This window comes from Streptomyces sp. NPDC059582 (assembly GCF_042735715.1).
Classification (GTDB): Bacteria; Actinomycetota; Actinomycetes; order Streptomycetales; family Streptomycetaceae; genus Streptomyces.
The window spans coordinates 57,672-98,938 of the sequence record NZ_JBHWCC010000036.1; the positions used below are offsets into that span (position 1 = coordinate 57,672).

General features: G+C 71.1%; 36 protein-coding genes and 1 riboswitch (1 of these 37 only partly in view). Of the genes, 22 read left to right on the top strand and 14 right to left on the bottom strand.

Features of this window, described 5'->3' with window-relative positions:
• The 3 genes from ACFV0T_RS27430 to ACFV0T_RS27440 all read right to left on the bottom strand — a co-directional run.
• Positions 1-959, bottom strand: partial view of an ATP-binding protein gene (locus ACFV0T_RS27430; RefSeq protein ID WP_385784425.1) — the 5' portion only. 736 nt of this gene lie to the left of the window's left edge; the window shows 959 of its 1,695 coding nt (coding positions 1-959); its start codon is at positions 957-959; its stop codon lies beyond the left edge, outside the window.
• A 272-nt stretch (positions 960-1,231) separates the two neighbouring features.
• Positions 1,232-2,173, bottom strand: a complete 942-nt coding sequence (locus ACFV0T_RS27435) for a sucrase ferredoxin (RefSeq protein ID WP_385784428.1) — start codon at positions 2,171-2,173, stop codon at positions 1,232-1,234.
• A gap of 77 nt (positions 2,174-2,250) precedes the next feature.
• Positions 2,251-3,507 (bottom strand): citrate synthase family protein, encoded by a 1,257-nt coding sequence (locus tag ACFV0T_RS27440; RefSeq protein ID WP_385784431.1) that lies wholly within the window; start codon positions 3,505-3,507, stop codon positions 2,251-2,253.
• A 98-nt stretch (positions 3,508-3,605) separates the two neighbouring features.
• Between ACFV0T_RS27440 and ACFV0T_RS27445 the strand changes: the two genes are divergently transcribed.
• The gene (locus ACFV0T_RS27445; protein WP_385784434.1) at positions 3,606-4,772 is read left to right on the top strand and encodes a citrate synthase/methylcitrate synthase; all 1,167 of its coding nucleotides are present in this window, start codon (positions 3,606-3,608) and stop codon (positions 4,770-4,772) included.
• 183 nt (positions 4,773-4,955) lie between these two features.
• Here the strand turns inward: ACFV0T_RS27445 and ACFV0T_RS27450 are convergent, their stop codons facing one another.
• Both ACFV0T_RS27450 and ACFV0T_RS27455 read right to left on the bottom strand, forming a co-directional pair.
• Positions 4,956-5,192 carry a hypothetical protein gene (locus tag ACFV0T_RS27450; RefSeq protein WP_189147568.1) on the bottom strand — a complete coding sequence of 79 codons (237 nt, stop codon included), beginning with the start codon at positions 5,190-5,192 and terminating at the stop codon, positions 4,956-4,958.
• Positions 5,193-5,407: 215 nt separating this feature from the next.
• Complete coding sequence (locus ACFV0T_RS27455) at positions 5,408-5,974, bottom strand: DUF6082 family protein (protein WP_385784437.1); 567 nt, start codon at positions 5,972-5,974, stop codon at positions 5,408-5,410.
• 322 nt (positions 5,975-6,296) lie between these two features.
• Between ACFV0T_RS27455 and ACFV0T_RS27460 the strand changes: the two genes are divergently transcribed.
• Positions 6,297-7,532: a CobW family GTP-binding protein gene (locus ACFV0T_RS27460; RefSeq protein ID WP_385784440.1), complete on the top strand. Its 1,236-nt coding sequence runs from the start codon at positions 6,297-6,299 to the stop codon at positions 7,530-7,532.
• A 94-nt stretch (positions 7,533-7,626) separates the two neighbouring features.
• Here the strand turns inward: ACFV0T_RS27460 and ACFV0T_RS27465 are convergent, their stop codons facing one another.
• Entirely contained in the window at positions 7,627-10,083 is a 2,457-nt protein-coding gene (locus ACFV0T_RS27465; RefSeq protein ID WP_385784442.1) for a DNA topoisomerase (ATP-hydrolyzing) subunit A, read from the bottom strand.
• Between the two features lie 268 nt (positions 10,084-10,351).
• On the opposite strand from ACFV0T_RS27465, the gene ACFV0T_RS27470 reads away from it, so the two are divergent.
• The 4 genes from ACFV0T_RS27470 to ACFV0T_RS27485 all read left to right on the top strand — a co-directional run bounded on the left by ACFV0T_RS27470 (position 10,352) and on the right by ACFV0T_RS27485 (position 15,177).
• On the top strand, positions 10,352-11,755 hold the full coding sequence (locus tag ACFV0T_RS27470; RefSeq protein ID WP_385784445.1) for a M16 family metallopeptidase: 1,404 nt from the start codon (positions 10,352-10,354) through the stop codon (positions 11,753-11,755).
• Positions 11,752-13,155 (top strand): M16 family metallopeptidase, encoded by a 1,404-nt coding sequence (locus ACFV0T_RS27475; RefSeq protein WP_385784448.1) that lies wholly within the window; start codon positions 11,752-11,754, stop codon positions 13,153-13,155. Before ACFV0T_RS27470 ends, ACFV0T_RS27475 begins: the two co-directional genes overlap by 4 nt.
• A gap of 210 nt (positions 13,156-13,365) precedes the next feature.
• Positions 13,366-13,529, top strand: a riboswitch (cyclic di-AMP (ydaO/yuaA leader).
• Between the two features lie 12 nt (positions 13,530-13,541).
• The gene (locus ACFV0T_RS27480; RefSeq protein WP_385784451.1) at positions 13,542-14,294 is read left to right on the top strand and encodes a M23 family metallopeptidase; all 753 of its coding nucleotides are present in this window, start codon (positions 13,542-13,544) and stop codon (positions 14,292-14,294) included.
• Between the two features lie 187 nt (positions 14,295-14,481).
• Positions 14,482-15,177, top strand: coding sequence for a GntR family transcriptional regulator (locus tag ACFV0T_RS27485; protein ID WP_385784454.1), 696 nt, complete (start codon positions 14,482-14,484; stop codon positions 15,175-15,177).
• A gap of 264 nt (positions 15,178-15,441) precedes the next feature.
• On the opposite strand, the gene ACFV0T_RS27490 is transcribed toward ACFV0T_RS27485, so the two are convergent.
• The gene (locus tag ACFV0T_RS27490) at positions 15,442-15,723 is read right to left on the bottom strand and encodes an HPr family phosphocarrier protein (RefSeq protein WP_062671404.1); all 282 of its coding nucleotides are present in this window, start codon (positions 15,721-15,723) and stop codon (positions 15,442-15,444) included.
• Between the two features lie 178 nt (positions 15,724-15,901).
• Between ACFV0T_RS27490 and ACFV0T_RS27495 the strand changes: the two genes are divergently transcribed.
• The 4 genes from ACFV0T_RS27495 (at position 15,902) to ACFV0T_RS27510 (ending at position 21,424) form a co-directional block, all read left to right on the top strand.
• Positions 15,902-18,793 (top strand): GNAT family N-acetyltransferase, encoded by a 2,892-nt coding sequence (locus ACFV0T_RS27495; RefSeq protein ID WP_385784457.1) that lies wholly within the window; start codon positions 15,902-15,904, stop codon positions 18,791-18,793.
• A gap of 108 nt (positions 18,794-18,901) precedes the next feature.
• Positions 18,902-19,498: a DUF5998 family protein gene (locus ACFV0T_RS27500; RefSeq protein WP_385784523.1), complete on the top strand. Its 597-nt coding sequence runs from the start codon at positions 18,902-18,904 to the stop codon at positions 19,496-19,498.
• A complete protein-coding gene (locus ACFV0T_RS27505; RefSeq protein ID WP_385784460.1) occupies positions 19,498-20,703 on the top strand; it encodes an alkaline phosphatase family protein in 1,206 nt (401 codons plus the stop codon). Before ACFV0T_RS27500 ends, ACFV0T_RS27505 begins: the two co-directional genes overlap by 1 nt.
• 70 nt (positions 20,704-20,773) lie before the next feature.
• Positions 20,774-21,424 (top strand): thymidine kinase, encoded by a 651-nt coding sequence (locus ACFV0T_RS27510; protein ID WP_385784462.1) that lies wholly within the window; start codon positions 20,774-20,776, stop codon positions 21,422-21,424.
• Between the two features lie 68 nt (positions 21,425-21,492).
• On the opposite strand, the gene ACFV0T_RS27515 is transcribed toward ACFV0T_RS27510, so the two are convergent.
• Positions 21,493-22,323, bottom strand: a complete 831-nt coding sequence (locus tag ACFV0T_RS27515) for a VOC family protein (RefSeq protein WP_385784469.1) — start codon at positions 22,321-22,323, stop codon at positions 21,493-21,495.
• Positions 22,324-22,618: 295 nt separating this feature from the next.
• On the opposite strand from ACFV0T_RS27515, the gene ACFV0T_RS27520 reads away from it, so the two are divergent.
• Entirely contained in the window at positions 22,619-23,470 is an 852-nt protein-coding gene (locus tag ACFV0T_RS27520; protein WP_385784472.1) for a sulfurtransferase, read from the top strand.
• 500 nt (positions 23,471-23,970) lie between these two features.
• Here ACFV0T_RS27520 and sepH read toward each other — a convergent pair whose 3' ends face one another.
• The 4 genes from sepH to ACFV0T_RS27540 all read right to left on the bottom strand — a co-directional run bounded on the left by sepH (position 23,971) and on the right by ACFV0T_RS27540 (position 28,840).
• Positions 23,971-25,005, bottom strand: a complete 1,035-nt coding sequence (gene sepH / locus ACFV0T_RS27525) for a septation protein SepH (RefSeq protein WP_385784475.1) — start codon at positions 25,003-25,005, stop codon at positions 23,971-23,973.
• Between the two features lie 664 nt (positions 25,006-25,669).
• The gene (locus ACFV0T_RS27530) at positions 25,670-26,188 is read right to left on the bottom strand and encodes a hypothetical protein (RefSeq protein WP_385784477.1); all 519 of its coding nucleotides are present in this window, start codon (positions 26,186-26,188) and stop codon (positions 25,670-25,672) included.
• A gap of 134 nt (positions 26,189-26,322) precedes the next feature.
• Positions 26,323-27,639, bottom strand: a complete 1,317-nt coding sequence (locus tag ACFV0T_RS27535) for a D-arabinono-1,4-lactone oxidase (protein WP_385784480.1) — start codon at positions 27,637-27,639, stop codon at positions 26,323-26,325.
• Positions 27,599-28,840 (bottom strand): MFS transporter, encoded by a 1,242-nt coding sequence (locus ACFV0T_RS27540; protein ID WP_385784483.1) that lies wholly within the window; start codon positions 28,838-28,840, stop codon positions 27,599-27,601. The genes ACFV0T_RS27535 and ACFV0T_RS27540 overlap by 41 nt, the downstream gene beginning before the upstream one ends.
• 126 nt (positions 28,841-28,966) lie before the next feature.
• Here ACFV0T_RS27540 and ACFV0T_RS27545 point away from each other — a divergent pair, with 126 nt between their 5' ends.
• Together ACFV0T_RS27545 and ACFV0T_RS27550 are read left to right on the top strand one after the other, a co-directional pair.
• Positions 28,967-30,094 carry a ferrochelatase gene (locus ACFV0T_RS27545; protein WP_385784485.1) on the top strand — a complete coding sequence of 376 codons (1,128 nt, stop codon included), beginning with the start codon at positions 28,967-28,969 and terminating at the stop codon, positions 30,092-30,094.
• Between the two features lie 7 nt (positions 30,095-30,101).
• Entirely contained in the window at positions 30,102-30,917 is an 816-nt protein-coding gene (locus tag ACFV0T_RS27550; RefSeq protein ID WP_385784488.1) for an inositol monophosphatase family protein, read from the top strand.
• Between the two features lie 98 nt (positions 30,918-31,015).
• Here the strand turns inward: ACFV0T_RS27550 and ACFV0T_RS27555 are convergent, their stop codons facing one another.
• Positions 31,016-31,189: a hypothetical protein gene (locus tag ACFV0T_RS27555; protein WP_385784491.1), complete on the bottom strand. Its 174-nt coding sequence runs from the start codon at positions 31,187-31,189 to the stop codon at positions 31,016-31,018.
• 414 nt (positions 31,190-31,603) lie between these two features.
• On the opposite strand from ACFV0T_RS27555, the gene ACFV0T_RS27560 reads away from it, so the two are divergent.
• The 4 genes from ACFV0T_RS27560 (at position 31,604) to ACFV0T_RS27575 (ending at position 35,140) form a co-directional block, all read left to right on the top strand.
• A complete protein-coding gene (locus ACFV0T_RS27560; protein WP_009340866.1) occupies positions 31,604-32,257 on the top strand; it encodes a response regulator transcription factor in 654 nt (217 codons plus the stop codon).
• A 6-nt stretch (positions 32,258-32,263) separates the two neighbouring features.
• Complete coding sequence (locus ACFV0T_RS27565; protein ID WP_385784495.1) at positions 32,264-33,496, top strand: sensor histidine kinase; 1,233 nt, start codon at positions 32,264-32,266, stop codon at positions 33,494-33,496.
• Between the two features lie 395 nt (positions 33,497-33,891).
• Positions 33,892-34,188, top strand: a complete 297-nt coding sequence (locus tag ACFV0T_RS27570; protein WP_003993510.1) for a DUF4193 domain-containing protein — start codon at positions 33,892-33,894, stop codon at positions 34,186-34,188.
• 13 nt (positions 34,189-34,201) lie between these two features.
• Entirely contained in the window at positions 34,202-35,140 is a 939-nt protein-coding gene (locus ACFV0T_RS27575) for a hypothetical protein (protein WP_385784498.1), read from the top strand.
• Between the two features lie 105 nt (positions 35,141-35,245).
• Here ACFV0T_RS27575 and ACFV0T_RS27580 read toward each other — a convergent pair whose 3' ends face one another.
• Entirely contained in the window at positions 35,246-35,710 is a 465-nt protein-coding gene (locus tag ACFV0T_RS27580) for a DUF3093 domain-containing protein (protein WP_385784501.1), read from the bottom strand.
• A 58-nt stretch (positions 35,711-35,768) separates the two neighbouring features.
• Here ACFV0T_RS27580 and ACFV0T_RS27585 point away from each other — a divergent pair, with 58 nt between their 5' ends.
• The 5 genes from ACFV0T_RS27585 to ACFV0T_RS27605 all read left to right on the top strand — a co-directional run.
• The gene (locus ACFV0T_RS27585; RefSeq protein WP_385784504.1) at positions 35,769-36,353 is read left to right on the top strand and encodes a PaaI family thioesterase; all 585 of its coding nucleotides are present in this window, start codon (positions 35,769-35,771) and stop codon (positions 36,351-36,353) included.
• The gene (gene dut, locus ACFV0T_RS27590; protein WP_385784507.1) at positions 36,350-36,910 is read left to right on the top strand and encodes a dUTP diphosphatase; all 561 of its coding nucleotides are present in this window, start codon (positions 36,350-36,352) and stop codon (positions 36,908-36,910) included. Before ACFV0T_RS27585 ends, dut begins: the two co-directional genes overlap by 4 nt.
• A 1-nt stretch (position 36,911) precedes the next feature.
• On the top strand, positions 36,912-37,673 hold the full coding sequence (locus ACFV0T_RS27595) for a DUF3710 domain-containing protein (RefSeq protein ID WP_385784510.1): 762 nt from the start codon (positions 36,912-36,914) through the stop codon (positions 37,671-37,673).
• A 289-nt stretch (positions 37,674-37,962) separates the two neighbouring features.
• Positions 37,963-39,141 carry an alginate lyase family protein gene (locus tag ACFV0T_RS27600; RefSeq protein WP_385784513.1) on the top strand — a complete coding sequence of 393 codons (1,179 nt, stop codon included), beginning with the start codon at positions 37,963-37,965 and terminating at the stop codon, positions 39,139-39,141.
• 234 nt (positions 39,142-39,375) lie between these two features.
• On the top strand, positions 39,376-41,267 hold a 1,892-nt coding region (locus ACFV0T_RS27605), incomplete at its 3' end, for a DUF4118 domain-containing protein (RefSeq protein ID WP_385784516.1).

The following is a 41,267-nucleotide window of genomic DNA, read 5'->3' on the forward strand; positions in this document are numbered from 1 at the left end:
TCGGTGCGGTCGCGCAGGGTGGCCACGGCACCGTCGTCGTCGGTGGGCATCCGGTTGGCGACCAGGACACGCTGACCGCGAACGGTGAGCAGATCGGTGCCGGTCACCCGGCCGGCCAGGACGTCCGCCGTACGTCCCGCGCCGAACGCCTCGTCGGGAGACCGGCCGACGATCTCCTCGCCGATGTCCAGCAGGCGTTGGGCCTCGTCGTTCAGAAGGCGTATGCGGCCGGTGCGGTCCAGGGCGACGACGCCCTCCCGTATGCCGTGCAGCATCGCCTCGCGTTCCGCGAGCAGTGCGGAGATGTCGGAGAAGGCGAGGTCGCGGGTCTGGCGCTGGACCCGGCGGGAGATCAGCCAGGCGGCCAGCGCGCCGACGGAGAGGGCGCCGCCGGCGTAAGCGAACAGCCCCGGGATGGTGTGGACGAGCCGGGCTCGCACGCTGTCGTACTCGATGCCGACCGACACCGCCCCGATGATCCTGCCGTCGGCATCGCGCAGAGGCACCTTGCCACGTGCCGAGCGCCCCAGGGTGCCGCTGTCGATCTCCATGACGTCCTTGCCCGCCAGGGCCTGGCTGGGGTCGGTCGAGACGACACGGCCGACCTGCGCGGGATCCCGGTGCGACCAGCGCACGTGCTGCGTGTTCATGACCACGACGTACTCGGCCTCACTGGCCTTCCGGATCCGCTCCGCCGCCCGCTGGACCGGCCCGTCGACCGACGGAGGCGTGTTCTGGAGATCCGTCGCGATCTGCGGCTGGGCGGCGGTGGTCTGCGCGATCGCGAGCGCGCGGCGCATCGCCTGGTCGTCGAGCTGGTGACTGAGCGGTGCGAGGAACAGCCCGGTCGCGAGCACCACGACTCCCGCGGCGATCGCCACCTGCATGAGCAGGACCTGCGAGAACATGCGCCTGGGCATGCCCAGGCGCAGGCGACGTGCGGGGGGAGTGGGGCTCATGCCCACGACGGTACGTGGGCACGCGGTGCTTGCGGCAGGGGGAGTGGCGTGGATCTCTTGACCAACCCTTGGGGCGCGGGGAGGGCGTGGCGGGCGCCACGAGGTGACGGACCCGCGAAAAGCCACCACTTCCTGTAGAGACTCCCGTACGGGCTCCCATACGAGCCTCGCGCGCGAGGGTAGGGGCTTTTGGACCGCCGCCCTTCGTCCCGCACGGCCACGGGGCTCGGCTCGCCGGTGCCGCCGCCTTCCTCCCGTAAGGCCGAGGGATCTCAGCTCGCCAGGGCCGCCGCCGTCAGTTCGCGCACCGCCACCACGTCCATGCGGGCCGGCGCGCCCAGGACCGACGTGCCGCAGCTCTCCGGGCGGGGCGGCAGAGAGGCGCCCTGGGCCACGATGACCCGCCAGTGGCGGCCGTCGACGTGCGCGACGGTCACTTCCCAGCGCGGCGCGGCGCCGTCCGTCCGAACGACGCTCAGCACGTCCGCCGCGGTCTCGTGCACCGCTGTGCGCACGGCCAGCTCGGCCGCCTGGCCGGGCCGTTCCCAGGCAGAGCTTCCGCGGCACCCCTCCACGACGATCCGTCCCTCCTGGACCCCGTGGAGGACCTCCTTGACGGTGTGGGCCTCGGCCCGCCCGTACGCGTATCCGTACGGCAGGACGAGCACCGTCGGGGAGAAGCGATGACCACCCAGATGGGTGACCTCCCAGACGCCCTCCACGCCCGAGGCGGCGAGTTCCGCGGCGAGGGGGCGGCCGAGCAGGGCGCAGCAGCGGTCCCGCTTGCCGTTGGTGCACACGAGCGCGAGCGGGTCACCGGTGTGCGGCCGGCCTTGCAGCGCGGTGCCGAAGGTCTGGTGGTCGCCTCTGCCCAGTGCGGCGAAGTCCAGGTCGAGCAGGCGCTCGGGGGCGGCCGTCATGGCGCTGTGGAGCCACACGTTTCCGGGGGTGGTGTGGGCCGCGTACACCCGCCGTAGGGGAGGCGTGCCGAAGTCGGCGTGACGCCCGGGACGGCGGATGAGCGCGATGCGTACGCCCGTGCCGTTCGCCGCCGCCTCCAGGGCGCGGCCGAGTGCGGGATCCAGGTGGCTCGAAGTGAGCGCCTGGGCACCCCATGGACCAGGCTGTTCCAGCAGGAGCCAGGTCCTCGCAGTGGCCGCGGTACCGGAAATGGGCTCGTCGAGGGTCCGCGAGACGGTCGTGCACGTACTCACAGAGGTGAGCCTAACCTGACTTGCGCCCGGTGACTTCCGGTCGCGTCCAAGTCGCGCTCAGGCCGCGGTCGTATGCCCTATTCCGGGAGGGGCTGGGGCGGCTTCGGCCCCACGTAGTGCCCGCTGGGGCGCATGCGCAGCGGGCGTTCGCCGTACTCCTCCAGGGCGTGGGCGATCCAGCCCGCCGTACGGGCGACGGCGAAGATCGTCTCGCCCGCGGTGGCGGGCATGCCGCAGGACGTGGTGAGCACGGCGAGGGCGAGGTCCACGTTGGCCTGCAGCGGAGTGTGGCGGGCGGTGGTCGTCACGATGTCGCGGGCCGCGGCGAGGCCGGGTGCGGCCCGTGGCATCTCCTCCAGAAGGGTGAACAGGGCACGCGCGCGTGGGTCTTCGCCGGGGTAGAGCCGGTGGCCGAGGCCGGGAATGCGGCGGCCGGCCCGCAGTTCCTCCGCGATCACGGGGGCCGCGTCGCCCTGGTCGAGCACTTCCAGCAGCAGGCGGTGGGCGAGCCCGCTGGCGGCGCCGTGCAGGGGGCCCTCGATCACGCCGAGACCGGCGGAGACGGCCGCGTAGGGGTGTGCGCGGGCCGACGCCGCGACGCGCACCGCGAGCGTGGAGGCGGCCAGGTCGTGGTCGACGAGCAGCCCGAGTGCCGTGTCCAGGACCTGTAGTGACGTCTCGTCGGCGTCCCAGCCGGTCAGGCGCGTCCAGAGTCGATGGGCCAGTGGGCCCGTGTCGCGGTGACCGCGCCGTACCGGCGGCAGTGCCGCCACGAGTGTGGGGATGAGGGTGCGCGCGGTGCCGAGCACGGCGTTCTCGGACAGGTCGAAACGCAGTGGGTCGGCCGCCGCCGCGGCGATCGCGGCCACCCGCAACCGGTCGACAGGGCCGGTGTGTTCGGGCAGGGCGCCGACCGCGCGACGGGCGACGGCGACAGTGGCCTCGGGGGCGGTGAACGCGATGCCCGGGCGTAGTCGTCCGGTCCACAGCCACTCGGCGATCTCTTCGTAGGAGTGGCGCGCGGCCAGTTCGGTGGCGTCGACACCCCGGAAGTAGTACCGGTCCTGGTCGATCAGCGTGATGCGGGTGCGTACCGACAGCTCCGAGATCGCGCCCGAACTCAGACCGTTCTCCCGTCTGTTGCGCCGGGCGAGCACTTCGACCTCCTGGGCGTCGAAGGTGCTGCCCCGGCCGCCGGGCACGCGTTGGCTGCTGAGCTGACCGCGGCTCACGTACGCGTACACGGTCTCGGGCTTCACACCGAGCAGCTCGGCGGCCTCCTTGGTGCTCAGCCGCCGTCCCGGGTGAGAAGGGTCGGGTTCTTGATCGCGCATGGGGGTCACCGTAGCCGCACTTAGGTGCATTGATTCAATCAATATTGACAGTCATATAGTCAACCATGGACAGTCGAATCAATTCCAGGGAGGGAAACATGTCCGTCAACAGGTCCGCTGCCACTCTTGTCGACGTACCGCGCGGTCTCGCGGGCGTCGTCGTCACCGACACCCGGATCGGTGACGTCCGTGGGCTCGAGGGCTTCTACCACTACCGCCAGTACTCGGCCGTCGACCTCGCGCGAACCCGCGGTTTCGAGGACGTCTGGCACCTGTTGGTCCACGGCGAACTGCCGGACGCCGCACAGAGCGCCGCCTTCGCCGCCCGGACCGCGACGCTGCGCCGGCTGCCCGACGACGTGCGCGCGGCACTGCCGGCCATCGCGGCGGCCGGCGGACACTCCGGCCCACTCGCCGGCCTGCGCACGGCGCTGTCCCTGCTCGGTGCGGCCAAGGGCTTCCGCCCGGTGTACGACATCGACGCCGCCCGGCGCCGCGAGGACACCGTCGTCGCCGCCGCGGCCGTACCGACGCTGCTCACCGCTCTGCATCGGCTGCGACGGGGGCTCGACCCGGTGGAGCCTCGTGAGGACCTGTCGTACGCGGCGAACTACCTGTACATGTTGACCGGGGTCGAGCCGGACCCGCGGCACGCCCGTGCCGTCGAGCAATACTTGATCTCAACCATTGATCACGGCTTCAATGCGTCAACCTTCACCGCACGCGTCATCGCGTCGACCGGGGCGGACGTGGCGGCGTGTCTCGTCGGCGCGGTGGGCGCGCTGTCGGGGCCGCTGCACGGCGGTGCGCCCAGCCGGGCGCTGGACACCCTGGACGCGATCGGCACGCCCGACCGGATCGAGCCTTGGATTAGGGCCCGGGTGCTCGCCGGCGAGCGCATCATGGGCTTCGGCCACGCCATCTACCGCACCGAGGACCCGCGCTCCCGGATGCTCCGCGAGACCGCCCAGAGCTTCGGCGGCCCTCGTGTCGAGTTCGCCGTGGAAGTCGAACGTCATGTCGAGGCGATCCTCGCCGAGCTCAAACCGGGCCGCGAACTCCACACGAACGTCGAGTTCTACGCGGGCGTGGTCATGGAACTCTGCGGTCTGCCGCGCGAGATGTTCACGCCCACCTTCGCGGCGGCACGCGCGGTGGGCTGGAGCGCCAACATCCTGGAGCAGGCGGAGGACTCCAAGATCATCCGTCCGGTGGCGCGGTATGTGGGGCCGGGGGCGCCGGTGGCGGTGCCTTCGATGGGCTGACGGTGACCCGGAAACACGTGCGGCCTGGTGCCGTTCTGACTCCAGGCCTCAGCGATGAGAGATCGAGCAGTGACGGGTGTGCCGGGCCGCTCGCTGTGTGGTGCCGGACTCGCTCAACGGTTGCGTGCGGCCGGGGGGTGGGGCGGGACGGGTCTGGGGTGGACGCGTACTCGTGTGGTGACGTCAGGCGTCGGGGATGTCCGCCTTGGCGCGGATGAGAGTTTCCCTGCTCACAATGACGATGCGTTCGTAGTCGGCTCTCGCGGCGTCTGCGGGCAGTTCGCCGTCCAGCGCCTCGGTGGCTTCGGTGCCGATGACGGCGAAGTTGCCGTCACTCAGTTCGAACACATCCGGGCAGGTGGCTCCTGAGTTGCTGCCACGGGCACTCGGAGGCACACCGATGCGGCGCACGATCTTCAAGGGGTACCGGTCCTTACAAAAGGTGTGAGCACATCTGTGGGCAGAAAGGTACGGGTTTCGAGAGGTGTTCGTGGCCAACATAGAGAAAAGTCACGGGGCGTGTCCCTGGTGCAGAAGAGGCGACAAGCTGCAGCGAACCCAGGGTGAGACGTGGCAACTCGGAGTGAGAGGCAGCGATCCCCGGCGAAAGGCCGTAAACCTTGGGTGACCGGTTTTCAGTCGGACGGGGGGTTGCCCATCACCCACCACTCGTCCGTTTCCGCTTCGTCGAGATCGACGAGGAGTCCGTCCACCATGCGTCCGATCCCGGCTTCTTCGGACGACTCGTTCAGGGATGCCCGCTGAGCCTTCGACGCCGCCCAGTACTCGCGGAAGAGGGGGCTCTGGAAGAACTCGCGCAGATGCCGGTACAACTCCTCCCTGTCCAGGATGCCCGCCCGGTACAGGTGGAAGAGGTGGACATACCATGCGTTGGCGTAGAAGAACTGACGCCGTTTCTCTGCGGGGATGCTCTTGTCGTAGGTGTCGATCACCGCGGCGAGGGAGGGATCGTCGATCGCCCGGGCCAGCAGTTCCCACTGCATGCGCTGCTGGTGCGCCAGGGCCTTGCGTCGAATCGCCAGCTCTTCGAGTTCCAGGCGCCGCTCCTCCAAGCGCCGCTCTGCCCGGCGTGCCGTTTCCAGGCGGCGCTGACGTGCTGCCAGCGTCATGGTGCCGGTTACGAGCAGCAGGCTGAGCGCGGCGGAGCCGACCCTCCCCGCTGCGTTCTTCCGTGTGGCCATGTCAACCCCCGATTCAGGCGACCGTCCGCCGGCCGTCGGAGTGCGGGTCGACTGGTGGGGGCCGGCGAGCGATGGGCGGCGCGTGCCGCCTCCAGGGTGCCGAGCGGCTCTGATCGGCGGGGGAGGCGGAGAGGAGGCGCACGGAAGGAAGCGAGGGTCGCACACTTCGGCGCCATGCCCAACGTCTGCCCCGTCGGCGCTGCTAACAATCGTTCACTCAGCCGTGATTTGTTCCTGGCTCGTATTCTGGGGCGGCATTCATTCTTCGTACGTGCGCCGGTTCGCGAGCCGGCGCACGCGTCGGCGCGAAAGAGGTCGCACGTTGAGTCAGCCGAGCCCGGGTCCGCAGCAGACCCCGCAGATCCCGGTGATCGTCCTCGCCGGATTCCTCGGCTCCGGCAAGACCACGCTGCTCAACCACCTCCTCCATCACAGCGGAGGCAGCCGGATCGGCGCCGTCGTCAACGACTTCGGTGCCATCGAGATCGACGCGATGGCCGTGGCGGGCGCGCTCGGCGACTCCACCGTCTCCCTCGGCAACGGGTGCCTGTGCTGCGCCGTCGACGCCAGTGAGCTCGACGTCTACCTCGAACGGCTCGCGAACCCGGCCGTCGGTATCGACGTCATCGTCATCGAGGCCAGTGGGCTCGCCGAGCCCCAGGAGCTCGTGCGCATGGTGCTCGCCTCGGAGAATCCGCGGGTCGTCTATGGCGGTCTCGTCGAGGTCGTCGACGCCGCCGAGTTCGACGACACCCGCGCGCGGCACCCCGAGATCGACCGGCACCTCGGTCTCGCCGACCTCGTCGTGGTCAACAAGCTCGACCGGGCGACGGACGGTGAGCGGGTCCTCGGCCTGGTCCGGACCCTCGCCGACCGTGCCGCGGTCGTCCCCGTCACCTACGCCCGCATCGACCCCGAGTTCCTCTTCGACTGCCGGCCGAGCGAGGAGCGCATCGGGCAGCTGTCCTTCGACGACCTGCACGATGGCTTGCGCGGGGACCCGCACGAGGGCCTGCACGGGGACCCGCAAGACGGCTTGCCCGGCGACCCGCACGACGGCCTGCGAGACGAGCTCCACGAAGGCTCCGCCGACGACCCGCACGAAAGCCCGCATGACGACCCGCGCGATCACGACGGCGGGGGCGATCACCGCGGTCATCTGCACGCGGCGTACGACAGTCTGTCCTTCGTCTCCGAGGTCCCCTTGGAACCGCGCCGGTTGATGACCTTCCTCGACAGCAGGCCCGAGGGGCTCTACCGGATCAAGGGGTACGTCGACTTCGGTGCCCACGACGTCCAAAACCGGTACGCCGTCCACACCGTCGGGCGGTTCCTCCGCTTCCGCCCCGAGCGCCGGCCGAGCGGTGAGCCGCGCCTCACCCAGCTCGTGCTCATCGGCTCGGGCATCGCCGGGCCAGGCCTCCGCAGGGAACTGGAGGCCTGCGAGGACGACGCCCCGCACACCGCCGACGAGCGCGGCATGTGGGGCGTCCTCCGCTACGTACGCGACCCCGACGGACCGCCGGACCCGCCGGACGCGACGGACTCGCCGGACTAAAACGCGCCAGGTGGACCAGGTGGACCAGGTGGACCCGCAGACCCCGCGAACCCGGGGAAACAGGCACCCCTGTCGCCCCGAGTAAGGCGCCGTCCTACACCGGCCCCGCCACCACTGCCACCGTCTTAGCCAGCGACACGCCCGAGCCGTCGCGGCGCGGGTCGATCTCCGGGAGCTCGGCCGGGGTGCCGTTCTTCTGCGCGGCCCGGGCCGGGACGGGGCCCGCCCAGCCCAGGGACAGGCAGTCCTCGCCCTTCAGGAACCGCTGGCAGCGCACGCCGCCGGTGGCGCGGCCCTTGCGCGGATACTGGTCGAACGGGGTGATCTTGGCCGTCGTCTGCACGGAGTCGTCCAGCGTGCCGCGCGAACCCGCGACGGTGAAGACGACCGCGTCCACCGCCGGGTCGACCGCTGTGAAGGAGATCACCTTCGCGCCCTCGGTGAGCTTGATGCCCGCCATACCGCCCGCGGCACGGCCCTGGGGACGGACCTGGGAGGCCTGGTAGCGCAGCAGTTGCGCGTCGTCCGTGATGAAGACCAGGTCCTCCTCGCCGGTGCGCAGCTCGATCGCGCCGACGATCCGGTCGCCGTCCTTGAGGGTGATGACTTCCAACTCGTCCTTGTTGGTCGGGTAGTCCGGGACCACGCGCTTGACCACGCCCTGCTCGGTGCCGACGGCCAGGCCGGGGGACGACTCGTCCAGCGTGGTCAGGCAGACCAGTGTCTCGTCGCCGTCGAGTGAGACGAACTCCGCCAGCGGGGCACCGCCCGACAGGTTCGGCGCGGACACGGTGTCCGGCAGCTGCGGCAGGTCGACGACGTTGATCCGCAGCAGGCGGCCCGCCGAGGTGACCGCGCCGATCTCGCCGCGCGCCGTGGCCGGCACCGCAGAGATGATCACGTCGTGCTTGGTGCGCCTGGTGTCGGGGTCTTCCGGGAACGGCTCGCCGTTCGCCGTGCGGGCCAGCAGGCCGGTCGAGGACAGCAGCACCCGGCACGGGTCGTCCGCGACCTGGAGCGGTACGGCGGCGGTCGGGGCACCCGCCGACTCCAGCAGCACCGTACGGCGCTCGGTGCCGAACTTCTTGGCCACCGAGGCCAGTTCGGCGGAGACCAGCTTGCGCAGCTCCGCGTCCGACTCCAGGATGCGGGTCAGCTCCGCGATCTCCGTGTTGAGCCGGTCCTTCTCGGACTCCAGCTCGATCCGGTCGAACCTGGTCAGTCGGCGCAGCGGGGTGTCCAGGATGTACTGCGTCTGGATCTCCGACAGCGAGAAGCGCTCCATCAGGCGCTGCTTCGCCTGCGCGGAGTTGTCGCTGGAGCGGATCAGCCGGATGACCTCGTCGATGTCGACGAGCGCCGTGAGCAGGCCCTCCACCAGGTGCAGACGGTCCCGCCGCTTGGTGCGCCGGAACTCCGAGCGGCGTCGGACGACCTCGAAGCGGTGGTCGAGGTAGACCTCGAGGAGCTCCTTGAGACCCAGGGTGAGCGGCTGGCCGTCCACCAGGGCGACGTTGTTGATGCCGAAGGACTCCTCCATCGGCGTCAGCTTGTAGAGCTGCTCCAGGACCGCCTCCGGCACGAAGCCGTTCTTGATCTCGATGACGAGGCGCAGGCCGTGCTCGCGGTCGGTGAGGTCCTTGACGTCGGCGATGCCCTGGATCTTCTTCGAGCCGACCAGGTCCTTGATCTTGGCGATCACCTTCTCCGGGCCGACCGTGAAGGGCAGCTCGGTGACGACCAGACCCTTGCGGCGGGCCGTGACGGTCTCCACCGAGACCGTGGCACGGATCTTGAAGGTGCCGCGGCCCGACTCGTAGGCGTCCCGGATGCCGGAGAGGCCGACGATCCGGCCGCCGGTGGGCAGGTCGGGGCCCGGGACGAACCTCATCAGGGCGTCCAGGTCCGCGTTCGGGTGGCGGATCAGGTGGCGGGCGGCCGCGATGACCTCGCCGAGGTTGTGCGGCGGCATGTTCGTGGCCATGCCGACCGCGATGCCCGACGAGCCGTTGACCAGGAGGTTCGGGAAGGCCGCCGGCAGGGTCACCGGCTCCTGCTCCTGGCCGTCGTAGTTGGGGGCGAAGTCGACGGTGTCCTCGTCGATGGACTCCGTCATCAGGCCGGCAGGTTCGGCCGCCTTGCACTCGGTGTACCGCATGGCGGCCGGCGGGTCGTCGTTGCCCAGCGAACCGAAGTTGCCGTGGCCGTCGACGAGCGGCACGCGCATGGAGAACGGCTGGGCCATGCGCACCAGGGCGTCGTAGATCGAGGCGTCGCCGTGCGGGTGGAGCTTGCCCATCACCTCGCCGACGACACGGGCGCACTTTACGTAACCGCGCTCGGGGCGCAGGCCCATCTCGTTCATCTGGTAGACGATGCGGCGATGCACCGGCTTGAGGCCGTCGCGGGCGTCCGGCAGAGCGCGGGAGTAGATGACCGAGTACGCGTACTCGAGGAAGGAGCCCTGCATCTCGTCGACGACGTCGATGTCGAGGATCCGCTCCTCGTACGAGTCGTCGGGCGGCGGGGTCTTCGTGCTGCGGCGGGCCATCGCTGCCGGCTCCTTGCTGAAGCGTGAACGGGTTCTGACGCGGACCATTGTGGACCGCGCTACTGACAGTGCGGGCGAGGACCCGGCGTCGGCCGCCCGGCCCGGTGTGGAAGGCGCCTCATTCCACGACTGCCCGCAGGCTACGCGATCTCGCTCTCGGCGTACGTCCCGCGGGAACTTCGCCCATGGTCGGTCCGCTTGCATACAGTGGCAGGACAGGCACGAAACGCGCGGTCCGACGACCGCGTCCGCGATCGAAGGGACGTACATGCCCATGGGTCACACGGCCACAGCCGAGGCAGGCTCCGGGGGCCTGACAGCGACCGAGCACCGCCTGGCCAACGGCCTCCGCGTGGTGCTCTCCGAGGACCATCTGACCCCGGTCGCGGCGGTGTGCCTCTGGTACGACGTCGGCTCCCGTCACGAAGTCAAGGGACGTACGGGCTTGGCTCACCTCTTCGAGCACCTGATGTTCCAGGGGTCCGGGCAGGTCAAGGGCAACGGCCACTTCGAGCTGGTGCAGGGCGCCGGCGGCTCGCTCAACGGCACCACCAGCTTCGAGCGCACCAACTACTTCGAGACCATGCCCACCCATCAGCTGGAGCTCGCCCTCTGGCTGGAGGCCGACCGCATGGGCTCCCTGCTCGCCGCGCTCGACGAAGAGTCCATGGAGAACCAGCGGGACGTCGTCAAGAACGAGCGCCGCCAGCGCTACGACAACGTTCCCTACGGGACCGCGTTCGAGAAGCTGACCGCGCTCGCCTACCCGGAGGGCCACCCGTACCACCACACGCCGATCGGCTCGATGGCCGACCTGGACGCGGCCACCCTGGAGGACGCGCGCGCGTTCTTCCGGACGTACTACGCGCCCAACAACGCCGTGCTCTCCGTGGTCGGCGACATCGACCCGGTGCAGACGCTCGCCTGGATCGAGAAGTACTTCGGCTCCATCGCCTCCCACGACGGCAAGCCCGCTCCGCGCGACGGCTCGCTGCCCGAGGTCATGGGCGGGCAGCTGCGCGAGGTCGTCGAGGAGGAGGTCCCGGCGCGCGCCCTGATGGCCGCCTACCGGCTCCCGGAGGACAACACGCGCGCGTGCGACGCGGCCGACCTGGCGCTGACCGTTCTCGGCGGCGGTGAGTCCTCCCGCCTGTACAACCGGCTCGTACGGCGCGACCGTACGGCGGTGGCGGCCGGCTTCGGCCTGCTGCGGCTGGCCGGGGCGCCCTCCCTGGGCTGGCTGGACGTGAAGACGTCCGGTGACGTCGAGGTGCCGGTCATCGAGACCGCCATCGACGAGGAGCTCGCCCGGTTCGCCGAGGAGGGCCCCACGGCCGAGGAAATGGAACGCGCCCAGGCCCAGTTGGAGCGCGAGTGGCTGGACCGGCTCGGCACGGTGGCCGGCCGCGCCGACGAACTGTGCCGCTACGCGGTCCTGTTCGGCGACCCGCAGCTCGCGCTCACCGCCGTCCAGCGGGTGCTGGACGTGACGGCCGAGGAGGTCCAGGAGGTCGCCAAGGCCCGCCTGCGCCCCGACAACCGGGCGGTGCTCGTCTACGAGCCGACCGCCCCCGAGGCCCTGGACGACGCCGAGGCCGCGGAGAGCACCGAAGACCCGGAGTCCGCGGCGACCGTGGAAGCCACCGACGCAACCGAGGAGGCGGCCCAGTGACCGAGCTCGCCACGATGGAGTTCCACCCCCAGCCCCGGCCGGGCGAGGCCAGGCCCTGGGCCTTCCCGGCGCCCGAGCGCGGCACCCTGGACAACGGGCTGACCGTTCTGCGCTGCCACCGCCCCGGCCAGCAGGTCGTCGCCGTCGAGGTCCTCCTCGACGCGCCACTGGACGCCGAGCCGGCCGGCCTCGACGGTGTGGGCACGATCATGGCGCGAGCCTTCTCGGAGGGCACCGACAAGCTCTCCGCCGAGGAGTTCGCCGCCGAGCTGGAGCGCTGCGGCGCCACTCTCGACGCGCACGCCGACCACCCCGGCGTACGGCTGAGCCTCGAAGTCCCGGTCTCGCGCCTGGAGAAGGGGCTCAGCCTGCTCTCCGACGCCCTCCGGGCGCCCGCGTTCGCGGACAGCGAGGTCGAGCGGCTGGTGCGCAACCGGCTCGACGAGATCCCGCACGAGCTGGCCAACCCCGGCCGCCGTGCCGCCAAGGAGCTCTCCAAGGAGCTGTTCCCGGCGACCTCGCGCATGTCCCGCCCGCGCCAGGGCACCGAGGAGACGGTCACGCAGATCGACTCCGCGGCCGTGCGTGCCTTCTACGACCGGCATGTCCGCCCCGCCACGGCCACCACCGTGGTCGTCGGCGACCTCGCCGGCCTCGACCTGGACGAGCTCCTCGGCGACACCCTGGGCGCCTGGAAGGGCACCTCGGCCGCGCCCCGCCCCGTGCCGCCGGTGAGCGCCGACGACACCGGCCGCGTGGTCATCGTGGACCGACCCGGCGCCGTCCAGACGCAGCTGCTGATCGGCCGCACCGGCGCCGACCGGCACGACCGGGTGTGGCCCGCCCAGGTGCTCGGCACGTACTGCCTCGGTGGCACCCTCACCTCCCGGCTGGACCGCGTCCTGCGGGAGGAGAAGGGCTACACCTACGGGGTGCGCGCCTTCGGGCAGGTGCTCAGGTCGGGGGCCCCCACCTCCTCCGGAGGGGCCACGGGCGCCGCGATGCTCGCCATCAGCGGCTCCGTGGACACCCCGAACACCGGTCCCGCCCTGGAGGACCTGTGGACCGTGCTGCGCACGCTCGCCGCGGAGGGGCTGACCGACGCGGAGCGTGACGTCGCCGTGCAGAACCTCGTCGGGGTGGCGCCGCTGAAGTACGAGACCGCGGCGGCCGTCGCGGCCACGCTGGCCGACCAGGTCGAGCAGCACCTGCCCGACGACTACCAGGCGACGCTGTACCAGCAGCTCGCCGCGACCGGCACCGTGGAGGCCACCGCGGCAGTCGTGAACGCCTTCCCGGTGGACCGTCTGGTGACCATCCTCGTCGGGGACGCGGCGCAGATCAGGGAGCCCGTGGAGGCCCTCGGCATCGGTGAAGTCACGGTCGTGTCCGCCGAGTAGGGGCAACGCGAAGGCACGCGCGCGGGGGCCCTGGTGACTGATGAGTCACCAGGGCCCCACCATGTCCGGAGAATGTCCGAATTGGGGGAGAGCTGCCTGTCTGCCCTGTGGGATGCGCTACAAAAGCCGCGATCCGTTTGAGGATCGAAAGACGGCGCCCGTACGGTCATGCGGTCTGTTCGTCAGGCAGTGCGCCGCACCCGCGGCAGCGGACAGTCATCGCCGAGTCCCCGTACGGCGCGAGCCAGGGGAGCCGGGGACCCATGCAGTCCCTGGGGTGAATCGGACGCCCGCGCGTGCCGCGAGGGGGTCCGTAGGAGACCTTCCTGCTCCGAACCCGTCAGCTAACCCGGTAGGCGAGAGGGAAGGAAAGGACCAGCCACTACATGGCGTTCATGTGCGCCCCCGGGAAGCACCGTCGTCCCGGCCGGATGAAGCGCACCAGCGCTCAGGCAGCCGGCATCGCGGCCCTCGCCACCACCGGCGTCATCGGTACCCTCGCGGCCCCTGCGCTCGCCGCCGAGAACTCCGTCGAACAGACCGGCCTCACCCCGGTCATCACCATCCGCGACTCGGTCGCCGAGCAGATCGACGCCCAGGCCACGGCCCAGAGGCAGGCCGCCGAGGAGAAGGCGGCCCAGGAGGCCGCCCGCGAGAAGGCCGCGGCGAGGGCCAAGGCGGAGCACGCGGCAAAGGCGCGCGCCGCCCGCGAGGCCGAGCGCAAGCGCCTCAACACCTTCGTGGCGCCGATCGCCCACTCCTACGTCTCCACCGGCTACCTCAGCGGTGGCTCGCTCTGGTCCTCCGGCAGCCACACCGGCATCGACTTCCACGCCGCCGGTGGCACCTCCGTCCACACGGTCGGCTACGGCACCGTCGTCGAGGCCGGCTGGGGCGGGGCGTACGGCAACCAGGTGGTGATCAGGATGAACGACGGCACGTACACCCAGTACGGTCACCTGTCGTCCATCGGCGTCTCCGTGGGTCAGAGGCTGGTCACGGGCCAGCAGATCGGCGTCTCCGGCGCGACCGGGAACACCACCGGCCCGCACCTGCACTTCGAGGCCCGGACCACCCCAGAATACGGCTCGGACATCGACCCGGTCGCCTACCTCCGCAAGCATGGTGTGAACGTCTGACAACAGACGGCGCGACATACCGAGGCCCCGGCTCCCGAGCCGGGGCTTTCGGCCTTTCGGAGGCCTTCCTGTCCAAAAAATATCCTTGGATTCCGGCCGCCCGTCGGAAATTACGCCTGATTGCCATAGAGTCGCAGAACGCACGTCACTCGGCGACGTTTCACGGGCATTAAGGCGGAGGTCGGTCATGCGTATTCCGGCGCACTCGGTATGCACGGCGATCCGGGACGACATCGTGGCCGGTGTCTACGAGCGCGGCGGCCGGCTCACCGAGGAACTCCTCGCGCGCCGCTACGGTGTCTCGCGCGTCCCGGTCCGGGAGGCCCTGCGCACCCTGGAGGCGGAGGGCTTCGTGGTGACCCGCCGGCACGCGGGCGCGTGCGTCGCGGAACCGACCGAGCAGGAGGCCTCCGACCTGCTGGAGATGCGCGTGCTCCTGGAGCCGCTCGGCGCGTCCCGGGCCGCCCAGCGGCGGACCGAGGCCCACCTGAAGGTGCTGCGCGGCCTGGTCCGCCTGGGTCAGGAGCGGGCCAGGCGGGGCAACAGCGAGGATCTGCGCTCCCTGGGCGGCTGGTTCCACGAGACGCTCGCCCAGGCGTCCGGCAGCCAAGCCCTGACCTCGACGCTCACCCAGCTGCGGCACAAGATCGCCTGGATGTACTCGATAGAGGCGCCGGCCGATCCCGTGGAGTCGTGGGCCGAGCACGGCGCGATCGTGGACGCGGTGGCCCGCGGTGACGCCGAACGAGCGCGGGGGATCACGGCGCTGCACACCGAGCGAGCGAGTTCCGCGCACCGCCTGCGGTTCACCGGGGCGGGGGAGCGCGCCGACCGCGTGAGGACTTCGCAACACCCCGTAAACATGACGAGCCTGCGGCATTAACAAAGGCACCGTATACAAAGAAGCGGTATTCGGCGGAGGCGCATTTCCCCTGCCCTTATTCTCGTGCGCCGGTAATTTCCGGCCGCACGTCTTTCGTATGCTCGCGGGATGGTCTCCGGGCACTCCCGGCAATTCCGGTGGAGCGGGTGAAGCGAAAGCGAGCGGAAACGGTGGAGCCGCGCCGACCGGAAAGGTCGACGCGGCTCCACCGCGTGCTGTGAGCACTGCTGTGAGAAGTGCGAAGAGCAGTGCCGAAGGCGATGCTCAGACGGTCTCGGGGAGCTCCTCGAGACCCTCGGCGACCAGCTTCGCCAGACGTTCGAGCGCGGCGTCCGCGCCCTCGGCGTCGGAGGCGAGGACGATCTCCTCGCCGCCCTGGGCGCCCAGGCCGAGAACGGCCAGCATGGAGGCCGCGTTGACGGGGTTGCCGTCGGCCTTGGCGATCGTGACCGGGACGCCTGTGGCCGTGGCGGCTCGGACGAAGATGGAGGCGGGACGGGCGTGGAGGCCCTCGGCCCAGCCGACGTTGACGCGGCGCTCAGCCATGTGATGCTGCCCTTCAGTACTCAGGGTTGTCTAGACCAGTGTTCCACATCGGAATATGTGCCCGGAGCGGTCCTGCGTCCCGTCCCGGGAAGGTCGTCGGATCGCGGCCTCGATCCGACGTCCGTCCTCCACAGACTGCCTCGCGCCGTTGTCCTGCGCGAGCCGTACTCTGGGGCGCATGCAGAACCCGGCGGACCGGCAGGACCGGCACGAGTACCCCGCCCACTGGGAGGCGGACGTGGTACTGCGCGACGGTGGCACCGCGCGCATCCGGCCCATCACCGTCGACGACGCCGACCGCCTGGTCAGCTTCTACGAGCAGGTCTCGGACGAGTCGAAGTACTACCGCTTCTTCGCGCCGTACCCGCGGCTGTCCGCCAAGGACGTCCACCGCTTCACACACCACGACTTCGTGGACAGGGTGGGACTCGCGGCCACGATCGGCGGCGAGTTCATCGCCACCGTACGGTACGACCGCATCGGCGCCGACGGCATGCCCGCCTCCGTGCCGGCCGACGAGGCCGAGGTCGCTTTCCTGGTGCAGGACGCGCACCAGGGGAGGGGCGTCGCCTCCGCCCTCCTCGAACACGTCGCGGCCGTCGCGCGTGAGCGGGGCATCCGCCGCTTCGCCGCCGAGGTGCTCCCCGCGAACTCCAAGATGATCAAGGTGTTCACGGACGCCGGCTACACCCAGAAGCGCAGCTTCGAGGACGGCGTCGTACGCCTGGAGTTCGACCTCGAACCCACGGAACGCTCGCTCGCCGTGCAGCGCGCGCGGGAGCAGCGCGCCGAGGCGCGGTCGGTACGGCGGCTGCTCGTGCCGGGGTCCGTCGCGGTGGTCGGCGTCGGCCGTGCCCCGGGCGGGGTGGGCCGCGGCATCCTCGACAACATCCGGCAGGCCGGATTCACCGGAAGCCTCCACGCCGTGAACGAGGCACTCCCCGAGGAACAGAAGGAACTCGGTGGCGTGCCCGCCCATCGCTCGGTGCGGGACATCGAGGGGCCGGTCGACCTCGTGGTCGTCGCCGTGCCGACCGAGCGCGTGCCCGACGTCGTCACCGAGTGCGGCGAGCACGGAGTGCAGGGACTCGTCGTGGTCTCCGCGGGGTACGCCGAGAGTGGCCCCGAGGGACGCGAGCGCCAGCGTGAACTCGTGCGCCGCGCGCGCGTGTACGGGATGCGCATCATCGGCCCGAACGCCTTCGGGATCATCAACACCTCCCCGGACGTGCGGCTGAACGCCTCGCTGGCCCCCGAGATGCCGCGGCCCGGACGCATCGGACTGTTCGCGCAGTCCGGCGCCATCGGCATCGCCCTGCTGTCGCGACTGCACCGGCGCGGCGGAGGGGTCACCGGGGTCACCGGCGTGTCCACCTTCGTCTCGTCCGGCAACCGCGCGGACGTCTCCGGCAACGACGTCCTTCAGTACTGGTACGACGACCCGGACACCGACGTCGCGCTGATGTACCTGGAGTCCATCGGCAACCCGCGCAAGTTCACCCGCCTCGCACGGCGGACGGCCGCGGCGAAACCGCTGGTCGTCGTGCAGGGTGCCGGTTCCGCTCCCCAGGGGCACGCCGTCCGGGCGACCCGGCTGCCGCACGCGACCGTGTCGGTGCTGCTGCGGCAGGCCGGCGTCATCCGCGTCGGCACCATCACCGAACTGGTGGACACCGGACTGCTGCTCGCGCGCCAGCCGCTGCCGGCCGGTCCACGCGTGGCGATCCTCGGCAACTCCGAGTCCCTGGGCGTACTGACGTACGACGCCTGTCTCTCCGAGGGGCTGCGGCCGCTGCCACCGGTGGATCTGACGACGGGGGCCACGGCGGACGACTTCCGCCAGGCGCTGTCACGGGCGCTGGCGGACGAGACGTGCGACGCGGTCGTGGTCACCGCCATTCCGGCGATCGGGGGCGCGTCCGTGGAGGACGCGCTGCTGGCCGAAGCGCTGCGCTCCGCCGCCGAGCGGGTTCCGGGGAAGCCGGTGCTCGTGGTGCACGTGGAGCTCGGGGGGCTCGCGGAGGCGCTGTCGGCGGCGGCGAGTACGGCACCGCACGCCGGTGCGACGCCCGCCGGCGCCGCCCACCCCCCGTCACTCCCGGCGCCGCTCGACCGCGGACACCCCCGTCTCCCCGCGGAACGGCCGCCGGCCGACCCCCGAACCCCCCAGACTTCCGGCCAAACACCCGGATCCGTCCGAACCGGCCCTCGTCTCATCCCCGCCTACCCCGCCGCCGAACGCGCCGTCCGCGCTCTCGCCGAAGCCGTCAAGTACGGACAGTGGCGACGCGAGGCCGCCGATCCCGGGAAGGTGCCGGAGTACGAGGACATCGACGAGAAGGGCGCCGCCGAGCTGATCGGCGGCCTGCTCGCGCGCGGGCAGGGGCTCACGCTCGGCACGGACGAGACCTGCGAACTGCTCGGACGGTACGGGATCGCCGTACGCGCGGCCGTACCCGCGCCCACTCCCGAAGCGGCCGCCGAAGCCGCGCGCACCCTCGGCTACCCGGTGGCCCTCAAGGCCACCGCACCGCACCTGCGGCACCGCGCCGACCTCGGCGGCGTACGCCTCGACCTGGCGGACGAGGAACAACTGCGCAGGGCGTACGCCGAGTTGACCGCGCTGTTCGGGAATCCGCAGGAACTGCGTCCGGTGGTGCAGGCGATGGCGCCGCGCGGGGTCGAAACGGTCGTCCGCGCGGTCATCGACCCGGCGGCCGGGGCCGTACTGTCGTTCGGGCTCGCCGGTGCCGCCTCCCAACTGCTCGGCGACATGGCGCACCGGCTCGTTCCGGTCACCGACCGCGACGCGACCTCGCTGCTCCGCTCGATCCGGACGGCACCGCTGCTGTTCGGCTGGCGGGGCTCGACGCCGGTCGACACGCCCGCGCTGGAGGAACTGCTGCTGCGTGTGTCCCGACTGGTCGACGACCACCCCGAGGTCGTCGCGGTCACCCTGGAGCCGGTCGTCGTCGCTCCGCGGGGACTGAGCGTCCTCGGCGCCACCGTGCGCCTGGCGCCGCCCCCGGTCCGCGATGATCTCGGTCCCCGGACGCTCCCCGCGTACTGAGACGATCTCGGCCCCCGGACGCTCCCCACGTACCGAACGGAGAGCTTCGCACGCGTGGAACGCTCCTGTGTGCCGAGCGGTGCCTCGCAGTCAGTGCGCCCCCGTAGGATGGACGTCATGGCCAAGACCAGTACGACGACCCAGGGGCTGCGAGCGGCGATCGAGCGCAGCGGCTACTACCCGGCCCTCGTGGCCGAGGCGGTGGAGGCCGCCGTGGGCGGCGAGCCGATCCGGTCGTACCTGGTCCACCAGGAGACCACGTTCGACCAGAACGAGGTGCGCCGGCACGTGACCGTGCTGGTCCTCACCGGCAACCGCTTCATCGTGAGCCACACCGACGAGCAGGCCGCGGACACCACCTCCCCGACGCCGTACGCCACGACGTCCACCGAGTCCGTGAAGATCGGCCGAATCTCGTCCGTCGTGGTCAGCCGCGTGGTCGCCAACCCGGAGTCCTACACGCCCGGCACGCTCCCGCGCGAGATCGTGCTGACCATCGGCTGGGGCGCCGTCTCCCGCATCGACCTCGAACCCGCCGCCTGCGGCGACCCCAACTGCGACGCCGACCACGGCTACACGGGCAGCTCGACGGCGGACGACCTCAGCCTGCGCGTCAGCGAGGCAGGGGACGGCCCGGAGACGGTCCGCCAAGCCCTGACCTTCGCGCAGGCCATCTCCGAGGCGACAGCGGACGTCACCCCCTGATGTCCCATCCGTCACCCTCCGACTCCGTCGCCTGGGGCCACCCCGAACCGCTCCCCGTCGGCTCCGCCCCCGTCCCCGAGTACGGTTCCGGCTCGCTCGCCGACCTGCTGCCCACGCTCGCCACGGGCATGGGTGTGCCGGGGATGTCCACCGCCATCCCGGAGCTGACCGCCGCCGACCGCAACTGCGTGTTCCTGATCGACGGTCTGGGCTGGGAGCAGCTGAGGGCGCACCCGGACGAGGCCCCCTTCATGACCTCGCTCCTCGCGAGCTCCCGCGGTGGCACGGGCCGCGCGATCACCGCCGGTTACCCGGCGACCACCGCGACCTCCCTCGCCTCCGTCGGCACCGGCCTCCCGCCGGGCGCCCACGGCCTGCCCGGCTACACGGTCCGCAATCCGGCCACCGGCGAGCTGATGAACCAGCTCCGCTGGAAGCCCTGGACCTCGCCGGGCGTCTGGCAGCCGTACCCCACCGTCTTCCGGCTGGCCCACGAAGCGGGCGTGCACGCCGCCCAGGTCTCGTCGCCGACCTTCGTGAACACCCCGCTGACCAAGGTCGCGCTCAGCGGCGGGACCTTCCACGGACGGCTGGCCGGTGAAGAGCGCGTGGACCTGGCCGCCGAGCAACTGGCCGCGGGCGAGCGCTCCCTGGTCTACACGTACTACGCCGAACTCGACGGGGCGGGCCACCGCTACGGCGTCGCCTCCGACACCTGGCGCGGCCAGCTCATGTACGTCGACCGGCTGGTGCAGCGGCTGGCCGAGCAGCTGCCCCCGCGCAGCGCGCTCTATGTCACCGCCGACCACGGCATGATCGACGTCCCGTTCGACGAGCAGCACCGCATCGACTTCGACGAGGACTGGGAGCTGCGCGCCGGGGTCGCCCTGCTGGGCGGCGAGGGCCGCGCCCGCCACGTCTACGCGGTCCCGGGCGCCGAGAACGACGTCCTGACCTGCTGGCGCGAGGTGCTCGGCGAACAGTTCTGGGTGGCCTCGCGGGACGAGGCGATCGCGGCCGGCTGGTTCGGTCCGCACATCGACGAACGCGTGTACGCGCGCATCGGTGACGTGGTCGCGGCCGCGCACGACGACGTGCTGATCATCGCTTCGGAGCGGGAACCGAAGGAGTCCGCGATGGTCGGCAACCACGGTTCGATGACCCCTGCCGAGCAGCTCGTACCCCTGCTCGAAGTACGCTCCTGAGGTCCCGCTCCCTGTTTCCCACCCCTGTCCCCCCGCCGTCCCGCTTCCGCCGAAAGGTGCTCAACTCCCCATGCCCGAGCTGGTGTTCTTCTCCGGAACGATGGACTGCGGGAAGTCGACGCTGGCTCTCCAGATCGAGCACAACCGCTCCGCGCGCGGGCTGGTAGGCATGATCTTCACCCGCGACGACCGTGCGGGTGAGGGCAAGCTGTCCTCCCGCCTCGGTCTGGTCAGGGACGCGGTGGAGGTCGAGGACGGACAGGATCTGTACGCGTTCCTCGTCGACCATCTCTCGCAGGGCGGCCGCGCGGACTACGTGATCGCGGACGAGGCGCAGTTCCTGGCCCCGGGGCAGATCGACCAGCTCGCGCGCGTGGTCGACGACCTGGGGGTCGACGTCTACGCCTTCGGAATCACCACCGACTTCCGCTCCAAGCTGTTCCCCGGCTCCCAGCGGCTGGTGGAGCTGGCCGACCGGGTCGAGGTGCTCCAGGTCGAGGCCCTGTGCTGGTGCGGCGCCCGCGCCACCCACAACGCCCGCACCGTCGGGGGCGAAATGGTCGTCGAGGGCGCCCAGGTGGTCGTGGGCGACGTCAATCAGTCGGCGGACGAGATCGGCTACGAGGTGCTGTGCCGCCGCCACCACCGTCGCCGTATGACGGCGGCCACGGCGCGCGTGGCGGTGCTGTCGCCGGACGTGCTGCCGGTGTCCGCCTCCTGAGCCGGATTCCCGGGAGCTCCTGAGCCAGGGTTCCGACCGCGGCAACCCTGAACACGGGTCCCGTGGGGTCAGTGCGGGCTCTGGACCAGTGAGAACCGGGCGCCCTCCGGATCCGCGACCCATGCCACGCGCCCGTGCTCGCTGTCCCGGGGCGGCTTGAGCACCTGCCCGCCCAGTGCGACGAGCCGGGCCACCGCCTCGTCCGCGTCGGCGACCTCGAAGTACGTCATCCAGTGCGGGCCCCTGTCCCGCGGCAGGGCGTGACCCACGCCGTGGATCCCGGCGACCGGACGGCCCTCGACGTGCAGTGTCACGTAGTCGAAGTCGGCGGAGATCACCGGCTCCTCCTCGTAACCGAACACCGATTCGTAGAATTTGGCGACGCTCACCGACTCGACGGTCAGGAGTTCGTTCCAGGCGGGTGTGCCCGGAGTGCCGGGCAGGCCGGGCAGGCCGGGCAGGCCGGTGATGCCGGCGCCTCGGTGCGCCGCCGCCTGCCAGATGCCGAACACGGCCCCCGACGGGTCGGAGCAGATCGCCATCCGTCCGGCCTCGGCCGCGTCCAGCGGGCCGACCCCCACCGTGCCGCCGCACAGTCGTACGGTCTCGGCGGTCTGGTCCACGTCGGCCGAGGCCAGATAGGGCGTCCAGGCGATCGGCAGGTGGAGGTCCGGCGGCAGCTGGCCGACGCCCGCCACCTCGCGACCGTCCAGCAGGGCCCGGAGGTAGGGGCCGAGTTGCGGGGGGCCCGGCTGGAACTCCCAGCCGAAGAGTTCTCCGTAGAAGTCCTGGGTCGTCGCCAGTCCGTGCACCATCAGACTCACCCAGCAGGGCGTGCCGGACGCGTAGGGGGCGTGCGCTTCGTCGTTCGGGCCGGCCGACTCCCGTGCCTGGGTCATCGTCACTCTCTCCTCGGCCCCTCGCGGTGGCCGCGTCGCTTCCGCTCTCCGCACCCCGTGCCGATGCTCGCACCGCCCGTGACGCCGTGCTCACCGGGCGCACCTGGAGCGGTGGGGCCTGGCCGGAGAATGCCCGCTGTAAGGTTTCTCGTCCGTTTCCGCGCGATGACCCACGGGGGTCGATCAGTTGTACAGCATGTGCCCGATCCCGTACGCCACGTGATCGCGCCTGCCCGGCCGAGCAGAGTAGCCGGACATGGACGACGCGGCCACCCCGTGCGCAAGGATGGTGGCCATGAACGTCATCATCTCCGCATCACAACTCGCGAACGAGCTGACAGGGGAGCGCCCGCCGTTGGTGCTCGACGTCCGCTGGCAGCTCAGTCTGGCCAAGGCCGCCGGTGAGCCGGCCTTCGACGGCCGGGCCGAGTACGAGGCCGGGCACGTTCCCGGCGCCGTCTTCGTCGACCTGGACAGGGAACTGGCCTCCGCGCCCGGCCCGGGCGGCCGTCATCCGCTGCCCGACGTGGCGGACTTCGGCGCCGCCATGCGCCGGGCCGGTGTGTCGGCAGCGGTGCCGGTGGTCGTGTACGACGGCGGACAGGGCTGGGCGGCGGCGCGCGCGTGGTGGATGCTGAGCTGGACGGGTCACCCGGACGTGCGGGTCCTGGACGGTGGGTTGCCGGTCTGGGAAGGGAAGCTGTCGGTGGACGTGCCCGCCCCGGCCGAGGGCGACTTCGAGCCGGTGCCGGGCGCCACGGGTCTCCTGGACGCCGACGCGGCGGCGGCGCTGGCCCGGTCGGGAGTGCTGTTCGACGCGCGCGCCGGCGAGCGGTACCGGGGTGACGTGGAGCCGATCGACCGGGTCGGCGGTCACATTCCGGGCGCGGTGTCGGCGCCCACGACGGGCAACGTGGCCGCGGACGGGCGGTTCCTGTCCGCCGAGGAACTGAACGCGCGCTTCAAGGCGCTCGGCGCCTCCGGCGACACCGAGGTGGGCGTGTACTGCGGTTCCGGCGTCTCGGGCGCCCATGAGGTGCTCGCGCTCGCGGTCGCGGGCATTCCGGCGGCGCTGTACGTGGGTTCGTGGTCGCAGTGGTCGGCGGATCCGTCGCGGCCTGTCGCGGTGGGACCCGATCCGCAGTAGCGGGTGGGCGGGGCGTCGCCGTCCGCGCGGCTGGGCGATGTCCGGCCGCTCGCCGACGGCACCTCCGCACGGCTGAGCTTCCTCGGTCGCCGACTGGCGCGCGCATGGCAGGACGGCGTGCGCCGGGACGCGCGGCAGGGGGCGCACGCGGTCAGGTGCGTGGGGATCGCGGTGCTGGGGCGTTCGCGCGCTCACGCGACCGCGTGCTTCTCACTTGCGGCGGTGGGCGGCGCACGCCGTCACCCGTGGGAGAAGGCGTGCGCGTCGACACACGTGTCCGGCACGCCTGCGCCGTCGAGCACGGCGGAGGGCGCGTGTGACGGCACATGCGTCGGGCGGGCGTACGCCGTCGAGCACGGCGAGGGTCGTGCGCGCCGTTTCGTACGGCTGAGGCACGGGCGTCGTCGGGCTCCCGCACGAGCGGCGCGACCGCCCGCCCGCGTGCGGACGTGGCAGGGCCCGCGCCTCAAGGCGCGGGCCCTCAGTCATGTACCGCGGGACTACTCCTGCTTCTTGCGTCTCGTCCCGAACACGATCTCGTCCCAGCTCGGGACCGCGGCCCGGCGGCCGGGGCGGACGCCGTCCGCCTCGGCCTGGCGGTCGGTGGCACCGACCAGACGGTCACGGTGACTCCCGACGGAGCGGGGCATGAGGACGTCCGCGTAGGCGGAACCGGCGGAGGCGGCGGGGGCCGGGGGCTCCTCGGCCTCCGGTTCCTCCACGGGCTCCTCCACGGGAGGTTCCACCGGGCGTTCCGGGACCACCAGGTCGCCCCGGAAGCTCGGCACCGCCTCCAACAGGCTGGTCAGTGAGTCCCGTTCGCTCGTGCTCTCCTCGAGCGGCTCGGGCGGCGGGGCCGGCAGGCTCGGCCGCTCCCGGTCGAGGGAACGGTCCAGCGGGCGGTCGCGCGGCAGCCGGGCGATACGCGGTACGAAGGGAAAGCTGGGCTCGGGCGCGGCGAGGTCGTCGGACTCGCCGATCAGCGAGCGCGCCTCCTCGTCGACGGCCTGGACGAGCCGCCGGGGTGGGTCGTACGTCCAGCTCGCCGAGTGCGGTTCGCCCGCGACCAGATAGACGAGCAGGACTTCCCAGGTGCCGTCGTCGCGGCGCCACGAGTCCCACTGGACGGTGTCCTTCTCGGCGCCGCGCAGGACCAGTCGCTCCTGTACGGCCTCGCCGAGCTGAGGACCGGCGTTCTCGCCGGGCCTACGGACCGGGGTCTTGCGGGCCCGCTCGGCCATGAAGGCGCGTTCGGCCAGCACGGGACCTTCGAAGCGGCGTACGCGATCGACGGGGATGCCGGCCATCTGGGCGACTTCCTCCGCGGTCGCGCCTGCGCGTATCCGCGCCTGGATGTCGCGGGGGCGGAGATGGCTCTCCACCTCGATCTCGATCTGGCCGAGGCGGGGACGGTCGCCGCGCACGGCGGCACGGAGTCGTTCGTCGATCGGAAGCGTGTACTCCGTGCTGTCCGCAGCCTTCAACACCAGCCGTGTGCCGTCATTCGAGACGGCCACGACACGCAGTTCGGGCATGGGGACCTCCCGGGTGGTGCCTGCCGACGTCACGTGCGTCGCTGCTTCCGCTAGTCGAGTGTGGCCTGCCCGGGTGCAGCCTGCCACAACCTTGCCGAGTTGCCCGGCGTGTCGGGCACGAGCCCGCGTACGCCGTTATGGCACGGTTACCTATTCGCAACGCTAAGTGACAAACTCCGTCACCCTGTGCAACTAGCCCCCTCCCGGCGGTCAGGCAAGGCCCCGGACGCCCTGGCGGGAGACCGGACCCAGGGTTCGCAACAGTACTCCATTTGGGCCACGTGCGTGGATTGGCGCGCCGCCCAACTTCTCGCAACGGAAGGGACTTGGCCGTCCGTTGCAGGGTTCCGGCGTCTTGAACGTGGCGTACTTCACGCAATCACCAGAAACGGAACTAATGGTTTCGTTCGCACGTCCCCTTCTCGTGCAGGTTGTTGGTCGAACTGGCGATCAAGCCGGAGACCAAACCGGAACAGCCGATCGAGCGAGGGAAAGGCAGGCAAGGCCCCGGAATGCGTGAAAGGCCCGTTGACGTGGACGAGTCCGGCACCGGGGCGGAGGTGAAGGAGAAGAAGGGGAAGCGGATCGACCTGAGTGTCCCTCAGGTCGCCGGCGGCGCCGTGGCCGCGGTGGTGGCGGCCAAACTCGCCGCCTGCTTCGGTGTCTACGGGACGATCCTCGGCGCCGGTGTGGTCAGCGTCGTCGCCACCTGCGGCGGCACGCTCTTCCAGCACTTCTTCAGCCGGACCGGCGAACAGTTCCGCGAGGTGACCGTTCCGTCCCGGGCCGCCGGGGCGACCGTCGCGTCCCGGACCACCGAGACGCCGCCCGAAGGCCAGGCGTCCTCGCCCGCCGACGGGTTCACCGAGGGCACGGTCCACCGCGCCCGGGTCAGGAGTTGGCGGCGGCCGGTGGTCGCGGCCGCCCTGGTGTTCGGGGTGACCATGGCCGGAATCACCACATACGAGTTGGTGTCCGGCAGCGGCTTCAGCGGCGGCGGCACGACCGTCGGCGACGCCCTCTCCGGCCACGACGGGTCGTCCTCCGGTTCGGGATCCGGCACGTCCTCCGATTCGGACTCCGATTCCGGTGCGGACTCGGGTTCGGACTCCGGGTCCGGCTCCGGAGGCGACTCGCCCTCGCCCGCCACCTCCACGACACCGCGGACGACCGACGGCGCCACTGCGTCGAGCGGCGCCGGGGACCCGGGGAGCGACGGTACGACGCGAAGCCCGGACCCGACTCCGAGCACCACCGCCGGTGACGGCTCGGGTGACGGTCCGTCGGCTCCGGCCGGGACGCCCGACGGGTCCGCTCCTACCCCAGGACCCTCCGCAAGTAGTCGTTCTGGAAACGCCGTTCCGGGTCGAGCCGGTCCCGCAACGCGGTGAACTCGCGGAAGCGCGGATAGACCCCGGCCAGGTACTCGGAGTCGCGCGTGTGCACTTTGCCCCAGTGCGGTCGGCCCTCGTGCGCGGTGAAGATGCGCTCGGCAGCGGTGAAGTACGCCTGATAGGGCGTGCCCCGGAACATGTGGACGGCGATGTAGGCGCTGTCGCGGTCCGAGGCGGTGGACAGGGTGATGTCGTCGGCCGGCGCTGTGCGCACCTCGACGGGGAAACTGATCCGCAGGCCGGAGCGTTCGACCATCGCCTTCAGCTCGCGCAGCGTCTCGACCAGGGCCTCGCGCGGGACGGCGTACTCCATCTCCACGAAGCGCACCCGGCGCGGGGAGGTGAAGACCTTGTAGGGAATGTCCGTGTAAGTGCGCGCGGACAGGGCCTTGCTGGACAGGCGGGCGATTCCGGGGATCGCCGCCGGCGCCGCCCGGCCGATCAACTGGGCCGCCTGGAAGACGCCGTTGGAGAGGAACTCGTCCTCGAACCAGCCGGTCAGCTGCCCCACCGGCCGCTCCGGTCCCGCACTGCGGTTGTTGCGCTTGGTGTTGGTGCTGCCGGTGTGCGGGAACCAGTAGAACTCGAAGTGCTCGTTCTCGGCCCAGAGTTCGTCGAAGTCGGCGAGGACCCTGTCGAACGGCATCGGCTCCTCGCGGGCGGTGAGCAGGAAGAGCGGTTCCACGGCGAAGGTGATCGCGGTGACGATGCCGAGCGCGCCCAGGCCGATGCGGGCGGCCGCGAAGACCTCCGGATTCTCCTTCTCGGAGCAGGTGAGCACCGACCCGTCGGCCGTGACCAGCTCCAGCCCCTTGATCTGGGCGGCTATCGAGCCCGACTCGCGGCCGGTGCCGTGGGTGCCGGTGCTGGTGGCCCCGGAGACGGTCTGCTCCATGATGTCGCCCATGTTGGTGAGCGACAGGCCCTCACGGGCCAGGGCCATGTTGAGCCTCTTGAGCGGGGTGCCCGCCTCGACCGTGACCGTCCCGGCCTCACGATCAATGTTGCGGATGCCCGTCAACAGTTGAGGGCGGATCAATACGCCGTCGGTGGCGGCGATCGAGGTGAACGAGTGCCCGGTCCCCACGGCCTTCACCGTCAGGCCGTCCTCGGCGGCCTCCCGTACGGCCGCAGCCAGCTCCTCGACGGAGGCGGGCGTGACCTCCCGCGCGGGTCGGGCGGAGACGTTTCCGCCCCAGTTACGCCACGTGCCGTTCTTGCCGCTCGCTGTCGTGTCCAACGGTGCCTCCCCGACCCGGAGCCGGCCTGCTGAGCCGGCGGTACCCCAGGAAACCGACCGCGACCGCGACGGCCCCGGACACCGCCGGAACCCCGTACCCGGCGCGCGCGCCGGCCTCGTCGATCACCCAGCCGGCCGCCGAGGAACCGAGTGCGACGCCGACCGCGAGCCCGGTGCTCACCCAGGTCATGCCCTCGGTCAGTTGTGCGCGAGGTACGTGCTCTTCGATGAGGGACATCGTCGTGATCATCGTCGGTGCGATGGACAGTCCCGAAACGAACAGCGCCACGGCCAGGAACGGCAAGTTTCCGACCAGTAGGAGGGGGATCATACTCACGGCCATCATGAAGACGCCCAGCAGCCAGCGACGTTCGGGCGTCCCCTTGAAGCGCATCAGTCCGAAGACGACGCCCGCCGTGCAGGATCCCGCCGCGTACAGCGCGAGGACGATGCTGGCGGCGGCCTTGTGACCCCGCTCGTCGGCGAAGGCCACGGTGACCACGTCGACCGCCCCGAAGATCGCGCCGGTCGCCACGAAGGTGGCCACCAGGACCTGGAGTCCGGGCGAGCGCAGCGCCGTACCGCCTGCTCCTTGCAGCGCGCGCGGGTGCGGCTCGGGTTCGGTGGCGCGCTGGGCGGTCAGCCAGAAGACGCCGACGGCCAGGAAGCAGGCGGCGAGCAGCGGCCCGGCCTCCGGGAACCACGCCGTGGACAGCCCGATGGAGATGATCGGCCCGAAGATGAAGCACATCTCGTCCACCACGGACTCGAAGGAGTACGCGGTGTGCAGTTGTGGGGTGCCCCGGTACACGGCGGCCCAGCGGGCCCGGATCATCGCACCGAGGCTCGGAACCGAGCCGATGCCCGCGGCGCACACGAACAGCACCCAGTCGGGCCAGTCGAAGCGGGCGGCGAGCAGCAGCCCGGCCGAGGCGGTGAGGGCCACCAGCGTCGCCGGGCGCAGCACCCGCCGCTGCCCGTACTGGTCGACCAGCCGGGAGATCTGCGGACCGACCGCCGCCGCGGCCAGTGCGATCGTGGCCGACAGTGCTCCCGCCAGCCCGTAGCGCCCGGTGAGCTGGGAGATCATCGTGACCACGCCGATGCCCATCATCGACAGCGGCATCCGGCCGATGAACCCAGCGGAGGAGAAACCCTTGGAGCCAGGGGCGGCGAAAAGGGCGCGGTAGGGGCTGGGCACGGGTGTCTCCGGGGATCCGGTAAGGCGTGAAGAGGGTTGATACAGATTACGGGTCAGGTGACCCTAATGCACTCGGGGTGCGGGCCGAGATCCCGGTCGTCGGTGCCGGGTGGCAGGATCGACTTCATGCCAGACGTGCTCGATGCCACCCCGTACGACGCCCTGCTCCTGCTCTCCTTCGGCGGCCCGGAAGGCCCGGACGACGTGGTTCCGTTCCTGGAGAACGTGACGCGCGGGCGCGGCATCCCCAGGGAACGCCTCAAGGAGGTCGGGCAGCACTACTTCCGGTTCGGCGGGGTCAGCCCGATCAACGACCAGAACCGCGCGCTGCTGGACGCCCTGCGCAAGGACTTCGCGGGGCACGGCCTGGACCTGCCGGTCTACTGGGGCAACCGCAACTGGGCGCCCTACCTCACGGACACCCTGCGCGAGATGGTCGCCGACGGTCGCCGCCGCATCCTCGTCCTGGCCACCAGCGCCTACGCCTCGTACTCGGGCTGCCGCCAGTACCGCGAGAACCTCGCGGACTCACTCGCGGCCCTGGAGGCCGAGGGCCTGGAGCTGCCGAAGATCGACAAGCTGCGGCACTACTTCAACCACCCCGGCTTCCTGGAGCCGATGATCGACGGGGTGATCGAGTCCCTCGCCGGCCTCCCCGAGGACGTCCGGGACGGCGCGCACATCGCCTTCTGCACCCACTCCATCCCGACGTCGGCAGCCGACACCTCCGGCCCGGTCGAGGACCACGGCGACGGCGGGGCGTACGTCGCGCAGCACCTGGACGCGGCGCGCCTGATCGCCGACGCCGTACGGGAACGCACCGGCGTCGACCACCCCTGGCAGCTCGTCTACCAGTCCCGCTCCGGCGCACCGCACATCCCGTGGCTCGAGCCCGACATCTGCGACCACCTGGAGGAGCGGCAGGCGGCCGGCGCCCCGGCGGTCGTGATGGCCCCCATCGGCTTCGTCTCCGACCACATGGAGGTCCTCTACGACCTCGACACGGAGGCCACGGCCAGGGCCGAGGAGCTGGGACTGCCGGTGCGCCGCTCGGCCACCGTCGGCGCCGACCCCCGCTTCGCCGCCGCGATCCGGGAGCTGATCCTGGAACGCGCCGGGACCGAGACAGGGCAGAGGGTCACGCCCTGCGCCCTGGGAGCTCTCGGCGCGAGCCACAACCTCTGCCCGGTCGGCTGCTGCCCGGCCCGCGCCCCCCGCCCCGCCGCCGCGGGCGCCGACAGCCCCTACGCGTGAGGAAGCCGTGACCGAACCCCTGCACACGGAACTGCTCGAACTCGCCCACGAGGCCGCCCGCCGCGCGGGCGAGCTGCTGCGGGACGGCCGTCCGGCCGACCTCGCGGTCGCGGCGACCAAGTCGAGCCCGATCGACGTCGTCACCGAGATGGACATCGCGGCGGAGAAACTGATCACCGGCCTGATCGCCGACCGCCGTCCCGCCGACGGCGTCCTCGGCGAGGAGGGCGCCGCCAGCGAGGGCACCAGCGGGGTCCGCTGGGTGATCGACCCCCTCGACGGCACGGTGAACTACCTGTACGGGCTGCCGACCTGGGCCGTGTCCGTCGCGGCGGAGCAGGACGGCGAGACGGTCGTCGGTGTCGTGTCCGCCCCGATGCGCGGCGAGACCTACCACGCGGTCCGCGGCGGCGGGGCCTGGGCCACCGGCGCCTGGGCGGGCGAGCGCAGGCTCGCCTGCCGGCCCGCGGCGCCGCTGGACCAGGCTCTGGTCTCGACCGGGTTCAACTACGTCTCCGAGGTCCGCGCGCACCAGGCCGAGGTCGCGCGCAAGCTGATCCCGCTGCTGCGCGACATCCGGCGCAGCGGCTCGGCCGCGGTCGACCTGTGCGACGTCGCCGCGGGCCGCCTGGACGGCTACTTCGAGCGCGGGCTGCACGCCTGGGACTACGGCGCGGGCGACCTGATCGCCCGTGAGGCGGGCGCCCTGACCGGTGGCCGCCCCGCGCAGCGCCCCTCGGGCGAACTCACGGTGGCGGGGACCCCGGGTGTCTTCGAGCCCCTCCAGCGGCTCCTGGAGGACTTCGGCGCCTGGCACGACTGACGGCCGACCGGAGCGCCGCACGAGAGGGCCGTACGAGCACGACAGCGGGGCCCCGGCACTGGATCGCCCGGGGCCCCGCTGTCGTACGCGCGAACTGCTCAGACGGCGGACACGCCGACTTCCACGCCATGCTCGGCGGCGAGGCGGTGCAGGTCGTCGAGCTCGCCCTGTTCCACCTCGACGAGGAAGTCGTCGCCCTCGTCACGAGCCCTCGTCAGGTCGGACTCGGTCGCCTTTATGCGCTGCAGAAGTCCTGCGGTGAAAGCGTCCATGCTGCGCCCCCTCGTCCTGGGTCGTGGGTCGATGGCACGGGGGTGTGCCGTTCGGAAGGGGCGATCACGTCTCCTGTGGATGCCCGGCGCAGCCCTTGCCGGGCGGCCACGGTGCCGGACACCCACGACCGCTCTGCGGTAAGCGGACGGCGACGTACCGCATGGTGTTGCGGCACAAGCGGAGCGTGATCGCGGGGTGTAAAGCGTCCTCCCCCCGCTCCCTTCCGTGGAAACCTCAACCGGAGGAGAAAATCCGCTATTCCCCGGCCGACCACCCGGACTTCGGAGCCCTCTCACCCGCCTTACCGCCGACTTATGGCCGAAAAGGGCAGGATGGACGCCACACACCCACGAACCCCCCTGCCCGCGTGCGCCCGAGGCGCCACGCGGGTGGACAGAGGAAGGACAAGCGACGTGCGCGTACTCGTCGTCGAGGACGAGCAGCTGCTCGCCGATGCGGTGGCCACCGGACTGCGCCGGGAGGCCATGGCCGTCGACGTCGTGTACGACGGTGCGGCCGCCCTGGAGCGCATCGGAGTCAACGACTACGACGTGGTCGTCCTCGACCGCGACCTCCCGCTCGTCCACGGCGACGACGTCTGCCGCAAGCTCGTCGAGCTGGGCCTGCCCACGCGCGTGCTGATGCTCACCGCGTCCGGTGACGTGAGCGACCGTGTCGAGGGCCTGGAGATCGGCGCCGACGACTACCTGCCCAAGCCGTTCGCCTTCAGCGAGCTCATCGCACGCGTGCGTGCCCTCGGCCGGCGTACCAGCGTGCCGCTGCCGCCCGTCCTGGAGCGCGCCGGCATCAAGCTCGACCCCAACCGCCGCGAGGTCTTCCGCGACGGCAAGGAAGTCCAGCTCGCGCCGAAGGAGTTCGCCGTCCTGGAGGTGCTGATGCGCTCCGAGGGCGCGGTCGTCTCCGCGGAGCAGCTGCTGGAGAAGGCCTGGGACGAGAACACCGATCCGTTCACCAACGTCGTGCGCGTGACGGTCATGACCCTGCGGCGCAAGCTGGGCGAGCCGCCCGTCATCGTCACCGTTCCCGGCTCCGGCTACCGGATCTGACCGGCGGTGGCCACCACGCCCGCGCCGCCGCAGGCGCCTCCGAAACCCACGTGGGACCCCAGGCGGCCGCAGCCCCCCTTCCCGTGGCTGCGCCCGACCATCCGGATACGGCTCACGCTGCTGTACGGCGGCATGTTCCTGATCGCCGGCATCCTGCTGCTGTCGATCATCTACCTGCTGGCCGCCCAGGCCCTCGACGTGGGCAGCGATCTGCCCTTCAAGATCACCGAGGGCAAGGTCACCAGCAAGATCTGCGACCTGCCCTCGCAGGCCGCGCCGGACGTGTTCAACAAGGCGATGAACGACTGCGTCAACGAACAGCGTCAGCACGCCCTGGACGACCTGCTCAGCCGCTCCCTGCTGGCCCTGCTCGGCCTCGCGGTCATCGCCTTCGCCTTCGGCTACGCCATGGCCGGACGGGTGCTGTCGCCGCTGGGCCGGATCACCCGCACGGCGCGCGCGGTGGCGGGCTCGGACCTGTCGCGCCGTATCGAGCTGGACGGCCCGGACGACGAACTGAAGGAGCTGGCCGACACCTTCGACGACATGCTGGAGCGCCTCCAGCGCGCCTTCACCGCCCAGCAGCGCTTCGTCGGCAACGCGTCGCACGAACTGCGGACCCCGCTCGCGATCACCCGCACGCTCCTCGAAGTGCATCTGTCCGACCCGACCGCGCCGGTGGAACTGCAACAGCTCGGCAAGACGCTGCTGGCCACCAACGAGCGCAGCGAGCAGCTCGTGGAGGGCCTGCTGCTGCTCGCCCGGAGCGACAACCAGGTCGTCGAGCGCAAGCCGGTGGACCTCGCGGAGGTCGCCGAACAGGCCGCGGACCAGGTGCGCGCGGAGGCGGATGCCAAGGGCGTGGAGATCCGCGGTGAACAGAAGCCGGCCGTCGTCCAGGGCAACGGCGTGCTGCTGGAGCGGATCGCGCTGAACCTGGTGCAGAACGCCGTGCGCTACAACATCCCCGAAGGTGGCTGGGTCGAGGTCACCACCGAGGTCCAGCACGGCCAGGCGGTCCTGATCGTGTCGAACACAGGACCGGTCGTGCCGGCGTACGAGATCGACAACCTCTTCGAGCCGTTCAGGCGGCTGCGTACGGAGCGCACGGGCAGCGACAAGGGCGTCGGGCTGGGCCTGTCCATCGCCCGGTCCGTGGCCCGGGCACACGGCGGGCACATCTCGGCCCAGCCGAGGGAAGGGGGCGGTCTCGTGATGCGCGTCACGCTTCCGATCTGAGATCATGGCCCCGACACACGCGGGGATGTTCGCTTTGCGCTGAATTTTCGGGACAGTCGACCAACGGCCCCTTGTGTGATCGATCACAAAGGCGATTTTCGCGCCATCTACTCTCCGTGATCATGGCTGAGGCCATAAAGCCGGTAAAATCCGGGTTTTCAGGCCTCGTGATCACGGGAAGTACACGGTGAGACGCCTTTGAAGAGCGGCACGAGGACCGTGTACGGTCCCGATCGCCATCCAAGCCGATCACTCTTGAGGAGTCCGGTTGGGTGTCGATTGAGTAACAGACCTTGATGTGAGGCAAAATCTCCGCCTCAGGTCGGGCACAAGTCCGGCCTCTCACGCGTTAGTGCGCTGGAGACACCGCAGATACCCAGAGGGGGAGAGCGACCATGGCAACCGATTACGACACCCCACGCAAGACCGACGACGACGTTGACTCGGACAGTCTTGAAGAACTGAAGGCCCGGAGGAACGACAAGTCGGCCTCGGCCGTCGACGTCGACGAGTTCGAGGCCGCCGAGGGCCTCGAACTGCCCGGGGCCGACCTCTCGAACGAGGAGTTGGCCGTCCGAGTGCTGCCGAAGCAGCAGGACGAGTTCACGTGCATGAGCTGCTTCCTGGTGCATCACCGCAGCCAGCTGGCCCGCGAGAAGAACGGCCAGCCGATCTGTCGCGACTGCGACTGAGGGCGGGTCGGCCGTGACTGGCTCGACCCCACCTCGGAAGCGCCGCTTCCTCCCGCGGGGAGCGGACCACGGGCCGTCCGACGGCCCGCACGGCGCGCGTGACGACGAGCGGGGCTCATCCGGTGCGACAGAGTTGTCGCCCGGCTCGGCCTCGCTCGAACCGGCAGGCGATCGGGGTGACCTCCCGGCGCCGGTGGAGAGTCCCGCGCCCGTCGCCAGGCGACGGGCCGCGGCGATCCGCGACAAGGCCAAGGACCTGGCCAGGGACGGCGTCCGCAAAGGCGGCGGCCGTGCCAGGGCGGGCCTGGCGTACCTGGCCGACCGCATCATCGACATCGCCCCACGGGTCCCCGTACGGGACCTCCAGACGCTCCGCAGGCAGTTCCCCGGCCTCGGGCCCGAACAGCTCGCCGACAAGCTCGTGGCGGGCGCCGCCAACGCGACCTCGACCGTGGGAGCCGGCATCGGGGCCGCCGCGATGCTGCCCGTACCGCCCGCGATGCCGACCGAACTGGCCGCGGAGATCACCGGGGTCGCGGCGATCGAGCTGAAGCTGATCGCCGAGCTGCACGAGGTGTACGGCGTACGCCCGCCGGGCGCCCTGAAGGACCGCAGCACCGTGTATCTGCGCTCGTGGTCGGGCGAGCGCGGGATCGACGTGATGAAGCCGTCGACGGTCAACACCGCCCTGGGCGGTCACATGAAACGGGAGCTGCGGCAGCAGATCATGAAGCGCATGGTCCGGGACCTGCCGAACCTGATGCCGTTCATGGTCGGCGCGGCGGTGGGCGCGGTCATGAACCGCCGCGACACCAAGAAGCTCGCCGCCCGGATCCGGACGGACCTGCGGAAGATGCAGGTGCCCTGGGACGAACTGCCCGAGCTGCCGCCGCTGGAACCTCCGGCGGATCCGCTGAAGCTCGGCGACATCTCCAAGGAGCTGGGGCGTTGAGACCGGGCGGCCGAGCGCGCCGACGGATCCTGTGAGCCGTTCCCCGGCCCTCCAGCCCGTCTCCAGGCCGTCGCGACCCCCGCGGGCTCCCGCGGGGCCCGGACGTTAGGCCGCGGCCTCCCGGGCGGCCTTCAGGGCCTCCGCCAGGCGCTCCGGCTCGCGGGTCGACAGGTACAGGTAGGGCGTCGGGTCGGCCGGGTCGGTGACCGTCACGCGCAGCGCCGTGGGGATGTAGGCGCGCAGCAGGAGGAAGGCGCGCACGTCGGCCTTGTAGGTGCGCCAGGCGCGGGCCTCCTCGGCGTCCAGGACCTCGCTCTCGCCGAGCGCGGACAACGGGATCTTCGCCTCGCCCGCGATCAGCGAGTCGCCCACCACCCGGATGCGGAGCGAGCCGTACGCACTGGCCGCGACCGCCGCCGCCGCCGTGCCGCCCACCAGGCCGCCGAGCGTCGGCAGGGTGCCGAAGGGGAGCAGGACGAGGGCGAGGGCGACGCCCACGAGGAACGAGATGAGCCACCACGAGCGGGGGGCGGTCAGGCGTTCTTCGTAAGGGGTGGCGGTGTGCTGCATGGATCCAAGCTTGGCACGGTGTCCGGACCGCACCGACGCGCGGGTAAGGTCTGCGGCTGTGAGTGGTACTTCCCCGGCTCTTCAGCCCCCCGCCGACGCCGCGAAACCGGTGCGGCACCCCGATGCTCCCGCACCCGGCGAGCTCCTCGGTGCCCACTACGAACACTGTTTCGGATGCGGCGGCGGGCAGCCCCACGGGCTGCATCTGGAGGCGCGGGCCGGCCAGGGCGTCACGATCACCGCCGAGTTCACCGTGCAGCCCGCCCACCAGGGCGCTCCAGGGCTCGCGCACGGCGGTGTGCTCGCGACCGCGCTCGACGAGACCCTCGGCTCGCTGAACTGGCTGCTGCGGACCGTCGCCGTGACCGGACGGCTCGAGACCGACTTCGTACGGCCCGTACCGGTCGGTACGACGCTGCACCTGGAGGCCGAGGTGACGGCGGTGGCCGGGCGGAAGATCTACTCGACCGCCACCGGACGCATCGGGGGTCCGGACGGGCCCGTCGCCGTCCGCGCGGACGCGCTCTTCATCGAGGTCGCGGTCGAGCACTTCGTCAATCACGGCCGTCAGGAGGAGATCCAGGCCGCCATGAGCGACCCGGACCAGATCCGCCGTGCCCGTGCCTTCGAGGTGAACCCGTGAGCGCCGCCGGCCGTGCCCCACTGGACGTGCAGATCCGGCGGCTCGACCCCGAGGTGCCCCTTCCGGCGTACGCGCAGCCCGGTGACGCGGGCGCGGACCTGCGGACCACCGAGAGCTGTGAGCTGAAGCCGGGCGAGCGAGGCGTGCTGCCCACGGGGGTGTCGATCGCGCTTCCCGAGGGGTACGCGGCCTTCGTGCACCCGCGATCCGGGCTCGCCGCCCGCTGCGGTGTCGCCCTGGTGAATGCCCCGGGGACGGTTGATGCCGGGTACCGTGGGGAGATCAAGGTGATCGTGGTGAATCTCGACCCGCACGAGTCGGTGCGGTTCGAGCGCTTCGACCGGATTGCCCAACTGGTTGTCCAGCAGGTCGAGAGGGTCCGCTTCCAGGAGGTCGCGGAACTTCCCGGATCGGCACGGGCCGAGGGGGGCTTCGGGTCGACCGGCGGCCATGCCGCGGTGGGCGGCGCGAGTGGCACAAGCGGTCAGGCCGCCGAGGGCGGCACAACGGGTGGGTATAGATACGCTTCGGTCGTATCCGACCGGGAAGGACAGTGACGTGTTCGGACGTCGCAAGAACAGGGATGCCGCCGACGGCGCGGCCGGCGAGGCCGAGCAGGTCGTCGACAGCGTCGACACCGAGACGGACGAAGAGGGCGTGCGCGAGCGCGTGCGGCTCGAACCCGAGCCGCGGCCCGACGGACCCTGGGACGACACCGAGGTGCGCGAACCGGGCGAGGGCCGCGTGGACCTCGGCGGTCTGTTCGTGCCGGGCGTCGACGGCATGGAACTGCGGGTCGAGGTGGCCGGTGACGCGATCGTCGCGGCCACCGTCGTGCTGCGCGACAGCGCCATCCAGCTCCAGGCCTTCGCGGCGCCCAAGCGCGAGGGCATCTGGGGCGAGGTGCGCGAGGAGATCGGCTCGGGCATCACCCAGCAGGGCGGCATCGTCGACGAGGTCGAGGGTCCGCTGGGCTGGGAGCTGCGGGCCCAGGTGCCGGTGCAGCTGCCCGACGGCACGGGTGGCTTCCAGGTCGTGCGGTTCGTCGGCGTGGACGGTCCCCGCTGGTTCCTGCGCGGGGTCATCTCCGGTCAGGGCGCGGTGCAGCCGCAGGCGGCCGGTCTGCTGGAGCAGATCTTCCGGGACACCGTCGTGGTCCGGGGCGAGGGCCCGATGGCGCCTCGCGACCCGATCGTCCTGAAGCTGCCGAACGACGCCCAGATGGTCCCCGAGGGTGTCCAGCAGGAGGAGGCCGGTTCGCGGTTCTCCGGCGGTATGGGCCAGTTGCAGCGCGGGCCGGAGATCACCGAGGTGCGCTGAGCACGGACGTACACAGTGGGCCGCACTCCCTTCGGGGGTGCGGCCCTTCGTCGTGCGGGCGGCCGCTCGGTGGTCGTCCGCAAGGCGCTGCTTCGTCGTGCGCCGGAGGCGGCCGCTTGTCGTGCACCCGGGTCCGCGTGCCGGTGCGCCAGGTTGCCATCCGCCGTGCGTCGGCGCGCTCGTGCGCGATCCCTTGACGGGCAGTTGGTCTGTACCTATGGTCTCGGCCCAGCGACTGTGTTCAGGCAGGCGCTCAGCGTTCACATACGAGAACGGATGGCCCCCCACTATGCGCCGTACCGCACTCCTCGCCACCGTCACCGCCATCGTCGCGGGCGCCCTCGTCTGGCCCGCCGCCCGGCCCGCCGATGCCGCCCCCGCCACCTTCGTCCACCCCGGAGTCACCGTCTCCAGGGGACAGTTGGACTTCGCCCGCACCCAGGTCAACGCCGGCGCCCAGCCCTGGAAGGGCGCGTACGACCAGATGCTGGCGAGCAAGTACGCCGACCTGAACCGCACCCCCAAGCCCCGCGCCACCGTCGAGTGCGGCTCGTACTCCAACCCCAACTACGGCTGCACCGACGAGCGCGAGGACGCGATAGCGGCGTACACCGACGCCCTCGCCTGGTACATCACCCGGGACGACCGCTACGCGAAGAAGTCCATCGCGCTCATGGACGCCTGGTCCGCCGTGATCAAGGACCACACCAACAGCAACGCGCCCCTCCAGACCGGCTGGGCCGGCTCGTCCTGGACCAAGGCCGCCGAGATCATCAAGTACACGTACACCGGGACGTGGACCAACTCCGGCCGCTTCGCGACCATGCTCCGTGACGTCTACCTCCCCAAGGTCATCAACGGCTCCAACTCCAATGGCAACTGGGAGCTGACCATGATGGAGGCCGCCGTCGGCATCTCCGTCTTCCTGGAGGACAAGACGTCGTACGACAAGGCGATGGCGAAGTTCCGGACGCGTACGGCCGCCTACGTCTACCTGTCCACCGACGGCGCGGTGCCGAAGACGGTGCCGAGCCAGAACCTCGACACCACGGCGAAGATCGTCAACTACTGGCAGGGCCAGTCCACCTTCGTCACCGGCCTCACCCAGGAGACCTGCCGCGACTTCGTCCACACGGGTTACGGCATCTCGTCGATATCCCACGTCGCCGAGACCAGCCGTATCCAGGGCCAGGACCTGTACGGCACCGACGTCGGCGAGCGGCTGCGGCAGGCGCTCGGCTTCCAGTCCAAGTACCAGCTGGGTACGGCCGTCCCGAGCTGGCTGTGCGGCGGCTCACTCACTCTCGGACTCGGCCCGGTCACCGAGGTCGGGTACAACGCCCTGCACAACCGGCTGGGCATCGCGATGACCAACACCCAGACGCTCACCCAGCAGAACCGTCCGGCCGGCAGCAACAACCTGTTCGTCGCCTGGGAGACTCTCACCCACGGCGACAACCCGAGCTGAACCGGAGCGAGCGTCGATCTCGGCCGGGCGCCTGGCATCCAGCGCCCGGCATTCGGTGCCCAGGCCGGCCTTCCGCTCGGTTTTCGCCGCGCAGGCCGGCCTTCCGCCCGGTTCTCGCCGCGTCAGAGACGCGTCAAAGACGCCCTCTGCCCCATTCCTCGTCCTATTTGTCGACATCGTTGGCCGTAAGGTCGACGCTGCGTACGCAGCAGTCACTGGAAGACAATGGGAAACATGGCACGCGGCAAGCTTCGGATCTATCTCGGTGCGGCACCGGGCGTCGGCAAGACGTACGCGATGCTGTCCGAGGGGCATCGGCGAGTGGAGCGCGGTACCGACTGTGTCGTGGCGTTCGTGGAGCATCACGGGCGGCCGCGTACCGAGGTGATGCTGCACGGCCTGGAGCAGATCCCGCGCCGCGAGCTGGAGTACCGGGACGCGCTGTTCACCGAGATGGACGTGGACGCGGTGCTGCGGCGCGCTCCCGCCGTCGCTCTGGTGGACGAGCTGGCTCATTCCAACGTTCCCGGTTCGCGGAATGCGAAGCGGTGGCAGGACGTGGAGGAGTTGCTGGCGGCGGGGATCGACGTGGTGTCGACGGTGAACATCCAGCATCTGGAGTCGCTGGGTGATGTGGTGGAGTCGATCACGGGGGTGCGGCAGCGGGAGACGGTGCCGGACGAGGTGGTGCGGCGGGCGGATCAGGTCGAGCTGGTGGACATGTCGCCGCAGGCGCTGCGGCGGCGGATGGCGCACGGGAACATCTACCGGCCGGACAAGGTCGATGCGGCGTTGTCGAACTATTTCCGGCCGGGGAATCTGACGGCGTTGCGGGAGCTGGCGCTGTTGTGGGTGGCGGACCGGGTCGATGAGTATCTGAACGCGTATCGCAGTGAGCATCGGGTGTCGGCGATCTGGGGTTCGCGGGAGCGGATCGTGGTGGGGCTGACGGGGGGTCCGGAGGGGCGGACGTTGATCCGGCGGGCGGCGCGGCTGGCGGAGAAGGGGGCCGGCGGTGAGGTGCTGGCGGTGTACATCGCGCGCAGTGACGGGCTGACGTCGGCGTCGCCGAAGGAGCTGGCTGTCCAGCGGACGTTGGTGGAGGATCTGGGGGGCACGTTCCATCAGGTGGTGGGGGAGGACATACCGGCGGCGTTGCTGGCGTTCGCGCGGGGGGTGAACGCGACGCAGATCGTGTTGGGTGTGTCGCGTCGTAAGAGCTGGCAGTACGTGTTCGGGCCGGGTGTGGGGGCGACGGTCGCGCGGGATTCGGGGCCTGATCTCGATGTGCATCTGATCACGCATGGTGAGGTGGGCAAGGGGCGTGGGCTGCCGGTGGCGCGGGGTGCGCGGCTGGGGCGGGTGCGGATCGTCTGGGGGTGGCTCGTCGGCGTCGCCGGCCCGGCGATCCTGGCGGTGCTGCTCAACACCGTGGAGCTCGGCCTCGCCAACGACATGCTGCTTTTCCTGTCGCTGACGGTGGCCGCCGCCCTGCTCGGCGGACTGCTCCCGGCACTCGCCTCGGCGGCCGTCGGGTCGTTCCTGCTGAACTACTTCTACACACCCCCCTTGCACCGGCTGACGATCGCGGATCCGAAGAACATCGTGGCGATCGCGATCTTCGTGGGGGTGGCGGTGTCGGTGGCGTCGGTCGTGGATCTCGCGGCCAGGCGTACGCATCAGGCGGCGCGGCTGCGGGTGGAGTCGGAGATCCTCTCGTTCCTGGCCGGGAACGTGCTGCGGGGTGAGACGAGTCTGGAGGCGTTGCTGGAGCGGGTGCGGGAGACGTTCGGCATGGAGTCGGCGGTGATGCTGGAGCGGGAGAGCGATGTGGCGCCGTGGACCTGTGCGGGCAGTGCGGGTCTGGGGCGGGCGCTGGAGCGGCCGGAGGACGCGGACGTGGACGTGCCGGTCGGTGACCACTTGGCGCTGGCGCTGACGGGGCGGGTGCTGCCGGCGGAGGACCGGCGGGTGCTGGCGGCGTTCGCCGCGCAGTCCGCGGTCGTGCTGGATCGCCGGCGGCTTCAGGAAGAGGCCGACCGGGCCCGGACGCTGGCCGAGGGCAACCGCATCCGTACCGCGCTGCTGGCCGCCGTCAGCCACGACCTGCGCACCCCGCTCGCGGG

Coding starts and splice junctions, on each gene's coding strand:
- ACFV0T_RS27470 (WP_385784445.1), top strand. CDS start 10,352: ATGCCCATGGGTCACACGGCCACAGCCGAGGCAGGCTCCGGGGGCCTG.
- ACFV0T_RS27465 (WP_385784442.1), bottom strand. CDS start 10,083: ATGGCCCGCCGCAGCACGAAGACCCCGCCGCCCGACGACTCGTACGAG.
- ACFV0T_RS27580 (WP_385784501.1), bottom strand. CDS start 35,710: ATGCAGCACACCGCCACCCCTTACGAAGAACGCCTGACCGCCCCCCGC.
- ACFV0T_RS27440 (WP_385784431.1), bottom strand. CDS start 3,507: ATGCGCGATCAAGAACCCGACCCTTCTCACCCGGGACGGCGGCTGAGC.
- ACFV0T_RS27510 (WP_385784462.1), top strand. CDS start 20,774: ATGCCCGAGCTGGTGTTCTTCTCCGGAACGATGGACTGCGGGAAGTCG.
- ACFV0T_RS27445 (WP_385784434.1), top strand. CDS start 3,606: ATGTCCGTCAACAGGTCCGCTGCCACTCTTGTCGACGTACCGCGCGGT.
- ACFV0T_RS27455 (WP_385784437.1), bottom strand. CDS start 5,974: ATGGCCACACGGAAGAACGCAGCGGGGAGGGTCGGCTCCGCCGCGCTC.
- ACFV0T_RS27500 (WP_385784523.1), top strand. CDS start 18,902: ATGGACGTCATGGCCAAGACCAGTACGACGACCCAGGGGCTGCGAGCG.
- ACFV0T_RS27555 (WP_385784491.1), bottom strand. CDS start 31,189: ATGGACGCTTTCACCGCAGGACTTCTGCAGCGCATAAAGGCGACCGAG.
- ACFV0T_RS27505 (WP_385784460.1), top strand. CDS start 19,498: ATGTCCCATCCGTCACCCTCCGACTCCGTCGCCTGGGGCCACCCCGAA.
- ACFV0T_RS27520 (WP_385784472.1), top strand. CDS start 22,619: ATGAACGTCATCATCTCCGCATCACAACTCGCGAACGAGCTGACAGGG.
- sepH (WP_385784475.1), bottom strand. CDS start 25,005: ATGCCCGAACTGCGTGTCGTGGCCGTCTCGAATGACGGCACACGGCTG.
- ACFV0T_RS27545 (WP_385784485.1), top strand. CDS start 28,967: ATGCCAGACGTGCTCGATGCCACCCCGTACGACGCCCTGCTCCTGCTC.
- ACFV0T_RS27495 (WP_385784457.1), top strand. CDS start 15,902: ATGCAGAACCCGGCGGACCGGCAGGACCGGCACGAGTACCCCGCCCAC.
- ACFV0T_RS27485 (WP_385784454.1), top strand. CDS start 14,482: ATGCGTATTCCGGCGCACTCGGTATGCACGGCGATCCGGGACGACATC.
- ACFV0T_RS27480 (WP_385784451.1), top strand. CDS start 13,542: ATGGCGTTCATGTGCGCCCCCGGGAAGCACCGTCGTCCCGGCCGGATG.
- ACFV0T_RS27600 (WP_385784513.1), top strand. CDS start 37,963: ATGCGCCGTACCGCACTCCTCGCCACCGTCACCGCCATCGTCGCGGGC.
- ACFV0T_RS27570 (WP_003993510.1), top strand. CDS start 33,892: ATGGCAACCGATTACGACACCCCACGCAAGACCGACGACGACGTTGAC.
- ACFV0T_RS27490 (WP_062671404.1), bottom strand. CDS start 15,723: ATGGCTGAGCGCCGCGTCAACGTCGGCTGGGCCGAGGGCCTCCACGCC.
- ACFV0T_RS27515 (WP_385784469.1), bottom strand. CDS start 22,323: ATGACCCAGGCACGGGAGTCGGCCGGCCCGAACGACGAAGCGCACGCC.